Raw genomic sequence first — 57,671 nt, forward strand, 5'->3', positions numbered from 1 at the left:
TGCGTCATGTCGATCTCCGGCTTTTCCACGTAAAAGACGAGAAAAAAGTCGGCGAGCAGCTCGTGATCGAACCACTCGGCCCGGGACGCTGCCTCGCGTACCCATTCCTGTGCGGTACGCGAGGACGCGAGATACGTTTCGAACAGATAGCGCTCGACGCCGCTCGCCCGAATTATCATCGTCGCTACCCCCTATAACGTAAAGTCGTAGTCCGCCCCGGCGATGTCTTTGTCAAAAATGGTCCGGTACGTTTTTTGCAATTGCTGCAAAATCCGCTCGCCTTCGATCCGCAAGTACGAATATTTGACCGTGTACTTCTCGACGTTGTGAATCAGACGATTTTTTTCCAGCACATACGCTCCCAGGTCGTGCTCGCGTTTTTCCCACTGCATCAGGCGGTTGCGCAAGTCGCGCGCCGTCTCCTCCAGCTCCGTGCGGCAAGCTTCCAGCAATTTCGTGTTGCGCTCCACCGCTTCTTTTCCCAGCTTGGCGCCCACTTCCTTTTTGAATTGGAAAGCGTGCAGGTCCGCTTCTTTTTCCTTCCATTTATCTGCCAATTGCTGCAGACGCTGCAGCGGCAGCTCGTTTTCCAGCTCCGCCCTGAGCATCTGTGTAAACTGGCGCTCGAACAGCTCGCGCATGACCGTCAAGTCCTCCGGCACATCCCACAGCATGTGCGGGGTAAAGACGGTATCCCAGATCGTGACATGTTGTCTGCCATGCAGGGCAGCAGATGTCCGCCATACGCCCGCGATTTTGCTCCAGCGGCGGTCAGACAGCACGTATTCCTTTTCCTCCATGTCTTGCTTGATCCGGTAGAGGAAGTAGATCAATGGCTCGGGAATCGTCACCTGCTTTGCTTGCGCCTGGATGTCCTTGATGTCGTACAAGGAAAAGACGACAGGCAAAGGAGTCGTCGGCAGCGAGAACATCCGCTCGTAGCTTGCGGCCTGCTGCAAATACTGGACTTCATAGCGGATCAGAAAGCGGTCGTATAAAGCAGTAAGCTGCTCCTCGTCCTCCGGCAGTTCATTGGACGCCGCGATCAAAAACTGCAGCGGAACTTCTTCTTTTTCCCTGCCGTTAAAGTAAAGCCGCTCGTTCAAGATCGACAGCAGGGCGTTCAGGATCGCGCTGTTTGCCTTGAAAATCTCGTCGAGGAAGGCAAACTGCGCCTGCGGCAAATAGCCTGCCGTTTTTCGCACGTAGTTGTCGAGCTTCAACTGCTGAAGGGACACGGGGCCGAAAAGCTCGTCCGGTGTCGTAAACCGGGTCAGCAAGTATTCGAACCAATGCTCAGCGCCAAAAAGCTGTGCCACTGAGCGGGCAAGCTGTGATTTTGCCGTTCCCGGCGGGCCGATCAAAAGCGCATTTTCCCCGCTCATCATCCCGAGCATCAAAAGACGGATCAATTCGCTCCGTTCCAGAAAACGGCGCTCCAATAGCTCGATGGCCTGGTCCATTTTTCGTTGGATTGGTGTAGTCGTATTCATCGTCGTTTGGCGCCCGTCTCCTGCGGAAAAGGAAAGAGCGCCGTTCCCCCTCTCTTGCCTGATACCCAAGTCGTCAAGACCCCGATGATTGTCATGTCTCCTGCTTCTTTTATAGTGGCATATTGCGGACAAAAATGCCAGTTGCGCCAGTCTGATGCGCCCCACCGCTGTATGTTCACCCACGGATTTGCTTGCGCATATGGTGTGGCAAACGAAAAAAACGGGAGGAGGTACAGCATGGGGATTGAACTCGCATGGCTGCACGGTGTGTATGTGTTGTTTGTAGCTGGCATCATACTCATGATGGTTTTGCGCAGAGACACCAGCGTGATGAGCATCGTTGGAATCGCCATGCTTGGGCTGGTCGCAACCGGGTCTGTGACGACGGCGCTCGGCGGGATTTTCGGCAGCTTTATTTACGCGATCACCGAGCTTTTGCCGACGATTTTGGTCATCTGTATCATCGTGGCGATGAGCCATGTCCTGACGGATACCGGAGTCAACGAGACGATGATCCGGCCGATGACGCACCTGATTCGCAACGCCACACTGGCTTATTGGGTAATCGGGATCGTGATGATGGGAATTTCCTGGTTTTTCTGGCCGTCGCCTGCGGTAGCACTGGTTGGCGCGGTCATGCTGCCTGTCGCTTTGCGGGCGGGACTGCCTGCGATGGGCGTCGCGATTGCCATGAACCTGTTCGGGCACGGAATCGCGCTGTCGGGCGACTTCGTCATTCAGGGAGCGCCAACCTTGACTGCCAAAGCGGCCGGGCTTCCTGTCGAGGACGTGATTGCCGCGAGTGTTCCGCTTGTCGCCATCATGGGCCTGGTCACGACCGCGGTCGCCTTCTGGTATTTGAAAAAAGACATGAAGCTGGGGAATCTTCCCGCGTCACCAGACTTGCCGGCCCGTGTTTCTGTTTTCACTGCGGCGCGCGTTTCTTTGCCTGCGGGTATTCGCCGCTTTTTGGCAGTCCTCGTCCCCGTTCTGTTTGCACTCGATGTAGCGGCCATGTTTGTGTTGGACTTGCGCGGCGGGGACGCGACTGCCTTGGTCGGAGGAACCGCGCTGCTGATTTTGCTTGTCGCAACCATGCTCGCCCACAAGCAAAAGGGACTGGAGCAAGTAACGAGCCATCTCATTTCCGGCTTTCAGTTTGGCTTCAAAGTGTTCGGACCCGTCATTCCGATTGCCGCCTTTTTTTACATGGGCGACAGCGGCTTTGTCAACGTGTTCGGCGAGGTGCTGCCGTCAGGCTCGCAAGGAATCGTCAACGATTTGGGCGTGGCGCTGGCACACGCGATCCCGATCAGCAAGGAGGTCGCTGCCCTGGCCGTATCTGCTGTCGGCGTTATCACCGGACTGGACGGCTCGGGCTTCTCCGGCATCACACTTGTCGGCTCGCTCGCACAGCTTTTCTCTGCCGCCCTGGGCACCGGAGCCGCTACCTTGACCGCCCTTGGGCAAATTGCCGCCATCTGGGTTGGCGGCGGAACGATTATCCCCTGGGCGCTGATCCCCGCAGCGGCGATTTGCGGCGTCGATCCGTTCGAGCTTGCGCGGCGCAACCTGTACCCTGTCGCCATCGGCCTTTTGGTTACGACCATCATCGTCATGTTCCTTTTGTGACCGGAAAAATAGCGTTTTTTTAAAAAAAGGCGAATGGACCTATGCCCCGTTCGCCTTTTTTTCTTCTGTTTTCGCCCAAGCTTCATACACTTTTGTACTAGCATCCCATTTGGAAAGGATCGGTCCGTATGAAGCTGTGGGGAAAAAGTATCCAGGTCGCAGCAACCTACATCGGAACTGTGGTCGGAGCCGGATTTGCGAGCGGCCAGGAAATTCTCGCCTTTTTCACCTCATATGGCCATGCCGGCACAATCGGCATTCTGCTTGCCACGGGGCTTTTCGTCTGGCTGGGCTACAAAATGATGGTGCTGGCCCACGAGCTGCGCACGCCCTCTTACGAATCGTTTAATCAAAAGCTGTTTGGGCCGATACTTGGCCGCACCATGAACCTGCTCGTCTTTTTGACCTTGTTCGGCGTCACCACCGTCATGCTCGCCGGGGCCGGATCGGTACTGGAGGAGCAGTTCGACATTCCGTATTTGCTTGGCACGGGAGGAACGGTTTTGCTCGCGCTCTTTATCCTGCGAAAAGGGCTTGCACAAATCTTGTTGGTCAATGCAATCGTCGTCCCGTCCATGCTGTTGTTTGCCCTGCTCATCCTGCTCGACGGCAGCGCCGAATCGCCTTTGCCGCTTGCCAAGCCGTCCGACTACGCCTTTTTGTGGAAAACGATTCTGTACGTTTCCTTCAATCTGGCGATGGCCCAGTCTGTCCTCATCCCGATTGGCTACGCCATCCGCGAAAAGACCGTTTTGTTCCGCGCGGCCGTCATCGGAGGTGTCGTTCTCGGCTTCATGCTGCTCGTCGTTCACACAGCGATGCTGGCCAATTGGGACGACGTGCGCTTCATGGACATCCCGATCTTGTTTATCACCGACCATTGGAATGAGTGGCTGCAATTGTTTTTCGTGTTCGTCCTCTACTCCGAGATTTTCACCACGCTCATTTCCAACGTGTTCGGGATCGGCGAGCAGTTACGTGAGCTGTTCCAGCAGCCGGAATCCCGGCTCTACCTGTTTCTTTTTGCGACGGCCTTCCTTCTCTGCCTGATCGGCTACAGCCAGTTGCTCATGTTTTTGTATCCGTTGTTCGGGTATCTGGGGCTGTCTACGCTGTGCAGAATATCCGTTCCGGCGGTTTTGCTGCCGCGCGGGCGGCTTTAACCCCGTTTGCTTTGTGGGCAAGCGATGAAAAAGAAAAAACCTCTGCTGCGGACAGCAAAGGTTTTCTCACACGAATCGGCGCACACAAAATGATTTACGTTCCACAATACGTCCGATACGGCCCGCACGAGTCCGGCGGCAGCGTGGCGTACTCGGCCTGCTCGGGCGCGTGCGCGTAAGGATTGGCGAGTGCGGCAACAAACCGTTTCAGCACGCTGTAGTCGCCGTTCTGCACGGCTGCCGCCAGTGCTTCTTCGACGCGATGGTTTCGCGGGATCAAGGCCGGGTTGCTCGCTTTCATCCGTTGCCGGACAGCATCGTCGGAGGGAGCATGGCGCTTTTGTCTTGCCTGCCACTTTTCCTCCCAGCTGGCAAACTCCGGGGCGGTGTACAACGCTTCGTCCCTCTTCTCCCCGAACGTCAAGGCGAGGAATGTGTTCGTATAGTCCGCCCGGTGCTTTTGCATCAGGCTGAGCAACTCGTCCATCAAGGCGAAATCGTCCTCTTCCTCGCCGAACAGCCCGAGCTTGCCCCGCATGCCAGCCAGCCAAGCCTGATAATACAGCTCGCCAAAGCGGGAAAGCTCCTGCTGCGCCAAGTGAACCGCCTGCGCCTGGTTTTCATGTACGAGCGGCAGCAGGGATTCGGCAAAGCGGGCCAGGTTCCAGACGGCGATTTGCGGCTGGTTGCCGTAGGCGTAGCGTCCCTGGTAGTCGATGGAAGAAAAGACGGTGGCCGGATCGTACACATCCATGAAGGCGCACGGGCCATAGTCAATGGTCTCGCCGCAGATGGACATGTTGTCGGTGTTCATCACGCCATGGATAAATCCGACGAGCTGCCACTTGGCGATCAATTCAGCCTGCCGACGGATCACTTCCTGCAGGAGAGCCAGATAGGGATTGTCCTGATCGGCTGCTTCCGGGAAATGTCTACGTATCGCATAGTCGGCGAGCGCTTGCAGCTCTTCATCGCCTCCCCATTGGGCAGCGTACTGGAACGTACCCACGCGCAAATGGCTGGAGGCTACCCGCATGAGCACCGCTCCGGGCAGTTCGTCCTCGCGAATCACGGTTTCTCCGGTCGTCGCCACCGCGAGACTGCGAGTTGTCGGGATGCCCAAACCGTGCATCGCTTCGCTAATGATGTATTCGCGCAGCATCGGCCCGAGGGCAGCCCGGCCATCGCCCTGCCGCGAGTACGGCGTGCGGCCTGAACCTTTCCATTGCAGATCAAACCGCTCGCCTTTGGGGGTAATGTGCTCGCCCATCAACAGCGCGCGCCCGTCCCCGAGCATCGTGAAGTGTCCAAACTGGTGCCCGGCGTAGGCTTGGGCAATCGGCTTTGCGCCAGCGGGAATGCGGTTGCCCGCAAAGATTTCCGCTCCCGCTTGCCCCTCCAGCGCTTCGGCATGCAAGCCAAGGGCCGCAGCCAGCGGACGGTTGAACATGACGAGCTTGGGTGAGCGTACAGGCGTAGGATTCAGTCTGGTAAAAAACATTTCCGGCAAGTTCGCATAGCTGTTGTCAAAATGCCAGCCGGCCTCTGTGTGGGGTTGGGTCATTGGTTCCCTTTGCTCCTTTTTCGTCAAATGATCGCCTTCTGTTCATTTTACCAAAAGGATACCCAAAAACATGCACGGGATTTTTGTCAAAGGTCCACGTAACCTCCCTCGATTGACTGGTGCCTTCGACTTTTCCTGGTTGCTCCCAAGCGCCTGCTGTCATAGCCGTTTTTGGCGGCAGCTCGCGCCTAAATCTGCTGCGGCACTTTCCTAAATTCCTTTTCATTCAAATAAACCGTCTCCGCATACAAGCGCAGCGAGTTTGCCCAATGCTGCTTGTATGCCGTCCACTCCTGCTCGTCAAAGTGTCGGTGCAACAGCAGCGAAAGAGGAATTTTCAGGTTCAGCAGCCTTCCGCTTATCAAAAAGCGGGTGACGCCCGCTGGCATGACGTGTCCATGTGTCACGATTGCTTCGATTTCTTCTATCGTATAGGGACGATAGCGGAGGCACACCATTCCTTTTTCGGGCAGCACCTCCAACCCCTGCGGAATCCGCCTGACAGGATAGCTGCTGCTGTACGACTGGACGATCCGGTGCCAAAGCGCAAGCAAATGCGCACTGCCTGCCCCCGCCTGCTTGGCCGTCACATATGTTTTTGTGCCGTCTGCATGCAGAATTGTAGCGATCTGCTCCCCGCCCTGTTCATTCGTGCATAAAAACGCGCCACTCTGGAGCAGCTCATTCAGCCATGCCCCTGACGGAACCACGTGTGCCCATGCCTCCAACTGGTAATCGGCATCTGTGACGACTTGCAATGGAATCCGGTGGCAGCCGAGTTTTTGCAAAGCAGCCGTGCGGTGTGCTCCGTCCAGAATCAAGTATCTGCCGTCCTGCATTTGTCTGGCGATCGGCGGGTGAAGCAGCATCCCCTGCTGCGAGATAGACTGGCACGTGTCGTCCAGGCGGTTTGGCTCGTGATCCTCGTGCAGGCAGACCCGATCCGCGGCAACAACCTGGATGGAAGACAAAACATGGTTCACGCTACAATTCCTCCTCAAGCTAAAATGCCGGCTTGCTCCAAGAAAATGTGGTCAGGGTGCGGATGGCTGAGAAAATCATGGTGGGAAATCGCCCACCCGTACGCCCCTGCATACTGGAAGCAGATAATGTCGCCTACCCGCAGCGACGGTACAAACACATCGCTTGCCAGTACGTCTTTTGGCGTGCAAAGCTGGCCAACGATGGTAATCGGGCCGTTTTCATGCCGGATGCGCTCGTACGGATACGCCCATTTTTCTGTCGGAATGACCGTAAACGGATGGCTGTGCTGCCACGAGGACGGAAGACGGAACTGGTGCGTCCCGCCGCGAATGATCGCGTACGTTTTGCCGTGGTTTTCCTTGATGTCCAGCACTTCTGCCGCATAGTAGCCGGAAGCGGCGGTCAAGTAACGGCCGCATTCGAACAAGACGTGGCGGACGGGAAGCGAAGCGCTGTCGAGCAGAGCAGACAAACCCTGCACAAAGGCCGGCCAGTCAAACTGCTGCTCCAAATCGGCGTAGTTGACCCCGATCCCGCCTCCTGCGTTCAGGTACGTTATATCCAGCTCAAACATGGCCCGCCACTTGGCGACGATCTGCAAATAGTACGCGACAAGCTCAACGTGCTTGGCCGCATCCAGATTGTTGGACAACGAGTGAAAATGAAAGCCTTTCAACTCTACGCCATCCAAGGCAAGTGCCAGACGAATTGCCTCCGGTACAAGCGACTCGTCGATCCCGAACTGCGTCGGGCGACCCGCCATGGCAAGTGTCGCGGAAGGAAACGGACCGCGCAGGTTTACCCGCAGCAAAATCGGGACGACCACGCCGTTTTTTCGCGCCAAAAAATCTACGCGTAAAAGTTCACTGAGGCTCTCGACGTGAATCAGGCTGACACGCTGCCGAATGGCGCCCTCTATCTCCTCGTTGGTCTTCCCCGGACCGCCAAACAAGATCGGAACGTCCGCAGAAATCGCCCGAACTTTGTCCACTTCCCCGAGCGATGCGACTTCAAAGCCGTGCACGTGCGGCAAGAGCGCACGCAAAATGTGCGGTTCGGAATTCGCCTTGATCGCGTAAAAAAGCCGGCACGCTGTCGGCAACGATGCTGCCTTTGACACGACATGGCTTCTCAGGTGATCCAAATCGTAGAGATAGGCGCAAAAAGGCTTGTCGCTGCTTGTGTGTGTCCGTTTTATATAATCAATGACTTGACTCATAGCCTCTCTCCCTTTTCCTCAGTTCCTGCTCTTTGTCGCGCAGCGTCCCGAGCTGCTGGCGCATCGCCCGAAACGCAATGCCCCGCTCATCGCCCAGCACGAAGGCGCGCACTCCTTTTTCGTACCACCCATCCATGTCTTCTGCGACGCGCGGAATCGCGCAGTACGGCACACCACGGCTGTGAGCGGCAGCCTGCACGGACGCAAGCGCGGTTTTCACAAGCTCGCCGCGCGTGTCCCACGGCCTGCCGAGCGACTGGGACAAATCTGCCGCTCCTTCCAGCACCATGTCAATTCCCGGCACATCCAAAATCTCTGCAATGCGCTCGACCCCTGCCTTGCTTTCGATCATCGGGACGACCATGATTTGCTCATTGGCCCTCTCCATGTAAGCGACCAGGTCGTTTTTGCCAAAAGCGCCAGGCCGTCCGCTGTTCAGGCTACGCGTGCCAAGCGGATAGTAGCGGCTGCTGCGGACGATCTGTTCGACCTGCTCTCTGCTCTCAACGTGCGGCACGACCACTCCCTGCGCACCGCTGTCCAGCGCCCGCAGGATGGTGCCGGGCTGTGCATCCGCCACGCGCACCAATGGGGTAATCTCTGCAGCTTCCGCGGCCCGGATCATGTTTTCCAACGTTTCCGGATTGACGAGTACATGCTCTGTGTCGATGATGACGAAATCGTATTCCGCGCAGCCGATCATCTCGACGACGACAGGAGCTGGTATCGAGCAAAACAGTCCGTACACCGTTTTGCCTTCGCGTAGCTTACGCTTGAGTGTATTTTCCTTGAGCAATTCCTCTCTTCTCCTTTTCGTTTTTAACGAGGCGACCTGCTGGCAGCCAAAGGATTCGGCACTTTGTGCACGCGCAGCTCCGTGTCCGCAAAGAGCCTGCGTTTCGCAAGCTGCTCAACCTCAATCGCAGGCGCGAACAAGTCGAAAAGCGAGAAGCGCTCTTTCAGATGCAGATGCCGCTGTTGGTACGACTCCAGCACCTGGCGCACAAGCTCCCAGAAGCGTTTTTCGGAAAAGCCGAAAGCGTCTGCCATGAGCAATGCCAGTTCGCCTATATTAATGAAGAAAAAGGCATCGTGCATAAAGTCGCGCACCAAAGCGAGATCATCGGTTTCAATAAACGAGTTGCGGTTTACGCGAGCGTGATAGGCTGGCGTTTCGAACAGTGCCGGGCAGCGTTCCGGCGCCGAAAGATATGTTTTGGAAAAGCGGATGCCGTCATGAAAATCTTTCAGCGCGACGCGCACAGGCATGCCCTCCCGATGGAGCAGCACCATGTTTTGCGCATGCGATTCCAGGGCGATACCGTGTGCATAGAGCATGTGTACGATTGGCAGTACGCTTGCTTCAAACAGGCGAGTCAGCCATCTCTCAGCCCCGTAACTCTCGATCCACGGTGCGATCAGCGGACGACCGTTGCCATCGAGGGCGCAAAGACCGTTGAAGGGCAGCGCCTGCTCGCCGTGTTCCAGGTAAGGATGCAAGCTCTCCCGCCAGATGCAGCCGAGCACCCCGTACGTTTTGGCCTGCACGAGCGCGGAATGCGGCGGAGCGTCATACGAAATCCCCATGATCTCACGCAGCAGCACCACGCGGGCTTCCTCTCGCAAAAAGTCATCTGACTGGACGATCTCATGCAGCCAGTCCGAGATGACCGGGGCATTCGCGACGGTGTGCGGAGCGAGAATCCGCCCTGTCGACGTGTTGACAAGACTCATCGCGAGCTTCACATACGCTTTGTGCGGGGCACTGGCATTTGCCAGCGTGCGGATCGACTGCTGCGGCCGATATGTGTCCTGCCCTATGCCAAGCAAAATCACGCGCTTTTGGCGCAAAGCCTCCAGAAAAGCCGTCGGCATGATGTTCTCCCACTGCCACGGATGCACCGGGACAAACAAAAAGTCATGGGGATCAAGCCCTCGGTCTCGAATGACCTGGGAAAATGCGGTCATCTGCTGTTCGCCAAGCTCATCCCGAAGCAGGCGCTCATACACAAGATGCCCGGAGATGGCGAAGCGAGCGTGCTTTTTCTCAACCGCGAGCCAGAGCAGGCCAAGCTCCTGTCTGAACTCGGGACCATACTGGTAGTTGTCGGCGTAGTCAAACCCGATGCGCGATTTATAGCTCGGATGGTACGGATGTCCGTCCATAATTTCGCCTTCCAGTGCGTCGTAATCGCGCAAAGAGAATCCGCCGCCCTGCAACTGGCGCTCGTACTGGGAAAGCGTGTCCTTGAGCTGTGTATGCTCCAGTTCATTGATAAACGCGGTCAATCGCTCTTCGTCAGCTCCCGTCTGATGCCGCACTTCCAGCAAAAACTGGGCGAGCGACTGCGCCTCAGCGCTCCCCTCGTCGCTTAAGCGCAGGATCGGGGCATCAAACAGACGGATGCGCCCGAAGGTGAAGCGGCGCTGCCCGCGGCAAATATAGCTGACAGCCTTGCCCTCCTCTGTCTGGCCCGCAATGCAAAATACCGTTTCGTTCCCTTCCTCATTCGTTTTGGCAGGAATCACACCTTCGAATAGCAACGCTTCGAGCAGCTGGCGAAAAATTCTTCGCCGCACCTGGACGTACTGTTCGGACTGAATCGCTGCTTCGACGGTGGCAGCCTGCTTGGCAAAATCGGTTGGTGCCATGATCTGCTTCATTGTTTCCTCCTCGATTGCGCCAGCGGATTGGGGACAGGGACATAGAGAGGTCTTTCCCCGCGACGCTGGAAGCTGCTGATAAAGTTCGCTTTGGCGGGCAACGTTTCCGACTCCAGCAAATCTTCGAGCATAGCTTGTGCTTCCTGGAAAAAGTCTGCCGAGCGGATTACGTCTCCCACGATGTGCCACAGCTTTTCTTCCGGAACCGCGCTGTAGTAGGCCAGCGTGCTGACGAGATGCCCGACATGATTGACGATGACGTAGTATTGGAATCGGCTCCACGCTTCTTCCTCCGCGTAAAGCACCGGGCTGTCTTCCCTCAGGCATTGGCCAAACATGTCTTGCTCGCGGGCGTGCTTGCGGCTGATGCTGACCCCTTCCAGATCACGCACGTAAAAGTGGACGGGCCAGCCATCGCGAAACGCGACCATCGAGTTTTGCACATGCGCCTCCATGCTGACCCCGTGCCGGACAAACAGGCGCAGCAACGGCACGAAGGAAATCTCAAGATATTGCCGCAGCCACTGTTCCAGCGACGCAGCAAGGGAAAGATGCGGCTGCTTTTCCGCCGACTTGCGCACAGCGTCCATGATCGGCGGGCACGACGAATGAGGCGGTTCCTCCAGCGCGGAGGCGACGACGATCGGCACCTCCTGATCCAGCGGAAGCACGACCGGATTTTCCCGGAAAATCGCCCCGAAGCTCTCGGTCAGCTTCTCGCGTTCTTCCGGCGCAGCCGCTTGTGGGGCAATCGTGCGGTAGCCTGATTCCTGCAGAATCGTAAAGGTTGCGTCCTGCACGTGCGGTGCCAATTTTTTGATGACGCGGCTGGCATCCATCGTTCGTTCCAGCTGATCGAGCGGATTGACCCGAATAAAGTTCGTAATTCTGACATTCAGCGGCAACTTGAAAAAATAAGGGTGATGGGGGTCCCACACGGTTCGGACGGACGAAGTCGGGTACACCTTGCTGCCGAGCGGTCCCAGATCAATCAGCAAGCCACTTTTCAGGAGACGCTGCACAATCGGCCAACTTTTCACATGCTCGGCCTGCCACGGATGGCACGGCAGCAGACGGTATGACTGCTGCGCTGCGGTCAGTTTACTTTTTGCCGCTTCGCACACCGTCTGAGGAATCCATTCCTCGCCACGCGGCTCGTCAGTCAAGCTCACTTCCCTGACAATCTCGGGAGCGCACGCGAAATAGTGCAGGACAAAAGAAGCCCCAAGCTCCGGCGCGTATTTCGTCATGTCCTGAGCTGTAAAGCCTTGCGAGCTTTTCGGCGTCGGATGGAACGGATGGCCGTACACCATCGCCTGTTCAGCCGCATAGAACCGTTCCATTCCTTGCAATTCCATCAGGACGCGCTTTTCCTGCAAGCTATAGTCCACATACGTGTTCGTCTTGTGGACGGAATTTTCGACCTGGGTGAGCAAGGTGTTGACCAGTTCTGTCTTGGGCAGGGAGGGCGGCGCCGTTTCTGCCAGCTCCTGCAAAAGCGCCGCTGCCAGCTTGCTCGCCGCAAGTACGGGCGAGATTTTCTCCCCTCCGTCCTGCAGCAGCCACAGCGAATGACCGTACCGATGATGGCCAAAAGCGGAAAAATAGGTGAGCGAGCCGACGATCTCCACCGCTGTCGCGGGCAGCTTCACCCGCATCGGCACACCTTCCGCCTGCAACTGCGAGACGATGTCCGGCGGCAAGTCGGCGAGCGCTCCTTCCTCTGCTCGCACGGTCGGGTCAAACACCCCTGTCTCCCGCAAAAAAGCGTTGAATAGACGCTCGATTGCCGCTGTCTCGGCCTGATTGCGTCTGTTTGTCACGGTGTCTAGTGTCACTCATTCTTCACCTCTTTGGCATGATAAGGTAGAGTGGCGTGGGCCAGTTGCTTTCGGGAAGCGGTGAGCGCAAGCCAGCCGGCACCACTCAAAAACGAAATCCCCATCGCAAAAAACGCCCACTCCAGTGGAAGCAGAGCTCCGAATCCCGCTCCCAGCAACGAACCGATAATTTGGCCAACGGTCAGCGTAGAGTTGGCCAGACCGATATAGACGCCGCGGTGGTTGTCGGCTGTTTCCAGTGTGACCACGAGAAAAATCGACTGGATGAGCGCCGCGAAGCAAAAGCCTTGCAGCGCTCGAAGCGGCAACAGCCAGAGGGCGTCAGTCGGCCACGTTTGCAGCACGATACCGAGTCCGCAACCGAGCATGGCCAGGCACACATTTTTCTCGACGCGCCTTTTGTCGTTGAGTCGCCCCCACCAAGGCGCTGCAAGAAACGTCGCCCCCCAGGTCACGGCCTGCAGCACTCCGACCCAGGAAGCGGCGTATGCGCTCCCGACAAGTCCTTCCACGTGGGGCGCAAAAATTGCGACCAGGCCGTACACGCCAAACTGGGCGAGCATTCCGGCTACGAGCATGTTCCGCAGCCGGGGATGACGCAGCATTTCCCGGGAGGCATGGGCAATCGGCAGCTTTTCGTGACCTTTTTGGCTCTTGCGGCGAGCCGGCTCTTGCAGAACCAATGCAGCCGCTACGCTGCACAGCGCGGTAAACAGAGCGCTCCACAAAATGATCGTCGCAAGCCCGAACCAGTCGGAGAGCAGCCCGCCGATCAGTGGCCCGGCAAGCGAGCCTGCGGCAGTCGCGCTTTGCAGATTGCCGAGGGCACGGCCTTTCGTCCCTTCGCTTGCCTGGGCCCCTGCAAAAGCGGCCGCCGCATCGACGACACCGCCAAAAGCGCCTTGCAGCAGCCGCGCCAGCACAAATGCGAGCGGCGAACTGGAGAGTCCCATCCAAAGTAAACTGATGGATATACCAGCCAAAGCGCGCACAACCATCCACTTTTTCCCTACGTGATCGCCGTATCTTCCCCAGAGCGGCGAAAACAGGCACATCGTCACGGCCGGAGCTGCCAGCGCCACTCCCGTCCAGATCCGGTTTTCTTCCGGAAGCGTTGCCCCAAGCTCCGCCATGTAAAAAGGCAGCAGCGGTACGATCACTGTCAGACTGCACGTGGAGAAAAACTGTCCCGCCCACAAAATGCGGAAGCTTTTGGCAAAGGAAGTCGTGTTGCTCATTTTTCTGTTTCGAGCAGCCGGAGCGGATTGCCTGTGCTCCCTGTGCCAGCAGGCATGCTCCCGCCGCCGGAATCGGTGCGCTTCAACAGCGGCGTCAGGAGCAGGCGGATCGGCCACGTATCGGACTTAAGCAGCTGTCTTTTCCATACGCTTTTTACCGTCTCTGGCAAGTCCGCTTCCTCCAGCGATTCGCGCACGACGGACGCGATCATGCGCCAGAACGCGGCTTCCTCAAGCGCATAGGCGGTCATCAGGGCATCGGCAATCGCATAGAGGTTGACCTGTACGCCCAATGTTTGAAAATAGGAGAGCAGTTGCTCCGGCGTCTCGTTGATAAGGCTGTTCGGCGTCCCGGGTTTGATGCGATACGCAGGCTCCAGCAAGCCTTCTGCCGCAAGCCACGGCAGATGCAGCCGGATCGTGTCATGGTCGCGCAGCAAAAGACCCGTTATCCGGTGATCGCGCACGATCAGCATCACATTTTGCCCGTGAATTTCCGGCATGATCCCGTAGCGGAACAGGCGAAGCGACGTGCCGATCAGCTCGCGGCAAACTTCACGGAACAGTTGCAAAGCTTCCGCCGCTCCTGCCTCTTTTCCAAAGCGTGCCCACAGCCATGTGGCAAACAGCGGGTTTTTCCCTTGCAGATCGACGACAGCCAGGGCAGACATCGGAATCAACTGCACAGCCTCGTCATGCAGCAAATCAGCCGGGTATTCCCGAATCAGGCACGCCAGATGACCAGGCTTATCCGCAAACGGATCCCCCGCCGGATCATGATAGCCCCACCAGTTCGTTTCGTCGCACAGGTGCAGCCGCTTTTTCAGCCACTCGTCTTTTTCCATGACGCTTGCAAGCAATCGCTGTCCTTCGGCCCCATTGTGCAAATAGCGTGGCGGCAACAGGCGCAGTGCCCCGAGAGAATAAATGCCGATTGGCACCTTGACGTGGTAGCGTTGGCGGTCTGAGGGAGCCAGCGCCCGCACGGAAGAAGTCGGACGAAACTCACCCAATCCCCGGACGACAGGCACGCATATCTGCTGCGCCAGTTCCTCGCGGTAATAAGCTGGCAGGACGCGATCTGTCTGCCAGGGGTGGACAGGCATCAGCAAATAGCGCTGGTCGTCAATCCCGGCTTTGTGCGCCGCTTGTTGCAAACTCGCTTTTTCTGCATCGTCCAAAATAAAGTCGGCGATATTCTTCCCTGTACTCGCCTGGATGTAGTCGCGGCGGACAGCGAACCAATCCAGCCCGAACGCTCGCCCATACTCGGCGCTGTACGCGCGGTACTCTTCGTCGCTCCACCCTCTTTTTGCCCGGGATGTCGGATGAAAAGGACGATCCCGCATGGCGGAGAAGCGTTCGGCTTGCAGGAGCGCGGGGGCGTCGCTCTTTTGCCCGTTTTGCTCCAAGCTGGCTTCGAATGACAATGCCGTATGGCGAATCGAATCTCGCAATTCCGTCTGAAAGTCTTGCAAATTCGGCATGCTTGCCTGCCGCTCCGCCGCAGAGAGCGAATCGGCGAACAGCTGCATGAACGTGATCGGGTCCAGCTCCTGCACGCTGTTTTCTTGCTGATCGATCAGCACCACGGGCAGCCTGCTGATTTTGTACGGCTGGATAAACTTCGCAGCTTTGACGCGCACGACCAGACTGCACGCGCGGTCAAGCGGCAGGCACAGATAATGCTCGCCCTCGTCAAGCTCGCTGCATTCGTGACCGGAAGGCCCCGGCCACGCTCGCTCCATTCGCGCCCGTTCGAGCAGCCCGGCCATGTTTTCTTGCAAAAGTGCGTTGATTAGGTCGCAAAAAACGAGCTGTTCTGCCCTTTGCCACAGCGAATGCTCTTTTTTCTGCAAATCCGTTTCCATCGCCAGTTTCTCTCCTCTCGCATCCTTACAGAGGCAGTCGGGTCCCTACGTTTTCTGCAACGGCTTTTTGGTAGATTTCATAAGCGCTCGAAATATCCTCGACGGCCATGCCCATCGGATTCAAGAGAATGATCTCATCCGCGGATTCCCGTCCCGCTTTTTTCCCCAGCAAAATTTCTCCCAGCTCCGCATGTAGCTGCTCGCGGGAAAACGCTCCTTCCAGAACGAGCTGGTTAATCACTTTCTTCTCGCGGTTCGACTGATCCCAGTCATCCACCACGACTTTGTCCGCTTTCAGGAAGACCTCTTTATGTACATCCATGATCGAGATGTTGCTGACAAACGCTCCTTTTTGCAGCCATTCAAACGGAATGTACGGCTTGTCGACCACCGTGCACGTAATCACGACTTCTCCGGCACGCACCGCCTGCTCTGCGCTTGTGGCGATCACGACCTCCACCGACGGCGCTTTTTCGCGCAACTGGTCGGCCAAGCGGCGAGCCGCATCGCTATTCAGGTCAAACAGGTAGATTGTCGCAATCTGCGGGAATTGCTCCAGCATGGAGCGAAGCTGTGTGCTGGCGATCACGCCGCAACCCATGCACGCGACAGTTTGAAAATCTTTTTTGGCGAGATAGCGCGCCCCGATCACGGTCACGGCAGCGGTACGCATCGCACTAATCAGGCTGGTTTCCATGACGGCAATCGGATAGTTGCTGACCGGGTCATTCAGGATGATTAAGCCGCTGGCCCGCTCCAGACCTCGTTTGCTCGGGTTGTCGTGCTTGCTGCCAATCCATTTGAGCCCGGAGACAGGAGCTTCCCCGCCAACATAAGCCGGCATGGCGATGATCCGGTCTGCAATATGACCGTTCGCCTCATTGACACGCAAGTACGGCTTCAAGGGCTGGACAAAATCTCCCTTGGCATGCAGCTCCAGCGCCCGTGACACGGCTGTTACATACAGATCGGACGAATTGCCCCCCAATTGCAAAATGTCAGATTTGGACAAATACAAGATGGATGGTTGATTGGACATGGTTTGTGATCGCTCCTTTTTTCTCACGTTATACCGTTACGGCTGACTTGCTGAGTTTTTGCACCCACGCTTCATCGTACACACTGTCGAGATAGCGCTCGCCTCGATCCGGCAAAATCGTCACTACGCGCGATCCGGCAGGAAGAGTCGAGATGATTTTTTGAATCGCTGAAATGACGGAGCCGGACGACCCCCCGGCAAAAATCCCTTCCGCCGAGAGCAGTTCCTGGCATCCCCGCACGGATTCGCTGTCGCTGACAAAAACGACGTCGTCTATTTCCTCCCGCTTGAACAGTTCAGGAACACGACTGGAACCGATGCCGGGCAGCTCGCGCGGGGCAGGCGGCGCTCCGAAAATGACCGATCCGACAGCATCCACCGCGATGACCTTCAGATTCGGATTTGCTTCCCGCAGTCTGCGTGCGGTTCCCAGAATGCTTCCCGTCGTGCTCACGGCCATGACCAGATAGTCGACCTTGCCGCCTGTCTGCTCGACGATTTCACGCGCGGTGCCGTGGTAGTACGCCTTCCAGTTGTTTTCATTCGCGTACTGGTTGATCCAGTAGGCATTCGGAATCGTGGCCAAGAGCTCTTTTACCCGCTTGATCCGCGTTTTCAAATACCCGCCCTGATCGTCAGGCTCCTGCACCATTTCAATGTTGGCGCCAAGCTGCTTGATGATCGTGAGGTTCGTCTTCGTGATCTTGGGATCGACCACGCACGTAAACGTAAGCCCGTAGACCTTGGCAATCATCGAGATGGCAATGCCCAGGTTTCCAGACGTACTCTCGATCAAATGCGTGCCCTCATGGATGGTGCCGTCTTGCAGTCCTTGCTCGATGATGTAACGCGCGGGACGATCTTTCATGCTTCCGCCGGGATTCATCAGTTCCAGCTTGGCGAAAACTTCCACCTCGTGCTGCGCGAACAGTCGGCTCAGCTTGACCAGGGGGGTGTTCCCTACGCAGGAAACAATAGAATCAGAAGCGGCACTTCTTCCACCAGCTACTTCCAGATTGGATCGAATCACCACAGGCACATTCTCCCTTTCATTTCTCGATAATGAAAATCATTATCGCTATATATGTTGCACATACATAATATTTGATAATGATTCTTAATGTCAATTAGGAAAATGGCATTTTTTTCTTCCATGATTCGACACCGCTCTTCTCCATCTGGCAGTTGCTCACACAATGCCAAAGAAGCCCTTTCCTGCGCGAATCAAGGGCTGCGTTTTCCCCATTCTTTATTCCTGACGACCTATTTGCCTTGACGAAAAAACGGCCTCCAGCCGCATTATCGTTTGAAATGATGTATGCGGATCGCCGCTTGTATAATTGAATGGCAAAGGAAATTCACACCTATTGGACTACCTGCCTGCTTGCTGCCGTTCTCTTCGCCCCTCCCCCTCTGCCGCTCGTGAAACAGACGAGCGAAAACTCCGCACGCGTAAAGAGCGCCGATCTGGGGGGCCGTTTCATGCCCACTCCTTTTTGTATGTAGAGAATCGCACGCGCATGCCCATTGTTTGTTCGGTTATGGAACCAAAAAGAAGAGGCACACCCTCCCGCCTCTTCTTTTCGCTATTTTCCTTGTCGAAATCACTTGCACGTAAATGGTGGTTTGTGCGGAGGGGGAGGTGTAGGCACAGGCAACGGCACTTGCTGATCTTGCAAAACTTTCAGGCCGAGATTGAGGACGATTTTCTCCCGCACGCTTGAAAACGGCTGCTCGACGCTTTTTCCTTTTTTCGAGCCTTGCCCGATGTCCAATTCGGTAAATTCGGAGTACACCAGCTCACAGTACGGCTTTTCGTTGTACACCTGGCGATTTCCGAACAATCCCATGTTCAACTGGGCAGCCGTTCCCGCTTTGTTGCCGAGTTCGCCGGATGACGAGACATCTGGTGTAAGCTGCAGAGACGGGCCGCTCGTCGGGAAGGTAATGCCCACGCAAAAATCGAATGGCAACAAGGCAGAAACGTGGCGAATATCTCCGCAGACTGCACTGTCCGACATGTGATCGGCGGTGGCGTACTCGATGTTTTTGCGGATGAAGCCGCTTCCAAACAGTTTGGCTGCATACGGATTGAAGGTCGGAACGAGCTCGCATTGTTCGAGAATGACACTTTTCCACGTGCGAATAATTTCCAGCGCCGGCTTTTCCAGCTGGACATTGGCTTCCACACATACAACGACGGAAATTTCCGCCAATGTCACAGGCACCTTGATCGTCTTCGGAAACGTGGTCGCTTCGAGACTGGAGCTGAACACACGCACATTTTCCACCGCACAGGAATGAGGGACTGGCTTTTTGCCAAGCTCCTGTTCAGTCTTGATGCTGAACTCCTTGTCAGGCTTGTGCTTGTACCCATTCCCGCACTTGCATTCGAACTTGTGCTTGTGTTCGTGCTCGTGCTTGTGTTCATGTTCGAGCTTGAACTTATATTCGTGTTCGTGTTTATGCTTGTCTTTGTGCTCGTGCTTGTCCTTATGCTTGTGTTTGTCGTCATTGCAAAAGTATTCAACGATGAACTTGCCTTCTTTTGAGTCGTTTTGTTTCCCCATGTTGGTTATCCCTCCTTCTCCGTTCCCGAACTTACCATTCATTGTATGGCCTGGACTCTCTATTGGACTTGGCTGTTGCCGAGCGCAATTTACCCATTTTTTGTTATTAGCTGGCAAATTCCATCTCTTATATTTACCTAAGTAACTATCTTGCGAAAGCCTATGTACGGCCCGGACGTGCCAAGTGTGCATTTGCCTGCCACTGTGGCGATCTGTGGGCGGGCAACCTGTTCTGATGGTCCTCCTGCCTGCTTTTTGATCGCCCGGCAAAAAGCAGGCCTCACACCTGACCCAGTCGGCAGAGCGGAACCAACTGTTTGCGAAACCAGCAAATTCGCCCGCTTACAATCGCCACTCCGTTGTAAACATGCCCGCTTGCACCGTGCTCCAGAAACGGCTCGGACATCAGACTCGCTTTCCACTCTCCGGTCTCGATCCATTTTTCCTGCAAGGCCAGCGGGCCGTTGTCGACAAGTACGCGCGCTTCCGTTTTTTCGCGGACAACGGGCGGGCGCAATACGGTGGAAGTAAAGGGAAGGCGCAGCGTCTCATGCGCGACTTGTCCCGCCTCACCTGTCGTGCCAAATGCTGTCAGTTCAAATTCGCCCCGCACCCAAACGACTCGTCCGTTGTTCTCATGGCGCGTCTCCTGCACCTCGATGGCGATCTGCGGCTGAAGCTTATGCCACTCCTGTTTCCAGCAGGCCTGGATCGGGTGTACCCAGTTTACTTCCCACACCTCTTCCAGCACGGGCACTTGCACATAGGAGCGCTCAGCCTGTTCGCTGTACGACACATCGGCGAACACCACATGATTGTTCGCTGCGTTCGCTTGTTGCCGGGGCATGGGCTGTTGTTGGTGCGATAGCCTGACGATTGACGTATCCGTTGCAGGTTCAGATTCAGGTTCGGGCTTGACCTCGCCTTTGGCTTCGGCAGTCTCCTGTCCCGTTACGTCGTACTGCTGCTCATCGATTTGCTCCCATCCTTCCTCGGTCGGCCGGGCAGCAGACCTCCGCAGACGCTGCGGCTTGGTCCATGGCGATTTGCTCAAAAGTGACCTGGACCAGGGCAGCTTTTTGACGACAGGCTTTCCGCCCCTTCGCTCCTGTCTGGCCTGGTCACGGACGAGAGGCCCTTTGCTTTTGGAAAGCCTGGTTCCTCCCGCTCGAAGTGGCGGATGCTTGTCAGCTGTTATGCCCTGCTTTTCCACTTGCTTTACGCGCAAAAATTTTTGCTGGGGGCTTTTCGGTGCCCTTTTTAATTCTGCGTTGTTTAAAAAAGGCGATTTTTTCGCCGCTGCTCGTTTCGGGTGGGGGACAGTCATGTGCAACCTCCTTTCTTTCGGTCTGTCGCGTTACTTCTTTGCTACATTCATACGCGTTGCCGTGCCCGTTGGGTATAGTCGACTGTCTTCGTCGGCAGCGGCAGAAATTTTTGCACGCCAAAAAAAGCCCGATTTCCAAGCGATCGGACTCTTTCTTTCTGCTCTGTTCTGCTCTGTCGTTTTTTCCAGGCGGACTTCCCCCTGCTTACACCTGTTTGCGCAGCTCGTCGGGCACACGCATTTTTTCGCCTGTTCTTACGCTAATAGCGACAAACGTAACGTCGGCTTGCAGGACAAGCTCATCATGCTGGTTGCGGATGAGCTGCCGGAGAACAAAGCTCGTATTGCCCACCCGTTCTATGTACGAGTGAATCAACAGGACGTCGCCGAGAAAAGCCTCCTTTTTGTACTCCGCGTGCAACTGAGCCACAAACGAGCGGAAGCCAAGACTGGCAAAATAGTGATACCAAGGCTGGCGCGCCTGCTCCAAAAACGCCATGTACTTGACGTTGTTCACATGGCCATCGTGTATCGCCTCTGGCTGCACGTGAATTTCGAACGGTGAAAAAGGTGTCATGGACGAATCCCCTTTTCTTTTGTGCTGGCAGGTTTCTTTTCGTCAACATTCGCGGTCCACGCGGAAAATTCCTGCCAGCCTTGTCCATCGTCCATCGCACGGGAGACAGGCGCATTTTCACTTTTCACTCTTTGACTGCACCGGACGTCAACCCGGAGATGATCCGTCTTTGGAAAATCAGCACCATGACCACGAGCGGAACGGTAACGATGATGGATGCGGCCGAGATTTCCCCCCACGGAATCGTGTACATCCCCTGAAACATGACGATACCTACAGGAACTGTCTTCATCGCTTCTTGCGTATTCAGCGTCAGCGCGAACAAAAATTCGTTCCAGGCGGCGATAAAGACGAGAATCGCTGTCGTAAACACGCCTGGCATTGCCAGTGGGAAAAATACTTTCGTCATCGTCTGCCAGACGCTCGCTCCGTCCACCTTTGCGGCTTCTCCCAGATCGCTCGGAATTTTGCGGAAGTAGATCGTCAAATTCCAGATCGCGAGCGGCAGCGCAAAAGTCGTGTACGGAATAATCAGGCCAAGGTAGCTGTTGGTCAGACCCATGGATTGCATGAACATGAATATCGGCGAGATCGTGGCAATTTGTGGGAACATGGATACCGCCAACACGACGCCGAGAATGATCGTCTTCCCGCGAAAAGACAGCCAGGCAATCGCGTACGCGGCAAAGGACGCGATTGTGATCGAGTACAACGTCGTCAGCGTCGCTACTACCGTCGAGTTCCACAAATAAGTAGCGAATGGCCGTTCGGTGAAGACCCGGATGAAGTTGTCGAGCGTCGGATTCTGGATGATAAAGTGAAAGGCGCGCTCTCCAAAAAGCTCTCCGGGCGGCTTCAGTGCGGCAAGCAAAATCCATAAAAACGGGAACATGACGACGAAGACAAAAAGCAGCAATCCAATGTAGAACAAGGGCCCTGCACTTTTTTGCATGCGCGTTTCCTCCTTATCTTCTGTTGCCTTCACCCAAGAGGTCTGCCCCCAAAATTTTCACGTAGCCAATCGAGATCAAGGCGACGCACAAGAAGACAATGACAGCGAGCGCCGAGCCTTCCCCAAAACTCATCTGCGCAAACATCGTTTTGTAGGCGTAGATGGAAATGGTTTCGGTAGAGTTGGCTGGTCCACCGCCCGTCAACGCGTAAATGAGGTCGAACACGCGGAAGGCATCCAGCGTCCGGAACAATAGCGCTACAAGAATCGTCGACTTGAGCATGGGCAGCGTGATGCGGAAAAACTGCTGCAAGCGGCTGGCCCCGTCTACAGAAGCGGCTTCGTACAAGCTTTGCGGAATCGTCTGCAAGCCGGCAAAGATCAACAGCGCCATGAACGGAGTCGTCTTCCAGACGTCCGCCAAAATGACCGAGAACATTGCGCCTGCCTTTGTCGAGAGCAGCACGCCCATGTCCGAAACAAGTCCTGTCGCCTCAAACAGATGGGCGACGATCCCGTTTTGTCCGTCGTAGAGAAATTTCCACATCATCGCGGAAATCACCGTTGGAATGGCCCACGGAATCAGGACAGTTGCGCGGACAAGCCCCCGCCCGCGAAACGGCCGATTGATGAGCAGCGCGATACCCAAGCCAAGGACAAGCTCAATCGCAACGGAAATGACCGTAAAAAAGAACGTGTTATACAAAGCCGCCCACATGCGGTTGTCGGTCAAAAACTGCTTGTAGTAGGTGAAGCCAACGTAGTTCGGCTCAATGATCGAGGATTTGATTCCCGACACGACACCGACGGCCCCCTCGGGCTTGGACAACTGCTTTTGCGCGCCGAGCTCCAGGAGCGTCGACTCTGCTGTCGCCAAGGTAGTCCGTATGGTTTCGGTCTGCTCGGCCGAGAGTGTCACGTACTTCAGTTCGGCGGGCACTGGCTTGAATTCCAGCAAAAGCTGATCGATAGCTTCATAGCGACTCGCGATCTCGCCTGTCTGGCTGAGGGCAGCATGCATTTGCTCGATCTGCTGCCGGACTGCGTCCAACCGTTCCTTCGTTGCCCCTTCGGCTGTCTCCGCCTCTTTTTTCACATAGCGGAGCAAATTGGGCAGCGTGCTGACGTAGCGCTCCATATCCAGACCATACGAGGAATGGATCTCAGTCTTTGTCGGGTCATTCAGCCGGATGTCGTGCAGACTGATCCAAAATGATCGCATGACAGGCCAAATCGCGATGACAAGTATAATCAGCAGTGCGGGAAAAATCAGCAAATAGCCCATCTGCTTTTCCGTAAGGGACCCTTTGTTTTGTCGATTCATCCGTTCACCACCTTCTCCTGATTGAAAGCCTCGTGGAACTGTGCGAGATCCATTCACTCCCGGGAGAGACATCCTCCCCCGGAAGCGATGCGGACCCGTTCTTGTTTACAGCTTGTCTTCGGCTATTTTTTCATCAGTTCGTTCATTTTTGTTTCCATGTTTTGCACAGCCTGCTCGGCGGATTGTTGTCCGGCGAGTGCCTTGGACACCTCGATCTGGATTACTTCCGAAATTTTCGGATAAATCGGGGTGGTCGGACGGGAAACAGCAGCGCTGACGCCATCTACGAAATCTTTGTTGGCAAACAACGGGCTTGCCTTTTGCACGTCAGCATCTTCATACACAGGCAGCAGAGTTGGGGCGAGGCCGCCGTGTACCGCCGAAATTTTTTGTCCCTCGGCTCCTGTCATGAACTTGAGGAATTCCCAAGCTTCTTTCGGATGTTTGCTGAACTTGTTGATTCCGCCCATCCAGCCGCCGAGTGCGGCTGCAGACCCTGCATCTCCTGCTGGCAGCGGCGCGATTGCCACTTTGTCGACGATTTTCGATTGGGCCTGATCCTGCGCCAGTGCGAACTGGTACGGCCAGTTGCGGATAAAGGCCGACTGTCCTTCCAGGAAGGCGGTATGCGATTCTGTCTCCATGAAGGTAGTGATGTTGCTTGGCACGAAGTCCGATTGGACGACTTCGATCATTTTCTGCAAGCCTTTGATGGTGGCCGGATTGTTGATCGCTACATTGCCCTGTTCATCGAGAATTTTGCCGCCGTAAGAGGCAATGAACTCGACGAAGTTGCACACGAGTCCTTCGTATTGCTTCGCTTGCATCAGGTAGCCGAATTTCGTGCCTCCCTGTCCCTTCGTGGCTTTTGCCTGCGCGATCAATTCATCCCATGTTTTGGGCGGCTCTTGGACCAGGTCTTTGCGGTAAAACAGCAGTCCGGCATCGATGAACTTCGGCATGGTCCATTGCTGACCACCAAAGTTCCCAGCATCCATCGCCCCTTTGATGTATTTTCCGGTATCGATTCCGTCCTGCTCGATCAGGCGGTCGAGCGGAAGCAGATAGCCGGCCTGGGCAAATTCAGCGGGCCAGATGACGTCCAGGTCAAACACGTCGATCTCCGACGATTGCGCACTGAACATCGTGACGTACTGGTCGTGGCTCTGTCCGGTATCCGCAGGCATTTCGCGAATCTCTACCTCAATGTTGGGGTGAGCGTTCTGAAAAGCTTCCACAAGCCTTTTCGTGGAGTCTGTAGAGTCTTTGCCGCGGGCGTAGACGATTTTGACTTTTTCTGCAGGCTGTGACGCAGGTTCTGTGTTGGATGTGTCTGTTGTGGGCTGTCCCTGGGCGGGCGCGGATTGTTGCGGAGTGGATGAGCATGCTGCCAAAGAGAGTGCAACCGTCAAGGTAAGTCCCATTGATGCAAGTCGTTTCATCACTTTCATACAATTCAACCCCCTATGCTCTTTGTATGAATCTATTTCTTCGCCTGCAGAAGCAGGACAAGAAACCATCGTTACAGTCGGACAGCCTCGCCTGTTTGCGCCGACTGGTAAATCGCCTCGATCAACCGGGTAATGTACAAGGCTTGCTCTGGGGTGCAAAGCGGCTGTGCCTTGCCTTCGATCGCATCGAGGAAATTGCCGAGCAAGAGAACCCGTTCATTGCATGGCTTTGGCGAAAGCTCCGTCGTTGCCGTCACGCCGCCCCACTCGTGGTACAGCGTGAGCTTTTCCTCCAGCAAGTCAAACGAGACACCGCCCTCCTGCCCGTACAGTTGCAGGAAAACGTTTTCTTTTTCAATGTGAGAAGCCCAGCTGGCATCAAGTGTGAGCGAAAATCCGTTTTCAAACGTAATCATCGCAACGGCCATGTCTTCCACGTCGAATTTGCCGTCATCCACACGTCTTCCCCACTCGGACAGTCCACGCTTGTGCGGGCCGAACTGCGCATACGTTTGACCGAGTACAGATACCGGCTTCGGATGACCCAGCAGCCACAAAGTCAAGTCGAGCATATGTACCCCGATGTCGATCAAAGGCCCGCCGCCAGCCAGCTCTTTTTGCGTAAACCAGCTTCCCCAGCCAGGGATGCCGTTGCGGCGAACCCAGCCTGTCTTGGCGTGGTAAATCGTGCCCAGTCTGCCTTCATCCAGCCATGCCTTGACTTGCAGGGCTTGGCTGCGAAAGCGGTTGTTTTGCGCGACCATCAAAATTTTCCCGGCTTGCTTCGCTGCATCGATCATTTCTTGTGCCTGTCCGGCGTTCAGCGCGATCGGCTTTTCGCACAGCAGGTGCTTGCCTGCGGCCAACGCCTGTTTGGCAGCTTCGGCATGCAAATAGTTCGGGACGCAGACGATTGCAGCGTCGATCTGCGACTCGGCAAGCATCTCCCGATAATCGGCAAATACGTGCGGAATACCGTACTGCCGCGCCTTTTCGTTGGCCATATCCGTCGATACATCGGCAATGGCGACAACCTCGGCGCGCGGTTCCCTCCTGGCTGCCTCCAGATGAGCCTGAGCGATCCCGCCTGCTCCGATGATTCCGATTTTGTGCGTTTGCATAGTTGTCACACCTCCCTCCTACACCCACCATGGAGTATGAATCGGCTCGCGCAAAATGACCTGTTGCAAGTTTTGCACGGCACGCTGGAAGCCTTCCTCGATTGACATGAGCGCATCTTCGTGCTCGATGCTGATGACGTAATCGTAGCCATTCATGCGCAGGGCGCTCATCATGTCCGCCCACGTCTGCTGCGAATGTCCGTAGCCGACCGTGCGGAAATACCACGCCCGCTCATTGAGATTGGCGTACGAATTCATGTCGGTCAGCCCGTACATGTTCACCTTTTCCTGATCGATATACGTATCCTTTGCATGGAAGTGGTAGATCGCTTTTTCTTTTCCCAATAGTTTGATCGCCGCTACCGGATCAATGCCTTGCCACCACATATGGCTCGGATCGAAGTTGGCTCCGATGGCGTCTCCGACTTGCTCGCGCAGCTTGAGCAGCGTCCCTGGCGTATGGACGAGGAAGCCACCGTGCATCTCCAAGGCGACCTTGACCTGATGCGACTTGGCGTAGCCGCCCCACTCCCGCCAGTACGGGATGAGCTTCTCGTTCCACTGCCAGTTCAGCACGTCGCGATATTCATTCGGCCATGGAGCGACAGGCCAGTTCGGGTACTTCGCGCCTTCGTGATCCCCGGCTGTACCGGAAAAACAATTGACGACAGGAACCTCCAAAAGCTCAGCCAGCTGGACCGTTTTGACAAACGTATCGTGCGACTGCCGGGCAAAGCTTTTGTCTGGCGAAAGCGGGTTGCCATGGCAGCTGAGTGCGCTAATCACCAGCCCCCGATCCTCAACGGCTTTGCGGTACGCCCGGCGCTTTTGCTCGCTTTCCAACAGCTCATCAAGCGGACAATGCGCATTGCCGGGATAGCAACCCGTTCCGATTTCCACCGCCTCCAGTCCCGCCTCCTTCACGTGATCGAGCATGTCCTCAAACGACTTTTCGCTAAACAGAACGGTAAACACACCGAGCTTCACATGTTTTCCTCCTTCATCATCGCTTTTATCGCTTTCTCGCGCAAAGCTTGCAGATTTATCTATGGGCAGATCGTGATGTTTCCTCGTTTATAGCGCTTACACTTTGCCGGATGACGAGATGGTGCGGCACGATGCTCATCCGCTCCACCGGCTCGTTGCGGATTTGCTTGAGCAGCTGCTCTGCCGCTGCCTTGCCGTACATGAACGGGTCGTTGTGCACGGTCGTCAGCATCGGACGGGTCAAGGAGGCCAGCTCCAGGTTGTCAAACCCCATGACCGAGATGTCCTCCGGGACGCGAATCCCGTGGTCGTGCAAGTAGTTGAGCACGCCGACAGCCATCAGGTCTGTGGCGACAAACACGGCGGTCGGGCGCACGTCTTCCTCCCAGATACGGCGCATGGCTTCATAGCCGCTTTTGGCGGTGAAATCTCCCTCCACGACAAAGCCGTCGTGAATCGGCAGGTCGTGCGCGCGCATCGCTTTGCGGTATCCGCCCATGCGGTCCAGCCCGCACGGAGGGTCCCACAGCGGACCGGAGACACAGGCGATTTTCCGGTGGCCCTGCGAGATGAGATAGGCTGTGGCATCGTAGGACGCTTGGACGTTGTTGACGTTCACGGTCGGGATCTGGTAGCCGGGCAAGTCATGGCCCGTCACGACCATCGGCACCTGCATTTCGTGGAGCGTCTGGAAGTTGCTCTCCAAAAAGTGAATGCTGGCGATGATGACGCCATCGAGCTGCTTTTCCTTGAACAGACGCAGATACTTCAGCTCTTTGTCCACCACCTCGTCCGAGATGGCCAGAAACATGCTGTAGTCGTCGTTGCTAAGCACGCTGTCAATGCCGTACGTGAGATTGGAGTAAAAGTTGTTGTTGATGTCCGGAATCATGACTCCGATAATTCGGGTCTCCTTGCTGACGAGACTGCGGGCAATCGCATTCGGCTGAAAGCCCGTTTCCTCAACGATGCGCAAAACCCGCTCGCGCAGTTCCGGTCTGACTGGTTTGGAGTTGTTCAATACACGCGAGACGGTGGCAATCGAGACGTTGGCGAGTTGAGCAATGTCTTTTATCGTGACTGGAATGATTTTTCACTCACTTTCTCACATTCAGGTAAACGTTTTCCTACCCCAAAAATAACATCGGATATTATTGTTGTCAATATTCTGTCACTTTCTCTTTTTCGACTTTTTCTGTCAAATTCAATGCCATTTGTCGAAAAATGCCACAAAAAAACCCAGAGGCTTTCCCCCTGGGCTATCTCCAAAAGCTCATGCAAAGGGTGTATATACCGGCAGCGAAATCTCTACCGTCGTCCCCATGTTCCGCTGGCTGCTGATTTTCATGCGCCCTTGATGGGCTTGAATGATTTTGTAGCTAATCATCAGGCCAAGACCTGTCCCTTTTTCTTTCGTCGTATAGAACGGCTCGCCCAGCTTTCGGATGCGCTCTTCGTCGATCCCCTCTCCCTGGTCCTGAATGCTCACAGAAAGGGTGTCTTCGATCTGCTGAAGCTGAATCGTGATGCACCCGCCACTTGACATGGCTTCGATCGCATTTTTTAAAATATGGATAAAGACTTGCTTTAACTGATTTTCTTCACAATTGACCATCGCCGCAGTCGCGTCCAGCTCCATCGTAATCTGCACGTTGTTTACAATCGCCTCGGTTTGCAGCAGCTCGACTACCTGATGCAAGAGCGGCGAGAGGCTGCGCGGCGTAAAGTTGACGGCCTGCGGCTTGGCGAGCACCAGAAATTCGTTCACAACCGATTGGATGCGATCCAGCTCGGAGAGGATCGTCTGAAAATACTCCCGCTTGTCATTGCCTTCCAGAATGAATTGGGTAAAGCCGCGAATCGAAGTCAGTGGATTGCGGATTTCATGGGCAACACCTGCGGCCAGTTGACCGACGACAGACAGCTTTTCCGATTTGCGCAGCAGTTCTTCCGTCTTTTTCAGCTCGGTAATGTCCCGGCTGATGACCAGCAGACCGTTACGCTTGCCATCCGGGTCAAAGATCGGAACCTTGTACACGTCAAAAATGCGGGTTTCGTCCTGGCTGATCGATACGCTCCCTTCCAGCCGCACTGGCTTGCCCTCTTCCCACACCTGCCTGTCCGATTCGGCACATTTCAGCAGTGCTCTTTTGTAATGGGGCGACAGTTGCGCAAGCTCTGCATTGGTCTTCCCCCGATAAGAAACGTCCTCCAGCTCAAAAATGCGCAGGCAGCTGTCGTTTGCTTCGATCCAGCGGCCTTCGCCGTCTTTGTAGCAGACGGAATCCGGCATGGCATTGATTAAAGTCCGCAGCAGCTTTGCATTTTCGATCAGCGCGGCCTCCATCCGCTTGTGCTCCGAGATGTCCCGCTGCGTCGCTACAAAAGCGAGCAGATTTCCTTCCGCATCCGGGAGCGGCAAAATGAAGGCGCTGACATCGAGCAAACTGCCGTCCTTGCGCTGCCGCACCGTCTCATACGACATTACATGGCGACTGCGCACGATTTCCTGCTGCAGCAATTGAAACTCCTCGCGCAAAAAATCGGGAACCGTGGGCAGCGTGTCTCCGACAACCTCTTGCTCGCTCCACCCGTACATTTGCTCAAAGGCGCGGTTTACCTTGAGAATTTTGAAGTCGACGTCGAGCACAACAATCGAATCCTCTGTATTACGCAAATACAGGTCAAGCCGTTCCTTCGTCGCTCGCAAATCCGCCTCGATCTGCTTGTGGCGGGTAATGTCTTTGGCGATCGCGTAAAAGCCGCTGATCTCATTGTCCACAAACATCGGAAAGTTGTGAATGCAGACATCGACGCTGTGACCGTTTTTATGTTTGAAAGCGATTTCAAATTCTTGCGGCCGAATCATCGCGTCCAGGTCGAACGGACGGGGGTGCTTGTCGGTGCATTCCGACAAAATCAGACTGCGGAGGTTGGTCGCCTGCAAATCTTCGACAGGATAGCCTACCAATCTCTCCGCCGACGGATTGGCGTCCAAGATGTTGCCCTGCAAGTCGCAGCAGATGATTGCCGCAGGGTTGTCTTCAAAAAGCGACCGGTAAAACAACTCGCTGCGGACGGTTGGCTTGGCCTTCTCTTCCGGCTCGGGCAGCTGTCCCCGTTCGCTGTTCGGTGAAGCAGCGCCTGCATCTACGGACGCGTCTTGCGCCCCTTTTTCGCAAAAAGCAGGCTCGTAACCGCTCGGCGGGATGGCGTAAACGACAGAGCCGATTGGTTTGCCGCCGTATATATAAGGAATTCGTTCAAAACGCCACGTTCCTTTCCGGTGCTCTGCCTCCCACTGCGATTTCGAAACAATCTTCAGTGCTCCTGGCGGTGCGCCGAGCAAATTTTGCTGATGATCGATCCAGCCTTGCTCGTACAGGGTCTCCGAGGCATGGATGACCTTGCCCCCGCGATCCAGCACCAAAAAAGGGCTGCACCCTGGAGATGACACGAGCTTGTAGAAGCGCTCCGTCAGGCGCAAACGCTCCTGCTCCAGTTGGTTGCGCAAGTAGTTTTCAACTGTTTGCTTCACGGAGATCACTGTTGCAAGCGACTGGGGATGGTTGACCCTCCACAAGCCAGTGAGGTTGAACACCCCCAGAATGTCACCGGTAGCAGGGTCGCGAATGGGCGCGGCCGAGCACGTCCATTTTTGCACCTCCTGACAAAAATGCTCTCCGGCGAACACTTGCACGGGGCTGCCTGTCACCAGCGAAGTCCCGATGGCGTTCGTTCCCGCCCGATTTTCCGCCCAAGAAGAGCCGAGGACAAAATTCATGTCTTCTGCTTTCAGCATGAGCGACAAATTGCCATCGAGGTGAACAATTTCGCCTGCTGCATTGCAAAACGTGACCAAGTGACCAGAATCCATCGCAGCTTCCTTCTGCTGATCCAGAAGCGGCTTGAGGATGCGCTGCAGCGAATCATCCTGCCAAAATGCCTCAATCTCTTCCTGCGACAGGGTGATCGCTGTTTTGTTGGTCAGAGGATGGATGCTTTGCTCCTGACAGCGTTGCCAGGATTCGTACATCAGCGGTCGAATGGCTGGTTTATCATTGATTCCTGAAACGTATCGTTCCCATTCCAGTTCAAGCTTTACTCTTTCTTCAGAAAGATTAGCAAATCGATCCAGAGCTATCCGCTGATTCATGGTCTCCACCCTCCAGATTAGAAAACTTGGCTGCGGCAAAAAAGTGGGTGCCCGCGATTTTACATGAAATCTTTCGACAATTTCTTGAAATTTCCTTTTTATCAAAAAATTTTTAGGCATACTTGAGCGAAAAAAATAGCCAGTGTGTCTTTTGGTGCTGCTACTGCCGAAAGACACACTGGCCAGCTTTTCGATGCGGGCACTGAGCGGAGGCCGGAAAAGAAGCCGTATGTTTCACGCTTCCGACTGAATGCGCCTGGCCTCTGCATACAGCACCTGAATAAACTTTTTCATATTGATCCGAATATCGGAGGGGGTAGAGGACGACTTGTTTTTCAACTCCGCCATTTTTTTATACACGAACGTGAAGTCAAAAAACTGCGAGGCGTAATTTTCGAACTTCCAGTTGGACAAATCGGACAGGCCGAGCGAGGCGAGATGGTTCAACGACTGATAAATTGCCCTTCTGACCCGTTGCTCCGATGCCTTGACCACCTTCATGACCTGCTCTTTATCCGCAGATTCGCCTAGCCTGGATTCCGCCACCGCGACAAAAATTTCCTTGAGCGCCGGAAAGCCGTTTTTGAACGTTTGCTTTTGCTCGTATTCGGCCAGGAAATCCAAAATATCGAGCAAGTCGTTGCTCCCGTTCTCGCCCGCAATGCCAAGCTCCGCCAAAAGGAATTGTCCCGCCTCGCGCAGCTGCTTTTCGTGTTTGACCGCTGGTACAGGGACCGTGCTCACCGGACTGAGCTGCAAAACCGAATGCAGCGATTTGTGGATGTCCTGGATCGACTTTTCCAGTCGAATTTTCTCAATCACTTTTTGCAAAATCGTCACCACTTCGATCCGGTTGATCGGCTTGATGATGTAGTATTCGCTGCCAAGCGCATAGGCTTGCGCGATCAAATCCTTCGATTCCACCTGGGAGAGCATCACGATCTTGCCCTTGAACGCCGGGCGGATTTGCCGGATCGTTTCAATTCCGTCGCGGACGGGCATGAGCATGTCGATCAGGACGATATCGACTTGGCGCATCGTCAGCATTTGCCCGTCGATGAGCGACCCGTCCTCGGCTTCCCCCACGACTTCTCCTAAATTTTCATCCTCAATAATCTCCGTCAACATCAGGCGCACGGCCTCATCATCATCGACTACATAAAAAAGCATCGTCTCACTCTTTCTCCCTTACATGTTTGATCGGCAGCCGGATGAAAAACTCGGTCCCAATTCCGGACACGCCATCGTGTACAGCAAGCTCCCCTCCCAACTCGTCCACTATCGCTTTAACGTAGGAAAGACCAATGCCTGTCGAGGGTATTCCTTTCAGGTCGTACTTGGTCGTAAAGCCTGGGGTAAAAATCAACTTTTTACGGCGAGGCGGAACCCCCGGGCCGTCATCCGTGATGCGGAGTTCCACAAAGTCTTCGGTCCTGTCCACGGAAATCACGATCCGCCCCGTATGCTGAATCGCTTCGACAGCGTTGGCGACGATGTTGTTGATGAGCGACAGCAGCGTAAACGCGTGGTAGTGCGGATGCTCGCCGGAAATGGTGCTGGAAAACTCGATCTGTTTTCGCAAAAGGCTCGCGTATTTCTCGTTGGAGCGCATGATGATGTCCACCAGTTGCTGGATGTCCATAAAATCCGACTTGTTTTCATGCGAAATCAGCTTTTGCAAACCCGCAAAAATGCGCTGGTTGTCCTTTTTGATTTCGTGGACTTCCCCTGCGATAATCAGCGCCTTTTTCGCGAACGACTCAACAGAAATTCGGTCGGGCATGCTCTTCAACGCCTGCAAGCCCTGGTACAGCTCAAAAGATTTGACGGTGATGTCCTCTGCGTTTTGCAGCGTCTTTTTCAGATGAATCGATTCCTCGTACAAATTGGAAATGAGCAGCAGCATGTGCTCGTGCTGGGTGCGCGTCTGCTTTTCCCGCGCCTGCGTCTCGTACAGCCGGATCATGTTCCAAAAGCTCAGGACGACAAAGCTGTGCGACAGCGCGATGACGAACATCTCCTGCAGCGCTCCCCACGTAATGACAATGTGGAACATGACGTATTGCGACAGCAGCTCGACCAAATCGGCCACGACCTCGACGATCATCCCGATAAAGGCGATCAAGAGCGTCTGCTCGCGAAACCGCTCGATACGTATGACGTAAAACAGCAGTGAATAGGAAAAGTAGAAGAAAAAGCTGGAATAGTGCTCCTGCATGGAAGCCGTCCAATCAAAAGGGCTTTGCGTGGAATAATCAAGCAGCAGACGAAAGCCGACGACGCAAAGCCCTGTCAAAAATCCGGGCAAAACCACCGGAAGCCGCTGGAACAACAGCAAGAAGAAGAAAAAAGTAGGAGCGCCAAAGCTGATCCGAAACGTCTCATTGACCGGATAAAATTTCAGCTCACCGGCAATCGGCACGGTAATCAGCATGAGCGCCAGGATGTAACCGTCTTTTTTTAATGGGGAATGCATGCAGCAAGCTTCCCCTCCCTGTCTAGTTTCTCACGATACCTATCATTATTTACCTTATCTATTCTTATATAGAATACCCGTGAACGACAAGTATAGAAAAAATATTTATATAAATGCATGAATATTTTTGTTGGTTTTTGTTTGATTTTGTAGGTTGGTTTTAAAGTGTTCAATATACCTTATCGCCTGATGTGGAAGCGCTTACGCTCCAAGACAAAAGGCTAGAAAGTACAGGATTTGGGGGGAAACATGTTTGTTTGAATCACCAACAATGACAAAAAGCAAGTGGGACCGCAAGCGGATGGACGAGCTGGAGCAATGGGTCGCCTACCATCGCCTTCAAGCGTCAGAAGGAAAATGCGCCAGCTATATTCCGGCCCTGCGGCGGGCAGACCCGACACATCTCGGCATCTGCATCATCGAGCCTTCCGGGCACAAGATTACGGCTGGAGAATGGGACGTTCCCTTCACGCTGCAAAGCATATCCAAAGTCGTCAGCTTTATCGCTGCCTGCTGCCACCACGGGATCAGCTACGTGCTGGATCGCGTCGATGTCGAGCCGACGGGAGATGCCTTCAACTCGATCATCCGGCTGGAGATGCACAAGCCGGGCAAACCGTTCAACCCGATGATTAACGCGGGCGCCATCACGGTATCTTCGCTTTTGCCAGGGGATACGCCAAAACAGAAACTGGACTATTTATACGCAATTTTCCAAAAAATTACATCTTCTGCCCCTGTCGTAAACGAAGAAGTGTTCGTCTCCGAATGGATGACGTCTCACCGCAACCGCGCGTTGTCCCATTACCTGAAGGATACGGGTTATCTGGACTGCGAGGTCGAGGAAGCGCTGGAAGTGTACCTGAAGCAATGCTCCATCGAGGTCAACACGGAGCAGATTGCGCTGATCGGTCTGATTCTCGCGCTCGATGGCTATCATCCACTGCGCGGCGAGCAAATTTTCCCCAAACAGGTCGTCCGGCTGGCAAAAGCGCTGATGCTGACGTGCGGTATGTACGACGCTTCGGGAAAATTCGCTGCCTACGTCGGACTCCCGGCAAAAAGCGGCGTGTCTGGCGGCATTATGACCTTGGTTCCTCCCATCCTGAAACGAGAGTCTCCTTTTCCCGACGGTTGCGGCATCGGCATTTTCGGTCCGGCAATCGATTCGTGCGGCAACAGTGTAGCAGGCGTATCACTGTTGAAGCAAATCGCGCACGAATGGGATGTCAGTATTTTTTAACCCAATCTATTCATTCGAGGTGACAAGATGCAACAATTTCTGTTAGACGTAGTAGGGTCCATTAACGACATTTTCTGGTCGTACATCCTGATTGTCATGCTGGTTGTACTCGGCCTGTTCTTCACGTTCAAGGGCGGCTTCCTGCAAATCCGCATGATAAAAGACATGCTGCAAGCCATTCGCGAAGGAAAGAAAGGTTCCGCTGCTGACAGCATCACGCCTTTCCAGGCATTTTGTATCAGTATGGCCGCGCGTGTCGGTACCGGTAACATTACGGGAATCGCCATCGCGGTTGCGCTGGGCGGCCCTGGCGCGGTCTTCTGGATGTGGATCATCGCCATCATCGGTTCTGCCTCTGCCTTTGTGGAAAGCACACTGGCGCAGATTTACAAAATCAAGGATAAAGACGGCTTCCGCGGCGGCCCTGCCTACTACATGGAAAAAGGTCTCAACAAACGCTGGATGGGTGCCCTGTTTGCGGTGCTGATTACCCTGTCGTTCGGTCTGGTCTTCAATGCCGTGCAATCCAACACGATTACACTTGCGTTTGAAAACTCCTTCGGCACGGATCGTCTGACACTTGGTCTGATTATGACCGTCGCTTTCGCTGCCATCATCTTTGGCGGAGTCAAACGCATTGCGAAAGCGTCTGAATACATCGTCATCGTGCTCGCTATTTTGTACATCGCTGTTGCGCTGTTGATCGTCTTGATGAACATTGACAAAATGCCGGAAATGCTAGCTCTGATTGTGAAAAGCGCCTTTGGTCTGGAACAGGTCGCTGGCGGTACGCTCGGTGCGGCACTCATGCACGGGGTAAAACGCGGTTTGTTCTCCAATGAAGCTGGTATGGGTAGTGCTCCGAACGCCGCTGCTACAGCTACGACAAGCCACCCGGTCAAGCAAGGTCTGATTCAAGCGTTTGGCGTTTTGACCGATACACTCATCATTTGTACAAGCACAGCTTTCATCATCCTGCTGTCCGGCGCGTACAAGCAGTCTGAATTGAGCGGCATCGAGTTGTCCCAGGCTGCTCTGTCCATCCACCTTGGCGACTGGGCATCGGCTACTCTCGCAGTGATGGTCTTCCTGTTTGCCTTCAGTACACTGATCGGTAACTACTACTACGGTGAGACAAACATCGAGTTTTTGAAAACAAGCAAAACATGGCTGCTGCTCTACCGCATCAGCGTTCTTGGCATGGTGCTGTTTGGCGCGGTGGCAAAAGTCCAGCTCGTTTGGGACCTGGCCGACTTGTTCATGGGTCTGATGGTTGTGGTCAACCTGATTGCGATTTTCATGCTGTCCAAGGTGGCCTTCGCCGCTTTGCGTGATTATCAAGAGCAGAAAAAAGCTGGAAAAGATCCTGTATTTTACTCCGACACCATTCCTGGTGCAGGAAACCTGGAAGCTTGGGAAGCATCGCCAGCCGCTGCGAAAAAAGAGCGGATCGGCTAAATTTTCACACTCGCTTCAAGAGAAGAAGCCTGAGTCCTTTGCCAAAAAGGACGCAGGCTTTCTTTTTTTGCGGTGGCTCCCCTACAGCCGAGGGTCGATCTCTTTTTCCTGTGCGACCGCAAACAGCATCGTCGCGACTGTCTGCTGATACGCCTCGTTCGCGGGCGAAATGTCTGCGAATTTGACGCGCAGCATGCTTTTGCCCAATTCGTGCTCCTTCATCGCCGCCCGCAGCTTTTGGCCGATGTTTTTTTGCTTCATCAGCTTTCGGTACTTGTGAGGAAAACGGTAGTCGTAACCGTAAATGATCGACAAGTAGTCGGCGTTACGCACCTTCATCGCCGGAACCGTCTTCTCGTTTGGCACGTCGGGCTTGATGACGATCCCCTCCATTTGTTGCTCCAGCGTCATTCTGGCGAAAAAGCGCGCAGCCTGTTCATACGCATCAGCCTCGTCCAGATCGACTACGAGGCAGTCATCCTCGCTGACAAACCGATACATGTCCGACGTTCGCCACTCCGGCAACCGTTCCTCCCCTGTTTCGTAGACGAGCTTCAACACGGCAAACGGCTTGTATTCCAGCTCACCAGCCTCGCCGTACAGCACCAGTTGCTGTTCGTACGTCGCATACGCTGCGAGCTGCTGATCGATGGGAACGAACGTTTCTTTGATCTCACGAGCATACTTGTAGTTCTGGTACAGCGTAGAGCCGTACTTGTCGGTCAGAGCGCTTTTGGCAAGATGATACTGGTCCTGTTCAAAGCCGCTGGCCTCGTATTCGTCCACAAGCCTGCGGAGCGCCTGCTCAAAGCCGTGCTCCTGCAAGTAGGACAGCTCGCTATGCAGCGCTTTTTCAATCGGCTTGAACTGCTTTTCAATCAGTCCCTCGCCAATCGCCCGCCACGGGAGCAGCTCTCCGTCCAGCAACATCATTTCCACTCGCTGTTCCTCCATGTACGAAGCGAATTTGTCCAAAAGCTTTCTGTAAATTGGCGTCAAGTCAACCTGTGTGATCTTGTAGCCGTTGCGGCTGACTGCAAAGCACTTTGCCAGCTCGCGGTGAAGGTAGATGTTGCAGCGGGAGCCCATGTATTTCGGCTGCAGCACGACCTGGCTCGCTCCGCGCTCCGCAAAGTAGCGCAAGCCCGCCCGAAGCGACTCCAGCTCGCCTGCGGCTTCGTCTTTGTCTGCTGGCGGCATCGTCCCGGAGATAAAGTTGATCTTGTTGTGCAGGCAGTATTGCAAGCGGTGCAGCTCGTCTTCCGCCAACTCTTCAAGCGATACGCGCTGTTTTTCCTGGAACAAGTCCGGCAGCTCTTCCGCAAGCGCCGCATGGTCAGAGCGTACGGATTTATACAAAGGCTTGTGCCCGATCACAACAGAGGTCAGGGCGTTGCCTTGTACGCATCCGGTGTCGAGGTGGAGCTTGTTTTTCAGGCGAAAAGCCTGTTTGGCTGCAATATGGCCGAAGACGTGATACGGATGGTTGCTGACCGTTTCCTCGCGCAAAAAGCCAAGCTGTTCTTCGAGAGAATGGGATCGATCGAGCCGGAAGTTTCGCTGGTGGCGCACGGAAACCGCGTCGAGCTTGCCGATGTACTTGTTTTTGCACGGAGCATGTGTCACGTAGTAAGACGGATTGGACTGTGCATGGCAGCGGTAAAAAGGCCGGGAAATCGCGCACAAATGGAAGAACTTTTCTTGCAGCAGCAAATCGTCCTGCAAGACAGCGACCGAATCGAAATACGTCGCGAGCAGCTCTGGCTCGACTCCCTTGATTTTTCCCTGCAAAAATTTGCGGACAAAGTTTTCATGGTTGCCCAGCACCAGCAAAAAATGCTCCTGGTTGTCGTACAGAAACTCGATGATCTCGCGGGTATGCTTGCCTTTGTCGATCCAGTCGCCCGCGAGAATGATTTTCGTGTTGCGCACCTTGTCTGTGGCCACAAGCCGGTTTTGGTCGAGCTGGTACCCATGGGCGACCAGCAGCCGTTTCAGCTCGTGCACGCATTCATGCACGTCGCCGATGATAATGTAACGCGTATCGGGGAGAAGCATCGTCGCCAAATAGTCGTCTTTGTCTGCGATCACGACCTGGTACGCGGGGTTGGCTGTTTTCTCTTGCGGCTCGTAAAAATCTTTGGCGCGGACGCGGTGAATGTTCGCGTACCCTTCTTTGGACAAGGCGCGCAGAACTTCCTTTTTCAGCCGGAGAATGTGGTTCGTAATCAGCTTTTTTGACCGCTCGGAGGCGTAATAGTCCTCGCGTTTGCGGTAGTCGAAAACGATGGCTTCCAGGTTGTAGTGGTTCTCACGGGCGATCTCGCAGACTTTGGCCCGGAAGTCTTCGGCAAGGCCAGTCGTGTCGACGACGACAAACGGCGCGTTGATCGGAAACGTTGTGACGAGCCGCAGCTTTTCAAACAGGAGCGAAAACGCCTGCTCGCTCGCCTCCAGCATGATCTGATCGTATTTGTCGTACGCATGCCCGAGCAGCTCCTGCCGCAATTCGTCCGAGGAAATGTACGCCACATTGGCCTTGAGCTTTCTCGCCTCATCCTCGATGCGAAGCTGCGGTATCAGCACTTCTTTGGCAAAGGTCGTTTTTCCGCATTCGGTCGGACCTACGAGCATGAAAATCGTGTGCAGTTGTGTGGAAATGCGCATCGGTTACGTCCCCCTTTTCCTGAAAATGACCCCTTGCGTTGTCGGAGAGCCGTTTACTCGGTCGCCAATCGCGACGAACTCCGCCTGGACGTCCGCTTCTTGCACAATCTCGTGCATCCAAGCCTGAAAAGCAGCCTGCCCCATTTCCCAGCGGTGGTCGTCGTGGCGAAACCCGGTCAGCTCGTAGTACGGGTTAAAGTCGGCATTCGGTGTCGTGATGATAAAACGGTCAAAATCGACTTGTCGGCACAACTGCAAAATGAGCGCCCGCGCTTCATCCTGGCTCATATGCTCGATCACTTCGGTCAAAATGATGTCGACCTGTTCGCCGTTGTAGTCGTGCAAAAAATCATCGACAGACGGAAACACGACGATATTGTCGACTTCTTTGGCAGCTGCTTTGCGATTGACGAGCGCCAGCCGCTCTTCGTCGATGTCAACGGCGTAGTAGCAATGTGTCATCTTCGCGGCAAACGGCAAGGCGTAAAACCCTTCGCCGCAGCCGACATCGAGAATCGGCCGGGCAAAAGAAAGCTGCGAAGCGATGAAGTTTCGCCGCTGCAGCCCGGTGCTGCCATATTCGAGCTGAATGGTGTACCGATCTGTCTGTTCCAGCTGCGACTTGTACTTGTGAAAATGCTCCCGCCGAACCAGAAACTGGCGCGCGAACAGGCTGCGAATGTAAAACGGGGCATCCACTGCGTTGATGCTCTTGATGTATTTGTCGAGAATCCCCTCGGAAATATCGAGATGCTCCTTGCCAAACGTAGCGAGAAACAGACAGAGCACACTTGCCACATGCAGCAGATCGTACAAGCTTACTTGCGTGCGGATCGTCAGGGCGTAGCTTTTATGGGCGTGATGCCGGATCTCGAACGAAAAGTCCGGAAGATGCTTCTGAAAAAACTCGATGTAGCGCACCAGCTCGATGTGGATCATGTTGATGAAAAACATGTGCGTGTACCCTTCTATGTCGCGCACGTCTCTCGTTTTCATCGTTGTTGAAAAAAATTCATTGATCGCGTTGAGCGGAAACAAAGGCGTGTTGTAGCGCGACACATTGAGGTATTCAAACCGCTCTTCGGCAAACTGTTTGTACGATACTTCGTTGTCGGCATCCTTGAAATAAATGTGGTAGACGGAGCTTTCCGAATACCAGCCGCAGGCGATGCCTTTGCGCATCGACCGGAGCGTCATCCCGGACGCCGGATTTTTCCTGATAAGATACGAGAAGGCCGGGTTCTCTGAGCGCAATTGGACGATGGCCATGTTCGTTTCTCTCCTTCCTCCCTGGCTGTAGAACCATCTTCTACCATTTCAACCAGGATGAACAGGGCAAAAGTATTACGAACCGGAATTGTCGGGCAAAAAAGAAGCGCTTCGCTCATAAATCACATGTGGCAAAAATCCGCACAAAAAAAGGACGAACAGCAAAGCCGCTAATTGTCCAGAGTGGCTTTGCCGTCATCCTTTTTGCCGAAAATCGCTTTATTTTTTTTCCACCGCATGGCCGCCAAACTCGTTGCGCAGCGCAGCTACGACTTTGCCGTGGAAGGTGTCTTCATCAAGCGAGCGGTAGCGCATGAGCAGCGACATCGCGATCACCGGAGTAGCTGCTTGCAGATCCAGGGCGGTTTCCAGTGTCCATTTGCCTTCCCCGGACGAGTGCATGACGCCGCGAATGCTGTCCAGCTTGGCGTCCTTGCGGAAAGCGCGCTCCGTCAAATCCATCAGCCAGCCGCGAATAACCGAGCCGTTCGCCCACACGCGCGCCACTTCTGCGAAGTCGTAATCGTACTGGCTTTTTTGCAGCACCTCGAAGCCTTCACCGATTGCCTGCATCATGCCGTACTCGATCCCGTTGTGAATCATTTTCAAAAAGTGCCCGCTGCCCGCTTCGCCTGTGTACAGGTAGCCCTTGTCCACATTGATGTCGCGAATCATCGGTTCGATATGAGCGAATGCCTCACGATCCCCGCCGATCATCATACATGCCCCGTGGCGAGCGCCTTCCATGCCACCGCTCGTTCCCACGTCGAGGAAGTGAATGCCTTTTGCTTTCAGCCGCTCGTAGCGCTCAACCGACTGCTTGTAGTGCGAGTTGCCTCCGTCGATCACGATGTCTCCCGGCGAGAGCAAGGCGGAAAGCTGATCGACCAGTTGATCCACGATCTCTCCCGCCGGAACCATCAGCCAGATGACGCGCGGCGCTTCCAGCTTCGCCACGGCATCTTCCACGGAAGCGGCCGGAATCGCACCTTCGCGGCCGAGCTCCTCTGCGCGGCTGCTGTCTACGTCGTAAGCCACTACCTCATGCTGGTGGGAAAGCAGGTTGAGCGTAAGGTTGTAACCCATTTTGCCTAAACCGAGTATCGCAAGTTTCATTCGCGTACGTCACTCCTTTGGGTAATCTCCATTTTCTCGTATTATATGACAAAAATTTTCATCTTTCATCATAAAAAGAGAAAATTTTTTCGAATCTAGGAATCAGGCAGCCATTTTCCTTATACTAACAGAAAGCAAACCTATTCGCTTGCACGATCAAGCTGTCCATAGACGAGCTTTCACGACATGGAAAAGCACAGCGCCACTTTTTGGGAGGTAGCAATTCATGGCTGAAACGACACCACATGTTCCGGCAAGCGTGCTTGCGCAGTTGCGCGCAATCTACACGCAGTTGAGCGGCAAGGAGCAGCAAATTGCCGACTACATTTTGCAAAATGCCAGCAAAATTGTTCATTTGTCCATTACCGAACTGGCCGACCAGTGCCAATGTGCGGATGCGACCGTGTTCCGCCTGTGCCGCAGGCTCGGCTTTCGCGGCTACCAGGCGTTTAAAATCGCGCTCGCCAGCGAAGTGACGAACCCGAAACAAGCGATCTACCAGGAAATCAATCTCGATGACGATGACGTCGGCTCGATTGCCGAAAAAATTTTCACCGCCAATCTGGAAACGTTGCGCGACACCTTGCAAATCATTAACAGGGATGAGCTGTTGAAAATTGTCGACTGTCTGGAAAAAGCGACCCGCATCGAGTTTTACGGCTCCGGCGGCTCGGCAGCGATTGCCCAGGACGCCTACCACAAGTTCATGCGGACAGGTATCCCCTGTATCCACCACTCCGACGCCCATTATCAGGTTATGTCCGCCTCGCTGCTTTCAGAGGGCGCCGTCGCGGTGGGCTTCTCCCACTCCGGCTCCAACAAGGATATACTGGCCGCCCTGCGCGTGGCAAAAGAACGCGGGGCGAAAACGATTGGCATCACAAGCTACGGCAAGTCTCCGCTCGTCCGGCTGGCCGACATGTGCCTGTACACCACTTCCCGGGAAACCGTTTTTCGCACGGAGGCCCTGTCTTCCCGGCTGGCCCAGCTCAGTCTGATCGATTTGCTGTACGTGGCGGTGTCATTGCGCCGCCAGGACGACACCATCTCCAACATCCAGCATATTCGCGAGGCTATCTCGCTCAAACGCCTGTAAATCGGGCGTTTTTCTTTTGCCTGCCCGTGAAAACTGCATGAAAAGATCAGCGTGGTGCTGAACGGGGATACTGCTTTCCACTATTCGGATTTTTCGTCAATACTAGGAATAGGCATGAAAATTGAAATAATTTTTTTCTTTTGTCTTAACAAATGAAAAAAATTTCGCTATAATCGCGTTATCACCACACCACTCCGTTGAAAGCGTATACAAAAAGGGTGAACACAAATGAAGCAAACCTACTTTATCGGTCTGGATATTGGCACAACCAGTACGAAGGCGATCGTTTTCACGCCTTCCGGTGCCGTCAGAGGGACGGGCAATATCGATTACCCCCTGCTCGTCCCGAAAGCCTCCTGGGCGGAGCAAGACCCGGAAACGATTTTCGCCGCCGTCATTCAGGCACTAAAGCAAGCGATTGTCCAGGCGGGCATCGACAGGCAAGAAATCGGCGGAATCGGCTTCTCGACCGCGATGCACAGCCTGATCGCCGTCGATGCACACGGAAATCCGCTGACGAACAGCATCATCTGGGCGGATAACCGAAGTGCGGCACAGGCGGATCGGCTCAAGGAAAACGGCGTCGGCCACCAGATTTACCTCGCCACAGGCACGCCGATCCATCCGATGTCTCCCCTGCCAAAAATCATGTGGCTGAAAGAGCACATGCCGGAGACGTGCCGGAAGACAGCCAAGTACATTTCCATCAAGGAGTACGTGATCTATCGGCTGTTCGGGCAGTATGTCGTCGACTACTCCATCGCTTCTGCTACCGGATTGTTCAACCTGCGCAAGCTGGACTGGGACGAGCAGGCGCTCGCGGTCGCCGGCATCAGCAGGCAGCACCTGAGCGAGCCTGTGCCGACTACCCATGTCCTGCTGGGAATGAAGCTGCGCTATGCGGAAGAAATCGGGCTTGACCCCGATACGCCATTTGTCGTCGGGGCCAGTGATGGCGTGCTGGCCAACCTGGGCATCGGGGCGATCGACCACGGGCAAGTCGCGATTACAATCGGAACAAGCGGTGCGGTCCGAACCGTCGTTCCCGAACCGATTACCGATCCGAAAGGCCGCACCTTCTGCTACGTGCTGACAGAAAATCATTGGGTCATCGGCGGCCCGTCCAACAACGGCGGGATTATGCTGCGCTGGTTCCGCGACGAGTTTAGCTGGCCGGAAGTGGAAAAAGCCAAACAGCTTGGCGTCGATCCGTACGACGTGATGATCCAGGCGGCGGAAAACGTACGCGCTGGCGCAGACGGGCTGCTCTTCCTCCCCTTCCTCTCCGGAGAACGCGCTCCGTACTGGAATGCGCAGGCACGCGGCTCCTTTTTCGGGATCGGTCTGCATCACAAGCGCGAGCATTTCATCCGCGCCGTGCTCGAAGGGATTTTGTTCAGCGTCTACAGCATTGGCATCGCGCTTCGCGACCTGGCTGGCGGAGCCAAGGAAATCCGCGCCTCGGGCGGCTTTGCCCGCTCCAAAGAATGGCGCCAGATCATGTCGGACATGTTCGGCTACGAGGTGCTCATTCCCGAGAGCCATGAAAGCTCCAGCTTCGGCGCTGCCCTGCTGGCGATGCACGCGCTCGGCGCTCTCGACGATTTGCACGATGTGAAAAAAATGATTCACATCTCCCACCGGCACGAGCCCGATCTGGAGCGATCCAGCACGTATCTGGAACTGTTTTACATTTACGAACGCGTCTACTACAACTTGCTGGAGGAATACAAGCTGATCGCCAAGTTCCAAAAGCAACTGAACAACTAGAGAGAGACACTGTAAGGAGGGTCATCCATGCCGCTACTCATTACACTACTATCCATTATTTTCCTACTCCTTCTTATCACGCGTTTCAAGGTGAATCCGTTTGTCGCCTTGCTGCTCGCCGCCGGATTTGTCGGAATCGCGTCCGGCATGCCGCTTGACAAGGTTGTCGACTCGATCAAGGACGGGATGGGCGGAACGCTCGGATTTATCGCCATCGTGCTTGCGCTGGGCACCATGCTCGGAAAAATGATGGCAGAATCAGGCGGAGCAGAACGCATCGCCCGCACCTTGATTAACCGGTTCGGTGAAAAAAATGTGCACTGGGCCATGATGTTCGTCGCTTTTATCGTAGGAATTCCGGTCTTTTTCCAGGTAGGCTTCGTCCTTTTGATTCCACTCGTCTTCACCATCGCGAGACAGACAGGCGTTTCGCTGTTGAAAATCGGGATTCCGCTCGTCGCTGGCTTGTCCATCGTACACGGCATTGTGCCGCCGCACCCTGCGGCGATGGCAGCCGTTGATTTGTTCCAGGCCGATGTCGGCAAAACGATTTTGCTCTCGATCATCGTCGGGCTTCCAGCCGCCATTATCGCAGGACCGCTTTACGGCAACTGGATCAGCAAACGGGTCAAAACGAGCATCTCGCCTGAACTCGCTTCCCAACTGGCAGAGCCAAAGGACGAGCGCGAGCTGCCTGGCTTTGGCATTACGGTCTTTACCGTTCTCCTGCCCGTTCTGTTGATGCTGATGGCAACGGTTGCGGACGTTACGTTGCCGAAGGAAGACATGCTGCGCCAATGGGCTGACTTCATCGGCAGCCCGATCACGTCCCTGTTGATCGCCGTTATTATTTCGTTCTGGACACTCGGTTACAATCGCGGCTTTTCCAAGGACGACATTCTCAAGTTCACAAACGACTGCCTCGCCCCTACGGCCACCATTCTGCTCGTGATCGGTGCGGGCGGCGCGTTTAACAAGGTGCTTCTCAACAGCGGCGTCGGTGACTACATTGCCGAGCTGGCCAAGGCATCTGCGATCTCCCCCATTTTCCTGGGCTGGCTGATCGCCGCCTTGATTCGCGTAGCAACCGGCTCCGCAACCGTATCCATGATGACTGCAGCCGGCATCGTCGGCCCAATCGCCCTGCAAATCCCAGGGACAAGCCCTGAGCTTTTGGTACTGGCAACCGGCTCAGGCTCGCTGATCCTGTCGCACGTCAACGATTCCGGCTTCTGGCTGATTAAGGAGTACTTCAACATGTCGGTTCAGGATACGCTCAAGACGTGGACCGTGATGGAGACGATTTTGTCAGTCGTCGCGATCATTCTCATCATGGGGCTTAGTCTGGTGATTTAATCGGCTTGCACAATTTGCATGCAATTGAACAGGACATTCCATCCAGCATATGCGGGAGGAATGTCCTGTTTTTTGGAAAGGGTTGACCTGCTGATCTTCTCCCTGTTGCGGGATGAGTGGATAGAACCATCCGGCAATTGAACCGTTCGTAAAAAGGCTCCTCTTCCTTTGGTTTTCTGTGGGGAAAAGAGCAGGACTCCGCCATCTGGCTGCGCACGCTGAAAAGCTTTTTCCACGAAAAAAACGGCAACCCACTCACGAGTTGCCGTTCTGCTTTTTTAGTTGCCTACAGATACGCTGAGCTGCTCAGGCGCCTTTTTCTTTGGTGCCTTTTTGTCTGCGCTCTTTTTCTGATTCATCTCAAACGCGGCCAAAATCGCTTCCTGACGCTTCATGCCGGACTTTTCCAGCTCCTCCATCGTCGAGATGATTTGCTTGTAGTCTTTTGGAATGACTTTGACGAACTTGGCGATTGTCTGCGGCCACGAAGCGAGCAAGGCTTTCGCCCGAGGACTGCCTGTGTACGCGACGTGGTTTTCCAATAGCCGCTTGACTTCGGCGATCTCCCGCTGGTCTTCCAGCTTCTCCAAAAGTACCATTTCCTGGTTGCAGCGGGCGGCAAACGCCTCTTGATCCTCTGCCAGCACATAGGCTGTACCTCCTGACATCCCGGCCGCAAAGTTTTTACCCACCTGACCGAGGACGACGACACGTCCGCCTGTCATGTACTCGCAGCCGTGATCGCCCACACCTTCGACGACGGCGGTGACTCCGCTGTTTCGGACGCAGAAGCGCTCACCTGCAAGGCCGTTGATGTACGCTTCGCCGGAGGTCGCGCCGTAGAACGCGACGTTACCGATAATCATGTTGCGCTCTGGGGCGAAGGTGCTCTTTTTCGCTGGCGCCACGATGATTTTCCCGCCGGACAGCCCTTTGCCGACGTAATCATTCGCGTCACCCTCAAGCTGCAACGTAATGCCGCGTGGAACAAACGCGCCAAAGCTTTGCCCTGCCGAACCGTAAAAATCCAGTTGAATCGTGTCTTCGGGCAGGCCGTGAACGCCGTATCTTCTCGTCACTTCGCTGCCAAGAATCGTTCCGACAACGCGGTTCGTGTTGCTGATCGGCAGTCTCGCCTGAACGTGCTTTTGCTTCTCCAGTGCCGGCTTGCACAAGGCGAGCAGCGTTTGGCGGTCCAGTGTCTCCTCCAGCTTGTGGTCCTGATTGCGATGATGGTATTTGCCGACCTCTGCGGATACTGCCGGCTGGTACAAGAGCGCGGACAGATCAAGATGCTTTGCTTTCCAGTGCGCTTTTGCCCGTTCGCTTACGGTCAGCAGCTGGCTTTGGCCGATCATCGCGTCCAGCGAGCGGAAGCCGAGCTGGGCCATGATCTCGCGCACTTCGCGAGCCACGAGGCGCATGAAGTTGACCGCGTGCTGCGGGTCGCCCTTGAAGCGTTTGCGCAGCTCCGGATTTTGTGTAGCGACCCCTACCGGGCACGTATCGAGGTGGCAGACACGCGCCATGACGCAACCGATGGAGACGAGCGGTGCGGTGGCGAAGCCAAATTCTTCTGCGCCGAGCAGCGCGGCAATAACTACGTCGCGTCCGGTCATCAGCTTGCCGTCTGTCTCCAGCACGACGCGGTCGCGCAGTTGGTTGAGCAAAAGCGTCTGGTGCGTCTCGGCGAGTCCCAGCTCCCACGGCATTCCTGCATGCTTGATGCTCGATTTCGGCGAAGCGCCCGTACCGCCATCGTGACCGCTGATGACGATGACATCTGCCAGCCCTTTCGCGACGCCTGCCGCAATCGTGCCGACACCTGCCTTGGAGACGAGCTTCACGCTGATGCGCGCCCGCGGATTGGCATTTTTCAGGTCAAAAATCAGCTGGGCCAAGTCCTCGATGGAGTAAATATCGTGGTGCGGCGGCGGCGAAATCAGGCCAACTCCTGGCGTTGAACCGCGCACTTCGGCAATCCACGGGTACACTTTGCTGCCTGGCAGCTGTCCGCCTTCTCCCGGCTTTGCCCCTTGCGCCATTTTGATCTGGATTTCCGAGGCATTGACCAGGTAGTGGCTGGATACACCGAAGCGTCCGGAAGCAACCTGCTTGATCGCGCTGCGGCGCAAATCGCCGTTTTCATCCGGCGTGTAACGGGCCGGATCTTCACCGCCCTCCCCGCTGTTGCTTTTCGCTCCCAGACGGTTCATGGCAATGGCCAGTGTCTCATGCGCTTCCTTGCTGAGCGAGCCGTAGGACATCGCGCCCGTTTTGAAGCGGTGGACGATGGAGTCGACCGATTCGACTTCGCTGAGCGGGATCGGCTTGCGGTCCGATTGGAAGTCCAGCAGGTGGCGCAAGGCGGAAAACGGTTGCTCCCCTGCCATTTCGGCGTAAATTTTGTACTGCTCGTAGCTGCCTTCCCGGCAAGCCTTTTGCAGAGCGTGCACGGTTTTCGGCTGGAACAGGTGGTACTCGCCGTCGCGGCGGAACTGGAAGTCGCTGCCTGGATCGAGCTTTTCGTCGGCATGCTCTGGTGAGAAAGCTTGCGCGTGGCGAATCAGCGTCTCCTGCGCGATCACGTCCAGCGAAATGCCGGAAATTTGCGATGGCGTGCGAGTAAAGTAGCGGTCAATGACGTCGGTGTGAATCCCGACCGCCTCAAAAATTTGCGCCCCGCGATAGCTTTGGACGGTCGAAATGCCCATTTTGGACATGACCTTGACGACGCCTTCGATTCCGGTTTGCAGGTACGCTTCGATTGCATCTTCCGCTGTGATGTCCTTGAGCTTGCCGGAGGCGATCAGATCAAGGACGGAGGCAATGGCGACGTAAGGATTGACAGCGTCTGCCCCGTAGCCGATCAGCATGGCGAACTGGTGGACGTCGCGCGGCTCGCCCGACTCGACGATCAGGCTGGCTTTTGTCCGCGTACCGGAGCGCACCAGATGGTGATGCAAACCGCTCGTGGCAAGCAGGGCCGGAATCGCTGCCCGCTTCTCGTTGATGCCGCGATCAGACAGGATCAGAAGCGTATAGCCTGCCGCAATCGCTTCATCGGCTGCGGCGAACAACTGCTCCAAAGCCTGTTCCAACGCGCTTTCTCCCCCGTCAGCCGCAAACAGGATCGGCAACGTTTGCGCCCGGAACTCCTGATACGGATTGGCACGCAACTGGGCCAGCTCCTTGTTGGAAATCAGCGGATTGGTCAAGCGAATGCGGCGGCAGTGGCTCGCTGCAGGTTCCAGCAGGTTTCCTTCCGCGCCAAGCACCGTATGCGTCGAGGTCACGCAAGCCTCCCGCAGCGAATCGATAGGCGGGTTTGTCACCTGGGCGAACGATTGTTTGAAGTAGTTGTACAAAAGCTGCGGACGGTCCGACAGCACGGCGAGCGGTGTATCGACTCCCATGGAGCCAATCGGGTCTTTTTGCTCCGCGACCATCGGCAAGAGCATCTTGTCAAGCTCTTCCTGTGTATACCCGAACGCCTTTTGCCGCGCCAGCAGCGCTTTTCCGTCGAGCTCTTCGGCCGCGCCTGCCTGTGGGAGCTGCTCCAGCGTGTACAGATTATTTTTCACCCACTCGCTGTATGGCTGCTCGCTGGCGATTTTTTGCTTGATCTCTTCATCGGAGACGATTCGGCCTTCCTCCAGGTCGACCAGCAGCATGCGGCCCGGACTGAGTCGGCCTTTTTGCACAATTTTTTCTTCCGGTACTTCCAAAACGCCTACTTCCGATGAGAAAATGATCGTATCGTCCGTCGTCACGTAGTAGCGGGCCGGACGCAATCCGTTGCGGTCGAGAATCGCCCCGATCTGTCGACCGTCGGTAAAGGAAATCGCCGTCGGGCCATCCCATGGCTCCATCAGGCAGCTGTGGTATTCGTAGAACGCTTTTTTGTTCGCGTCGATTTGCTCATCCTGGTCCCAAGGTTCGGGAATCATCATCATCGCGACGTGCGGCAGCGATCTGCCCGCCAGCGAGAAAAATTCCACACAGTTGTCGAGAATGGCCGAGTCGCTGCCTTGCATGTCAATGACAGGAACGACTTTTTGCAAATCCTCGCCAAACAGCTTGGATGCAAACATTTTTTCGCGCGCCCGCATCCAGTTCACGTTGCCCTGCAAAGTGTTGATCTCGCCGTTGTGAATCAAATAGCGGTTCGGATGCGCTCTCTCCCACGTCGGGAATGTATTCGTGCTGAAACGCGAGTGCACGACGGAAAACGTAGAAGTGTAAGAATTATCTTGCAAATCCAGGTAAAACGCATCCACCTGGCCTGGCGTGAGCAAGCCTTTGTATACGATTGTACGGGACGACATGGAGGCGGCGTAGAAGTCAGAGCCTGCTGCGTGCTCCATCTGCTTGCGGATGACGTACAGCTTTCGCTCGAAGGCCATCTGGTCCGCTGCTGCTTGTGCGCTCGCTCCGATGAACACCTGACGGATAAAAGGCTGACTCGCTGCCGCAGTTTTGCCGAGCTTCGTCGCATCGACAGGGACGGTTCTCCAGCCGAGCAGCTTCTGCCCTTCCGCTTCGATAATCGCGGCCAGCTTCGCCTCGTACTCGTTGCGCAGGCTCTCGTCCATCGGCAGGAACAGCATGCCGACACCGTACTTGCCTGGCGCTGGCAGTTGAATGTTCAGCTCCTTACAGACCTTTTTGAAAAAGGTATGCGGGATTTGCGTCAGGATGCCCGCTCCGTCACCCGTCTCCGGGTCGCTGCCTTGCCCGCCGCGATGCTCCAGCTGGCAAAGAATTTTCAGTCCATTTTTTACCATATCGTGAGATGCTTTTGCTTTCAAATTCGCGATAAAACCGATTCCACAAGCGTCGTGCTCGAACATCGGGTCGTATAAACCTTGCTTTGCAGGCATTCCATTTCTCGTCATGTATCTCCACTCCCTTGCTCTCTCTGTTAACACAATTTTAGATTGAGTGAAACGATACAAACAATATATAATTTACTCAATATTAATCTCAAAACGAGATCAATTGGGAATGGAGGGTACTCATGGAGCTACGACAGATTCAATACTTCATTGAAGTGGCCAAGCGCGAGCACTTCACGGAAGCCTCGCACAACCTGCATGTTGCCCAATCCGCCCTGAGCCGGCAAATCGCCAACCTGGAGACAGAGCTTGGCGTCTCCCTGTTCATCCGTGAAGGTCGAAACGTCAAACTGACGGCTGTAGGCAAAATTTTTCTGAAGCACGTGGAACTGGCCATGAACGAGATTGAAAAGGCAAAGCAAAAAATTGACGAGTTTCTCGATCCGGAGCGCGGGACGATTCGCGTCGGGTTTACGAGCAGTCTGGCCGCGAATCCTCTGCCGACGGTCATCTCCGGCTTTCGCGCACGGTATCCGGACATCGGCTTCCAGCTTCGGCAAGGCTCTTACCAGGGGCTGATCGACTCTGTGATTAACGGAGAAATCGACCTCGCCTTTCTCGGCCCGGTTCCGACCCAGGAAAAAAACGTGCGCAGCCATATTTTTTTCGCGGAAAACATCGTCGCGCTGCTGCCCGCCAAGCACCCGCTGGCCAAACAGCCGAGCCTGCGCCTGGATCAGTTGCAGGACGATACGTTCGTGCTGTTTCCGCCGGGGTTCATCCTGCGCAATATTGCGGTGAATGCCTGTTCGCAAATGGGCTTCACGCCCAAAACCGCCTTCGAGGGCGAGGACATCGACGCGATCAAGGGACTCGTCGCCGCCGGCCTGGGCGTTACGCTACTGCCGGAGCTGACTTTGACGGACAATGTGCCGCGCGAGACGGTGAAAATTCCGATCAGCGAGCCGCTCGTACAGCGAACAGTCGGCATCATCATTCCGAACAACCGGGAACTGCCGCCTTCGGAAAAGTTGTTTTATCATTTTTTGAAAGAGTTTTTTGATGTGTTGAGCAAGTACAGCTAGGGAATATGGGTGGGGTAAAATCCCCCCCTTACGCCGTTGGCCCCGCAGAGACGTCAGCCAGTCGGCCCTTCGTCGCCTTGAGCAGTCCGTCGACTCCAAGCTCAATCTGCACGCCGATCTTTCCTCCGCTGACGATGATCCGCTCCATCTTCGCCGCTTTTTTCAGATCCAGCTCCGCCTCCACCGGGATGACGAAAACGTAATACCCCTGGCTCGTGCCCTGCGAAACGAGTGTTTTGTAGACAACTCCGGCTTCCCGGCCGATTTATTGCGCCACCGAGATACCGTCCATTTTCCCGTCGTCCGTCCGATCGTTCAGCATCGTATAGTCGATTTTTTCTTTTTCCAACATCCGCATCACATTCGTTTTTGCTTGCTTCATCATTAGACACTCCATTTCGCTCTCCAATGGTCAAACTGCACGTCGTCCGCAACAGACGTTTGCCCGTTCGGCGGCTCGCCCTGTATTGCTTTTGCGTTTTGCGAAAACCAAAAACCGCCTCACGCGAAATAGCGAGGCGGAATGGTTGCAGGGATCGCCATGTCTACAGGTGCGTGCGCAAGCTCCACAGCTCCGGGAAAAAACGGTGATCGAGCGTTCTGCGCAAATAAGTTACGCCAGAGGAGCCACCCGTTCCCGGCTTTTGTCCGATGATGCGCTCCACGGTCGTCATGTGGTTGAAACGCCATTGCTGCTGCTGGCTGGCGATGTCGACGAGCTTTTCTGCCAGCTCGTACAAGTCCCAATACTGGTTCACGTTGCGGTATACGGTCAGCCAGGCCTGTTCGACGCTCTCATTTGCCTGATACGGCTGCGACCAGTCCCGTTCCAGACACGCCGGGTCGATCGGCAGGCCGCGCGCTGCCATTTCCTTGATCGCCGCATCGTAAATGCTTGGCGCATGCAGCGCTTTGCTCAACTGCCCGTGCAGGTTCGGCTGATGCTCGTACACAGCGAGGACATGCGCGTTTTTATAGCCGAGCGCAAATTCGATCAGCCTGTTTTGATAGGACTGAAATCCGGACGAATGTCCCAGCTTGTCGCGGAACTGCAAGTAATCTGCTGGAGTGAGCGTGGAGAGGACATCCCACGATTTGATGAGCTGGTGCTGAATGCGCGACACCCGCGAAAACATCTTGAATGCCGGCTCCAGCTCGTGATTGGTAATACACTCCATCGCAGCAGCAAGCTCGTGCAAAATCTGCTTCATCCACAGCTCGCTCACCTGGTGAATGATGATGAACAGCATCTCATCGTGATGAGTCGACAGCGGCTTTTGGCTCGCCAAAATTTTGTCCAGATGCAAATAGTCGCCGTACGTCATCTCCTTCTGGAAATCGGTATGGATCTCCTTTTCCAATGAGAATTTGTCCGGTTCGTTGCTTCCATGCTGGTGAGGATTCATCTGTGGTCGGCCTCCTTTTTCATGTTGCCAGTTTGTATGCGCTTACATTTTTAAACACTTGTTTAAGTGCGAATGCTTATCCTCTATTCTATTACTTCTGCACGTCATGCCTTGTTCCTGCTGATTGTCTCTTGCCCGCAATCTTTTTTCTTCACGAAACTTTCCCCGCGTGAAAAAACCACCTTTCGCAAAACGAAAGATGGCCAATGACAACCGCCGACAGCGCTTTACGGATTGACTCTCCGTTTGCGCAGGAACACCGTAAGAAAAACGACTGCTGCGACCGCGATCACCCCGTAGACAATATGCGAGTACACGTCCATCACGTGCAGAACATCCTGCCACGATTCACCGAGAAACGCCCCGACCCACACCAGGGCAATGTTCCACAAAAAGGTTCCGATGCTCGTAAACAGCAAAAACAGCGGAAGGTTCATTCTGGTCATTCCCGCCGGAATGGAAATGAGGCTGCGCACCAACGGAATCATCCGGCAAAACAGAATCGTCCAATAACCGTATTTGTCAAACCAGGCATGCGCTCTCCGGACGTCTTTTTGCTGGATCCGCAGCAGATGTCCCCAGCGCTCCACGACCTTCTCGATTTTGCCCACGTCCAAATAGTACCCGATGCCGTATAGCAGGATCGCGCCGAGTACGGACCCGAACGTAGCCGACAAAATGACACCCGGAACGGTCAGTGTCGAGTGTGTGGTCATAAAACCGCCAAACGTCAGGATCACTTCGGAAGGAATCGGCGGAAAAACGTTTTCCAGCGCCATCATCAGGAAAATGCCCAGATAGCTGTATTGTTCAATCACTTGCGTCAGCCAGTTTTGCATACTACCCCTTCTTTGTATCAACCGATGCTTATGCTTCAAGTATAGAGACGATTTGTTCATAGTTCAATGAAAAGCGACTTTTGCCCCGGAGAAAGCGTGCAGTAAAGGACCTTGCCCACACCAAATCTGGAAAATACGGTACACCTTTTCTGCTAGATAGATCATTTGCTAGAGCGAGAAAATATAAAAGGAGCGATCCAATGCTGGCTTTGGCTGCCTTCATTGCCGTTGCTGCTCTGGCTGCCCTGTACGATGCCCTGCGGAAAATGAACGCAAACATCCTCTTGCAAGTCGAGCCAAACGAACGAATCATCAAGCTGCTGGAAGAAATCAAAAGAAGACAATCGTAGTGTTCACACCAAGCTGAAGACCGTTTATCTGAGCTACTCGCAGAGGCGGTCTTTTTTGTGTGCTCTCATGTCCATTTAGAAGTTATTGCGAAAGTGTGTCAGATTTATTGCAAACTGTTTCGAAATGTGGACTTTTTGCATCATTTAAGTATATGATGATATTAGCAAACAATTATTTGTTTGTCGAATTCAGGTGAATTCCACTTATAGGAGGCGTAGTCCATGTTCAATATCAGGGAATCAGATTTGCCAGGAATCGGACGAAAATACCAGGTGGAAACAAAAAGTGGCGACAAGCTGATTATCATTATCCACGATGACGGCCAACGGGAAATTTATCATTTTGACAAATCGGACTGGGACGAAAGCATTTCAATGGTCACTCTCGACGACCAGGAATCGCGTCAGCTCGCGGGCATCATCGGCGGGATGACCTACAAGCCGAAAGCGCTGGAAACGATTGAAATGGCGCTCGATCAGCTCGTGATTGAGTGGTACAAGATCGAACCAGGGTCTGCCTGCATCGGAAAGTCAATCGGGGAACTCGATATTCGCCAAAAGACAGGGGCTACCATCATCGCGATTATTGAAAAGAATCAAAAGCAAATCGTAAGTCCGGGACCAGAGTGCGTGCTGACAGCAGGCGTGACGCTGGTTGTCGCAGGTGAGAGAGGGCAGGTGAAAGTGTTAAAATCTACACTCGTATCAGGGGGGGCTTGATTTGGAACACATCGTCTTTGAGATTGGTCTGGCGATCGGCTTGATTGCCGTCGCAGGGTACATTTCGCAAAAACTCCGCTTTTCCATCGTTCCGTTTTACATCCTCATCGGCATGGCCGTAGGGCCGCACGCCGCCTCAATCGGTTTGATCGATTTTCGGTTTATTGAAAGTGAACCGCTCATTGACTTCATGGGGCGGATGGGTGTGCTGTTCCTCTTGTTTTACGTCGGGCTTGAATTTTCGGTTGGCCGTCTGATTAAAGCGGGACGCTCAATCGCAATCGGCGGCACGATCTATATCGCCATCAACTTTACGCTCGGCTTGCTTTTCGGGTACTTTGCCGGAGTTCCTTTCAAGGAAATTCTCACAATCGCCGGCATTACGACCATTTCCTCCACCGCCATTGTGGCAAAAGTGCTGGTGGATCTCAAACGGACAGCCAATCCGGAAACAGAAATGATTCTCGGCATGATTATGTTCGACGACCTGTTCCTCGCTGTCTATTTGTCCATCATCTCCGGTCTTGTGCTCAGTGGAGCCACCTCTTTCGTCGGTGTGCTCACCTCAGCCTTGATCGCACTCGGCTACATGCTTTTGTTCATCATCGTAGGGCGCAAGCTCGTGCCATTCCTCAATCGTGCGCTCAATATCAAATCCAATGAACTTTTCATGTTGACGGTCTTTGCAGGCCTGTTCCTCGTTGCGGGCTTTTCGGAAACCATCCACGTAGCCGAGGCGATTGGCGCCTTGCTCGTCGGTCTGGTCCTTGCAGAAACGGTCCATATGAAGAGAATTGAGCACATGATCTTGCCGTTCCGCGACTTTTTTGGCGCCATGTTCTTTTTCAGCTTCGGCTTGTCGATTGACCCGACGCAGCTCGGCGGTGCTGTCTGGCTGTCGCTGGCCGCTGTCGCCGTCACCTTGATCGGAAACTACACCGCCGGACTGCTCGCCGGACGCAGTGCTGGCTTGTCGGCACGCGGTTCCTCGAACATCGGTCTGACGATTACGGCTCGCGGTGAGTTTTCCATCCTGATTGCGAATATGGGGAAAGCAGGCGGACTGTTGGAAATTTTGCAGCCATTCACCGCCCTCTACGTGCTGATTCTGGCCATTCTCGGTCCAATCCTGACGAAGGAATCGAAGCACATTCACAACCTGCTCAGCAAAGTGCTTCCACTGGAGCGGATGTTTCAGGCAAAAGCAGCCAAAGCGGCTTCGCCTGCTGCAAGCGCGGAAAAGCAACAAGGGTAGCGTCGTTCATCCACACGCCAAAAGAAAATCCCATACCAAGAGAAGGCTGTCTGTGCCGTTCGCGCACACCAGCCTTCTCTTTTATTATCCATGCAAACTGCCCTCCAGACGGACTCGCGGTCTGTACGAGCCTATCGGCAACTGGATCAGGCACGTCTTCTGTTCGTCTGTCAGTCCGTATATCTCGTCAGTTGTCGCCACATCGTATCCGAGCAGCGGGTGTCCCCCCAGACCGCAGGAAAACGCCCCCAGCAGCAAGCGGTGTACGGCGATCCCTGCCTGCATTTGTTGAATCCGATAACCTCTGTATCCCCATTTGTCCAGCAAATGGTTTTTCTCCCCTACTACGTGGAAACAGAGCGGCACTTGAAACAGGTTGACATTGTCGAGCAACATGCCCGCCTGCAGCTTTGTCCGTTGCTCCCCGTACCGTCTCGCCACCAGGCTGTGGCTGTCCGGTTCGTAGCGGTACGCCCCATCCGCGATGCCATCCACCTGATGGATACAGACGTACAGGGCGGGCAACGCATTGTCTGTATCGCCTAAGTCATGGCGGTAGCGAAAAGCGCCAAACGCCTCCTGCAACAGAGCCGCAAGCTGCTCTCGCGTCATTTTTCGCCAGACAAAATCAAGCTCCGGCGAAGTGCGACGGCGGCAAAACTCCGCGAGATCAACCTGCTGCGGCGGCGCTTCCGGCAAAGCATGCCGCTCGCTCCCCCTTTCCGCGTCTCGTGCCTCGACGGCTGCTGCCGGCTCTCCGAACATGGCGGTCGACTCGTACATCGCCGCTTCATTCATCTCGCGCAGCAGCGGATAGTCTTTTTGCCTTCGCGAACCGATTTGATACCGATGCGTGACAGGTGCAAGCTGGCGGATCAACTGTTCGGCCGTCGTCTCCTGTGTGGACGCAGGGCCTTCCCCCGGCACGTCGGACATCTGCCACGCTCTCTGTGTTTTCGTCGCAAGCGGCATGATCGCATACACGCTTTCCTCGTTCCCCGACAAGCCGAGCAGATGGTTGACAGCGCGATCCAAAAACAGATAGTGCACGCCTGTCTCGATGCCGCAGCCAGCAGCCAACGTCAGCCATTGCCCGAGCAGCACGCCCGTATCGAGCCCTTGCAGGCGGTATGAAAACAGATCGTATTTGAATGCATTTTTCCAAAAATAGGTAGAGACGAACAGCACGCCAAAGCAATGTTGAATCGCCAAGCGCTGCCCGAGCGCCTGACTCACGTATTCATCGAAGTCGCCCTCGCGGAGCAGCACCAGCCGATGATGCGCTACATCGTAATGATAGATGCCCTGCGCCATGTACGAAAGCTTCGCGTACAGATAGAGTTCGTTCGGATACAGCGCGCCACCGGACGGGACCGGCCTGCGGCAAGACTGGACGGGAAACAGCGCATCCTCCGAGATGCTTTGCGGAAATACCGCCTGGGTGACTTTTGTCAGACCGTACGCATAGTAGAGCAGGCTGCCAAGCTGGGCAAGCGACGGCTCGCCTATCAATTTTTCGCCTGTCAGCGACAGTGTCACATCCGCAGGCAGCAA

General features: G+C 54.8%; 42 protein-coding genes and 1 pseudogene (2 of these 43 running past the window's edge). 11 read left to right on the forward strand and 32 right to left on the reverse strand.

Going from position 1 to position 57,671, the window contains the following annotated elements; translation table 11 throughout:
* Positions 1 to 179, reverse strand: partial view of a VWA domain-containing protein gene (locus EDM57_RS05820; protein WP_246005750.1) — the start only. It extends 1,594 nt beyond the left edge of the window; the window shows 179 of its 1,773 coding nt (coding positions 1-179); it begins with the start codon at positions 177 to 179; its stop codon lies off the left edge, out of view.
* Between the two features lie 12 nt (positions 180 to 191).
* On the reverse strand, positions 192 to 1,493 hold the full coding sequence (locus EDM57_RS05825) for an AAA family ATPase (RefSeq protein ID WP_122903830.1): 1,302 nt from the start codon (positions 1,491 to 1,493) through the stop codon (positions 192 to 194).
* Positions 1,494 to 1,730: 237 nt separating this feature from the next.
* On the opposite strand from EDM57_RS05825, the gene EDM57_RS05830 reads away from it, so the two are divergent.
* On the forward strand, positions 1,731 to 3,125 hold the full coding sequence (locus tag EDM57_RS05830; protein WP_122903831.1) for a hypothetical protein: 1,395 nt from the start codon (positions 1,731 to 1,733) through the stop codon (positions 3,123 to 3,125).
* Between the two features lie 128 nt (positions 3,126 to 3,253).
* Positions 3,254 to 4,288, forward strand: a complete 1,035-nt coding sequence (locus EDM57_RS05835) for a YkvI family membrane protein (RefSeq protein ID WP_122903832.1) — start codon at positions 3,254 to 3,256, stop codon at positions 4,286 to 4,288.
* Between the two features lie 94 nt (positions 4,289 to 4,382).
* On the opposite strand, the gene EDM57_RS05840 is transcribed toward EDM57_RS05835, so the two are convergent.
* The 22 genes from EDM57_RS05840 to EDM57_RS05945 all read right to left on the reverse strand — a co-directional run bounded on the left by EDM57_RS05840 (position 4,383) and on the right by EDM57_RS05945 (position 33,649).
* Positions 4,383 to 5,852, reverse strand: a complete 1,470-nt coding sequence (locus tag EDM57_RS05840) for a protein adenylyltransferase SelO (protein WP_122903929.1) — start codon at positions 5,850 to 5,852, stop codon at positions 4,383 to 4,385.
* 188 nt (positions 5,853 to 6,040) lie between these two features.
* On the reverse strand, positions 6,041 to 6,835 hold the full coding sequence (locus EDM57_RS05845) for a ParB N-terminal domain-containing protein (protein ID WP_170163400.1): 795 nt from the start codon (positions 6,833 to 6,835) through the stop codon (positions 6,041 to 6,043).
* Between the two features lie 14 nt (positions 6,836 to 6,849).
* Complete coding sequence (locus EDM57_RS05850; RefSeq protein WP_122903834.1) at positions 6,850 to 8,055, reverse strand: type III PLP-dependent enzyme; 1,206 nt, start codon at positions 8,053 to 8,055, stop codon at positions 6,850 to 6,852.
* Entirely contained in the window at positions 8,039 to 8,851 is an 813-nt protein-coding gene (locus tag EDM57_RS05855; protein ID WP_122903835.1) for an HpcH/HpaI aldolase family protein, read from the reverse strand. Before EDM57_RS05855 ends, EDM57_RS05850 begins: the two co-directional genes overlap by 17 nt.
* Positions 8,852 to 8,874: 23 nt before the next feature.
* Positions 8,875 to 10,719: an IucA/IucC family protein gene (locus EDM57_RS05860; protein WP_122903836.1), complete on the reverse strand. Its 1,845-nt coding sequence runs from the start codon at positions 10,717 to 10,719 to the stop codon at positions 8,875 to 8,877.
* A complete protein-coding gene (locus EDM57_RS05865; protein WP_122903837.1) occupies positions 10,716 to 12,557 on the reverse strand; it encodes an IucA/IucC family protein in 1,842 nt (613 codons plus the stop codon). The genes EDM57_RS05860 and EDM57_RS05865 overlap by 4 nt, the downstream gene beginning before the upstream one ends.
* Complete coding sequence (locus EDM57_RS05870) at positions 12,554 to 13,798, reverse strand: MFS transporter (protein WP_122903838.1); 1,245 nt, start codon at positions 13,796 to 13,798, stop codon at positions 12,554 to 12,556. The genes EDM57_RS05865 and EDM57_RS05870 overlap by 4 nt, the downstream gene beginning before the upstream one ends.
* Positions 13,795 to 15,669 (reverse strand): IucA/IucC family protein, encoded by a 1,875-nt coding sequence (locus tag EDM57_RS05875; protein ID WP_122903839.1) that lies wholly within the window; start codon positions 15,667 to 15,669, stop codon positions 13,795 to 13,797. Before EDM57_RS05875 ends, EDM57_RS05870 begins: the two co-directional genes overlap by 4 nt.
* 25 nt (positions 15,670 to 15,694) lie before the next feature.
* Entirely contained in the window at positions 15,695 to 16,708 is a 1,014-nt protein-coding gene (sbnB, locus tag EDM57_RS05880) for a 2,3-diaminopropionate biosynthesis protein SbnB (RefSeq protein WP_122903840.1), read from the reverse strand.
* Positions 16,709 to 16,736: 28 nt separating this feature from the next.
* Entirely contained in the window at positions 16,737 to 17,741 is a 1,005-nt protein-coding gene (sbnA, locus tag EDM57_RS05885) for a 2,3-diaminopropionate biosynthesis protein SbnA (protein WP_281274223.1), read from the reverse strand.
* Between the two features lie 571 nt (positions 17,742 to 18,312).
* Positions 18,313 to 19,278, reverse strand: a complete 966-nt coding sequence (locus EDM57_RS05890) for a CsxC family protein (RefSeq protein WP_246005751.1) — start codon at positions 19,276 to 19,278, stop codon at positions 18,313 to 18,315.
* Positions 19,279 to 19,558: 280 nt separating this feature from the next.
* A complete protein-coding gene (locus tag EDM57_RS05895; RefSeq protein WP_122903841.1) occupies positions 19,559 to 20,605 on the reverse strand; it encodes a hypothetical protein in 1,047 nt (348 codons plus the stop codon).
* A 205-nt stretch (positions 20,606 to 20,810) separates the two neighbouring features.
* Positions 20,811 to 21,182: an acyl-CoA thioesterase gene (locus EDM57_RS05900; protein ID WP_122903842.1), complete on the reverse strand. Its 372-nt coding sequence runs from the start codon at positions 21,180 to 21,182 to the stop codon at positions 20,811 to 20,813.
* Between the two features lie 124 nt (positions 21,183 to 21,306).
* Positions 21,307 to 22,134 carry a carbohydrate ABC transporter permease gene (locus tag EDM57_RS05905; protein ID WP_122903843.1) on the reverse strand — a complete coding sequence of 276 codons (828 nt, stop codon included), beginning with the start codon at positions 22,132 to 22,134 and terminating at the stop codon, positions 21,307 to 21,309.
* 13 nt (positions 22,135 to 22,147) lie between these two features.
* The gene (locus tag EDM57_RS05910) at positions 22,148 to 23,458 is read right to left on the reverse strand and encodes a carbohydrate ABC transporter permease (protein ID WP_122903844.1); all 1,311 of its coding nucleotides are present in this window, start codon (positions 23,456 to 23,458) and stop codon (positions 22,148 to 22,150) included.
* Between the two features lie 122 nt (positions 23,459 to 23,580).
* Positions 23,581 to 24,909, reverse strand: coding sequence for an ABC transporter substrate-binding protein (locus EDM57_RS05915; protein ID WP_122903845.1), 1,329 nt, complete (start codon positions 24,907 to 24,909; stop codon positions 23,581 to 23,583).
* A gap of 71 nt (positions 24,910 to 24,980) precedes the next feature.
* Entirely contained in the window at positions 24,981 to 26,030 is a 1,050-nt protein-coding gene (locus tag EDM57_RS05920) for a Gfo/Idh/MocA family protein (RefSeq protein WP_122903846.1), read from the reverse strand.
* Between the two features lie 18 nt (positions 26,031 to 26,048).
* Positions 26,049 to 27,017: a sugar phosphate isomerase/epimerase family protein gene (locus EDM57_RS05925; protein ID WP_122903847.1), complete on the reverse strand. Its 969-nt coding sequence runs from the start codon at positions 27,015 to 27,017 to the stop codon at positions 26,049 to 26,051.
* A 55-nt stretch (positions 27,018 to 27,072) separates the two neighbouring features.
* Positions 27,073 to 28,107, reverse strand: coding sequence for a LacI family DNA-binding transcriptional regulator (locus EDM57_RS05930; protein ID WP_342771468.1), 1,035 nt, complete (start codon positions 28,105 to 28,107; stop codon positions 27,073 to 27,075).
* A gap of 183 nt (positions 28,108 to 28,290) precedes the next feature.
* Positions 28,291 to 31,173 (reverse strand): PAS domain S-box protein, encoded by a 2,883-nt coding sequence (locus EDM57_RS05935; RefSeq protein WP_122903849.1) that lies wholly within the window; start codon positions 31,171 to 31,173, stop codon positions 28,291 to 28,293.
* 234 nt (positions 31,174 to 31,407) lie between these two features.
* Positions 31,408 to 32,343: a response regulator gene (locus tag EDM57_RS05940; protein ID WP_122903850.1), complete on the reverse strand. Its 936-nt coding sequence runs from the start codon at positions 32,341 to 32,343 to the stop codon at positions 31,408 to 31,410.
* Between the two features lie 4 nt (positions 32,344 to 32,347).
* On the reverse strand, positions 32,348 to 33,649 hold the full coding sequence (locus tag EDM57_RS05945) for an ATP-binding protein (RefSeq protein WP_122903851.1): 1,302 nt from the start codon (positions 33,647 to 33,649) through the stop codon (positions 32,348 to 32,350).
* Positions 33,650 to 33,920: 271 nt separating this feature from the next.
* Between EDM57_RS05945 and EDM57_RS05950 the strand changes: the two genes are divergently transcribed.
* The gene (locus tag EDM57_RS05950) at positions 33,921 to 34,892 is read left to right on the forward strand and encodes a glutaminase (RefSeq protein WP_122903852.1); all 972 of its coding nucleotides are present in this window, start codon (positions 33,921 to 33,923) and stop codon (positions 34,890 to 34,892) included.
* A gap of 27 nt (positions 34,893 to 34,919) precedes the next feature.
* Entirely contained in the window at positions 34,920 to 36,350 is a 1,431-nt protein-coding gene (locus EDM57_RS05955) for an alanine/glycine:cation symporter family protein (protein ID WP_122903853.1), read from the forward strand.
* Positions 36,351 to 36,431: 81 nt separating this feature from the next.
* Here EDM57_RS05955 and EDM57_RS05960 read toward each other — a convergent pair whose 3' ends face one another.
* The 3 genes from EDM57_RS05960 to gnd all read right to left on the reverse strand — a co-directional run bounded on the left by EDM57_RS05960 (position 36,432) and on the right by gnd (position 41,402).
* The gene (locus EDM57_RS05960; RefSeq protein ID WP_122903854.1) at positions 36,432 to 39,017 is read right to left on the reverse strand and encodes a metallophosphoesterase; all 2,586 of its coding nucleotides are present in this window, start codon (positions 39,015 to 39,017) and stop codon (positions 36,432 to 36,434) included.
* 3 nt (positions 39,018 to 39,020) lie between these two features.
* Positions 39,021 to 40,286: a class I SAM-dependent methyltransferase gene (locus tag EDM57_RS05965; RefSeq protein ID WP_122903855.1), complete on the reverse strand. Its 1,266-nt coding sequence runs from the start codon at positions 40,284 to 40,286 to the stop codon at positions 39,021 to 39,023.
* A 219-nt stretch (positions 40,287 to 40,505) separates the two neighbouring features.
* Entirely contained in the window at positions 40,506 to 41,402 is an 897-nt protein-coding gene (gene gnd, locus EDM57_RS05970; RefSeq protein WP_122903856.1) for a phosphogluconate dehydrogenase (NAD(+)-dependent, decarboxylating), read from the reverse strand.
* 226 nt (positions 41,403 to 41,628) lie between these two features.
* Between gnd and EDM57_RS05975 the strand changes: the two genes are divergently transcribed.
* The 3 genes from EDM57_RS05975 to EDM57_RS05985 all read left to right on the forward strand — a co-directional run bounded on the left by EDM57_RS05975 (position 41,629) and on the right by EDM57_RS05985 (position 45,624).
* On the forward strand, positions 41,629 to 42,498 hold the full coding sequence (locus EDM57_RS05975) for a MurR/RpiR family transcriptional regulator (protein WP_122903857.1): 870 nt from the start codon (positions 41,629 to 41,631) through the stop codon (positions 42,496 to 42,498).
* Positions 42,499 to 42,726: 228 nt separating this feature from the next.
* Positions 42,727 to 44,268, forward strand: a complete 1,542-nt coding sequence (gntK, locus tag EDM57_RS05980) for a gluconokinase (RefSeq protein ID WP_122903858.1) — start codon at positions 42,727 to 42,729, stop codon at positions 44,266 to 44,268.
* A 27-nt stretch (positions 44,269 to 44,295) separates the two neighbouring features.
* A complete protein-coding gene (locus EDM57_RS05985) occupies positions 44,296 to 45,624 on the forward strand; it encodes a GntP family permease (protein ID WP_122903859.1) in 1,329 nt (442 codons plus the stop codon).
* Between the two features lie 278 nt (positions 45,625 to 45,902).
* On the opposite strand, the gene gltB is transcribed toward EDM57_RS05985, so the two are convergent.
* Positions 45,903 to 50,522 (reverse strand): glutamate synthase large subunit, encoded by a 4,620-nt coding sequence (gene gltB, locus EDM57_RS05990; RefSeq protein ID WP_122903860.1) that lies wholly within the window; start codon positions 50,520 to 50,522, stop codon positions 45,903 to 45,905.
* A 122-nt stretch (positions 50,523 to 50,644) separates the two neighbouring features.
* Here gltB and gltC point away from each other — a divergent pair, with 122 nt between their 5' ends.
* Positions 50,645 to 51,547, forward strand: coding sequence for a glutamate biosynthesis transcriptional regulator GltC (gene gltC, locus EDM57_RS05995; protein ID WP_122903861.1), 903 nt, complete (start codon positions 50,645 to 50,647; stop codon positions 51,545 to 51,547).
* A 28-nt stretch (positions 51,548 to 51,575) separates the two neighbouring features.
* Here the strand turns inward: gltC and EDM57_RS06000 are convergent.
* From EDM57_RS06000 to EDM57_RS06010, 3 genes and pseudogenes are all read right to left on the reverse strand, one after another.
* A pseudogene (locus tag EDM57_RS06000) lies at positions 51,576 to 51,929 on the reverse strand (YbaK/EbsC family protein).
* A 163-nt stretch (positions 51,930 to 52,092) separates the two neighbouring features.
* Positions 52,093 to 52,953 carry a tryptophan 2,3-dioxygenase gene (kynA, locus tag EDM57_RS06005; protein ID WP_122903862.1) on the reverse strand — a complete coding sequence of 287 codons (861 nt, stop codon included), beginning with the start codon at positions 52,951 to 52,953 and terminating at the stop codon, positions 52,093 to 52,095.
* Between the two features lie 227 nt (positions 52,954 to 53,180).
* Positions 53,181 to 53,792: a DedA family protein gene (locus EDM57_RS06010; RefSeq protein WP_122903863.1), complete on the reverse strand. Its 612-nt coding sequence runs from the start codon at positions 53,790 to 53,792 to the stop codon at positions 53,181 to 53,183.
* A 200-nt stretch (positions 53,793 to 53,992) separates the two neighbouring features.
* Between EDM57_RS06010 and EDM57_RS23220 the strand changes: the two genes are divergently transcribed.
* The 3 genes from EDM57_RS23220 (at position 53,993) to EDM57_RS06020 (ending at position 56,117) form a co-directional block, all read left to right on the forward strand.
* Positions 53,993 to 54,142: a hypothetical protein gene (locus tag EDM57_RS23220; RefSeq protein WP_170163401.1), complete on the forward strand. Its 150-nt coding sequence runs from the start codon at positions 53,993 to 53,995 to the stop codon at positions 54,140 to 54,142.
* Positions 54,143 to 54,364: 222 nt separating this feature from the next.
* Positions 54,365 to 54,862 (forward strand): cation:proton antiporter regulatory subunit, encoded by a 498-nt coding sequence (locus EDM57_RS06015; RefSeq protein WP_122903864.1) that lies wholly within the window; start codon positions 54,365 to 54,367, stop codon positions 54,860 to 54,862.
* Between the two features lies 1 nt (position 54,863).
* Positions 54,864 to 56,117 carry a cation:proton antiporter gene (locus tag EDM57_RS06020; protein WP_122903865.1) on the forward strand — a complete coding sequence of 418 codons (1,254 nt, stop codon included), beginning with the start codon at positions 54,864 to 54,866 and terminating at the stop codon, positions 56,115 to 56,117.
* Between the two features lie 84 nt (positions 56,118 to 56,201).
* On the opposite strand, the gene EDM57_RS06025 is transcribed toward EDM57_RS06020, so the two are convergent.
* On the reverse strand, positions 56,202 to 57,671 hold the 3' portion of the coding sequence (locus EDM57_RS06025) for a SagB family peptide dehydrogenase (protein ID WP_122903866.1). It continues 126 nt past the right edge of the window; only the last 1,470 of its 1,596 coding nucleotides appear in the window; its start codon lies off the right edge, out of view; the stop codon is at positions 56,202 to 56,204.

It is taken from the genome of Brevibacillus gelatini, assembly GCF_003710935.1.
Taxonomy (GTDB): domain Bacteria; phylum Bacillota; class Bacilli; order Brevibacillales; family Brevibacillaceae; genus Brevibacillus; species Brevibacillus gelatini.

What these genes read in the sequence shown, in the direction of transcription:
- EDM57_RS05825 (WP_122903830.1), bottom strand. Translation starts at nt 1,493, where the DNA reads ATGAATACGACTACACCAATCCAACGAAAAATGGACCAGGCCATCGAG.
- EDM57_RS05830 (WP_122903831.1), top strand. Translation starts at nt 1,731, where the DNA reads ATGGGGATTGAACTCGCATGGCTGCACGGTGTGTATGTGTTGTTTGTA.
- EDM57_RS05835 (WP_122903832.1), top strand. Translation starts at nt 3,254, where the DNA reads ATGAAGCTGTGGGGAAAAAGTATCCAGGTCGCAGCAACCTACATCGGA.
- EDM57_RS05840 (WP_122903929.1), bottom strand. Translation starts at nt 5,852, where the DNA reads ATGACCCAACCCCACACAGAGGCCGGCTGGCATTTTGACAACAGCTAT.
- EDM57_RS05850 (WP_122903834.1), bottom strand. Translation starts at nt 8,055, where the DNA reads ATGAGTCAAGTCATTGATTATATAAAACGGACACACACAAGCAGCGAC.
- EDM57_RS05860 (WP_122903836.1), bottom strand. Translation starts at nt 10,719, where the DNA reads ATGAAGCAGATCATGGCACCAACCGATTTTGCCAAGCAGGCTGCCACC.
- EDM57_RS05870 (WP_122903838.1), bottom strand. Translation starts at nt 13,798, where the DNA reads ATGAGCAACACGACTTCCTTTGCCAAAAGCTTCCGCATTTTGTGGGCG.
- EDM57_RS05875 (WP_122903839.1), bottom strand. Translation starts at nt 15,669, where the DNA reads ATGGAAACGGATTTGCAGAAAAAAGAGCATTCGCTGTGGCAAAGGGCA.
- sbnB (WP_122903840.1), bottom strand. Translation starts at nt 16,708, where the DNA reads ATGTCCAATCAACCATCCATCTTGTATTTGTCCAAATCTGACATTTTG.
- EDM57_RS05890 (WP_246005751.1), bottom strand. Translation starts at nt 19,278, where the DNA reads ATGGGGAAACAAAACGACTCAAAAGAAGGCAAGTTCATCGTTGAATAC.
- EDM57_RS05895 (WP_122903841.1), bottom strand. Translation starts at nt 20,605, where the DNA reads ATGACTGTCCCCCACCCGAAACGAGCAGCGGCGAAAAAATCGCCTTTT.
- EDM57_RS05900 (WP_122903842.1), bottom strand. Translation starts at nt 21,182, where the DNA reads ATGACACCTTTTTCACCGTTCGAAATTCACGTGCAGCCAGAGGCGATA.
- EDM57_RS05905 (WP_122903843.1), bottom strand. Translation starts at nt 22,134, where the DNA reads ATGCAAAAAAGTGCAGGGCCCTTGTTCTACATTGGATTGCTGCTTTTT.
- EDM57_RS05910 (WP_122903844.1), bottom strand. Translation starts at nt 23,458, where the DNA reads ATGAATCGACAAAACAAAGGGTCCCTTACGGAAAAGCAGATGGGCTAT.
- EDM57_RS05915 (WP_122903845.1), bottom strand. Translation starts at nt 24,909, where the DNA reads ATGAAAGTGATGAAACGACTTGCATCAATGGGACTTACCTTGACGGTT.
- EDM57_RS05920 (WP_122903846.1), bottom strand. Translation starts at nt 26,030, where the DNA reads ATGCAAACGCACAAAATCGGAATCATCGGAGCAGGCGGGATCGCTCAG.
- EDM57_RS05935 (WP_122903849.1), bottom strand. Translation starts at nt 31,173, where the DNA reads ATGAATCAGCGGATAGCTCTGGATCGATTTGCTAATCTTTCTGAAGAA.
- EDM57_RS05940 (WP_122903850.1), bottom strand. Translation starts at nt 32,343, where the DNA reads ATGCTTTTTTATGTAGTCGATGATGATGAGGCCGTGCGCCTGATGTTG.
- EDM57_RS05945 (WP_122903851.1), bottom strand. Translation starts at nt 33,649, where the DNA reads ATGCATTCCCCATTAAAAAAAGACGGTTACATCCTGGCGCTCATGCTG.
- EDM57_RS05950 (WP_122903852.1), top strand. Translation starts at nt 33,921, where the DNA reads ATGACAAAAAGCAAGTGGGACCGCAAGCGGATGGACGAGCTGGAGCAA.
- EDM57_RS05955 (WP_122903853.1), top strand. Translation starts at nt 34,920, where the DNA reads ATGCAACAATTTCTGTTAGACGTAGTAGGGTCCATTAACGACATTTTC.
- EDM57_RS05960 (WP_122903854.1), bottom strand. Translation starts at nt 39,017, where the DNA reads ATGCGCATTTCCACACAACTGCACACGATTTTCATGCTCGTAGGTCCG.
- EDM57_RS05965 (WP_122903855.1), bottom strand. Translation starts at nt 40,286, where the DNA reads ATGGCCATCGTCCAATTGCGCTCAGAGAACCCGGCCTTCTCGTATCTT.
- gnd (WP_122903856.1), bottom strand. Translation starts at nt 41,402, where the DNA reads ATGAAACTTGCGATACTCGGTTTAGGCAAAATGGGTTACAACCTTACG.
- EDM57_RS05975 (WP_122903857.1), top strand. Translation starts at nt 41,629, where the DNA reads ATGGCTGAAACGACACCACATGTTCCGGCAAGCGTGCTTGCGCAGTTG.
- gntK (WP_122903858.1), top strand. Translation starts at nt 42,727, where the DNA reads ATGAAGCAAACCTACTTTATCGGTCTGGATATTGGCACAACCAGTACG.
- EDM57_RS05985 (WP_122903859.1), top strand. Translation starts at nt 44,296, where the DNA reads ATGCCGCTACTCATTACACTACTATCCATTATTTTCCTACTCCTTCTT.
- gltB (WP_122903860.1), bottom strand. Translation starts at nt 50,522, where the DNA reads ATGACGAGAAATGGAATGCCTGCAAAGCAAGGTTTATACGACCCGATG.
- gltC (WP_122903861.1), top strand. Translation starts at nt 50,645, where the DNA reads ATGGAGCTACGACAGATTCAATACTTCATTGAAGTGGCCAAGCGCGAG.
- kynA (WP_122903862.1), bottom strand. Translation starts at nt 52,953, where the DNA reads ATGAATCCTCACCAGCATGGAAGCAACGAACCGGACAAATTCTCATTG.
- EDM57_RS06010 (WP_122903863.1), bottom strand. Translation starts at nt 53,792, where the DNA reads ATGCAAAACTGGCTGACGCAAGTGATTGAACAATACAGCTATCTGGGC.
- EDM57_RS23220 (WP_170163401.1), top strand. Translation starts at nt 53,993, where the DNA reads ATGCTGGCTTTGGCTGCCTTCATTGCCGTTGCTGCTCTGGCTGCCCTG.
- EDM57_RS06015 (WP_122903864.1), top strand. Translation starts at nt 54,365, where the DNA reads ATGTTCAATATCAGGGAATCAGATTTGCCAGGAATCGGACGAAAATAC.